The following is a 55,587-nucleotide window of genomic DNA, read 5'->3' as shown; positions in this document are numbered from 1 at the left end:
AGGCGGCGCCCGTCCCGCCCGCCCGGAACGGTGACAACCCCGTCGTACGGGAGAACGGCGCGCCCGGCTCCGACCGTTGGGCCGTCGGCTGCGCGGAGACCCGCGGGGTCGACCCGGCCCGCCCGCAGATCGCGGGCCGTCCCGACCGGGACTCCGTCGCCCCCGGCGAGACCCTCCGCCTCCGCGTCTCCCGGGCCGGCGCGACCGTGTCGGTCTACCGCGTCGGCCACTACGGAGGCGTGCGCGCCCGGCACCTCCTGACGGACACCGACGCCGGGACGGTCTGGACCCTGGAGGTCCCGGACGCGTGGGTCTCGGGCCTCTTCCTCGCCGTCCTCACCACGCCCGACGGCCACCGCACCCACGTCCACTTCGTCGTCCGGGAGCCCGCCCGCGCCTCGGGCGTCCTCCACCTCGTCTCCGGCCGGGCGGACGTGGAGGCGAGCGTCGTGCGCTGGCTGGAGGAGGAGGGGTACGACGTCACGTACGCCACCGTCGGGGACGTCCGCGAGGGCCGCGTGGACCCGGCCCGGTACGGCGTGCTGACCCACGTCGGACCCCGCCCCGTCGCGGCCCGGGGCACCCGGACCGTCGCCCTGCCCCGTCCGTTCGCGCTCAGTGAGCCGGGACGGATCGAGGAGGCGGCCCGCCGGGCCGCCTCCGAAGACATCGAACGGGCCGTCAGCAGGTCCAGAAGCTGACGTCCGCGCCGATCCACCCCTTGAAGCCGCGGTCGTCGAAGAGCGTCACCCAGCCGTCGGCCGTCACTTCGAGCCGTACGGTCAGGGGCTGTCCCGTCACGAACGCGCCGGAGACCACGCCGACGAGCCGCTGCGTACGGTTCGGCCGGGCGGGCACCGGCAGCTGGAACAGCTTCGTCCCGCTGGCCCAGGGCCCCTTGTCGACCCGGTCGAGCGAGAAGTGCAGGTGCACCTGGTCGCCGGCGATCCGGTACTGCGGCGCGTAGCTCGCGCCGTTCGGCGCGAGCACGGCGGTGTCGTAGGGGAGCGGCACCCACGGGTTGGTCTCCGGCCGGGGGAACCGGCCCGCGTTGAAGCGGCGCGCGCCGTCGGCCCCGCTCACGACGCCGAAGGCCAGGGTGGGAGGCGCCCCGGCGATCTCGTACACGCACAGCCCCTCGGGCTCGCGGCCCACGACCGAGGGGAAGGCGGTGAGCGGCTCGTCCTGCACCACCTCGCCGGTGTCCCAGCGGGTGCAGGTCACCCGGGACTCCTCGCCCGGCAGGCCGTAGAGCGTGTAGATGTGGTCGCCGAGGCTCGTGTACCCCTGGAGGGACCGGCCGGAGGCCGGGAAGGGGCGCGTGGCCAGCGGGGTGTACGTGCCGGCGACGACGGCGTCCAGGGCGTAGCGGTCGATGCCGCCGACCGCCTTGTCGGAGGAGACGTCGTTCGACTGCCAGCGGTAGATCAGCTCGCGCCGCGTCGGGTCGATCGTCGCCGACACCCGGTGGACCGAGCCGCTCGGCCGGGGCCGGTGGAAGGTGATCGTGGACGCCGGGAGGGTGGTGTCGGAGGCGTTGACGTCGCCGCCGGGGACGTACGGGATGCGGGCGACGGCCGAGGCCCAGTGGCCGTTCGGCAGCGCGTCGGTCCACAGGAAGACCGAGTTCCCGGTGTGTTCGACGCCTATGTTCGCCCCGTGACCGGCGTGGCTGATGTGCATCGAGTCCACGACGTCTCCTTCGGCGGTGAGCCGCGTGACGAGGATGCGCTCCTCGTCGCCCGTGGTGACGTTCCGCTGGCACACGTACCAGTGCCGGCCGACGAGGTCCCAGAAGAAGGACTGGGCGACGCTGCCCGCGTAGGCGAGCTGCGCGGCGTTGAGGAGGACGGGCGGCGGGACGGCGGAGGCGAGTGTGATCATTCGGCAACCTCTCAAGATCGACAAGAGGGGCCGAGACTACGGCTCCGGCGCCGTGGCCGGACGGGAGGCCGCCAGGAAGCGGGCATTCCGGAAATGGGGTGCCCCCGCGGTGACGGGAGGGACCCGGCACGGTACGGTCCCTCCCACGGCGCGTCGAGCAGTAGGTCTCCGCGCCGGTGGGAGGGAACTCGATGCGCAATTCCATGCTGCGGCGCGTGGCCACGGTGGCCACGACGCTGGGGCTCACCTCGCTCGGCCTCTTCGGCGCGGGCGCGGCGCCGGCGCAGGCCGCGATCAGCGACTGCCCGTCCGGCTACTTCTGTGCCTGGAAGTCCGACAACGGCACCGGCACGATGTACAAGACGAACGTGAACACGGCGACGCTCGGGACGTGGGACAACACGTTCCGCTCGATCGTGAACCGGACGAACAAGTTCGCCTGCCTGTACGAGGACGCGAACTACGGCACCTCGGGGGCCGTCTACTCCACGCCCCCGGACCCGGCGGGCACCGAGTGGGGCGGCCCGGGCACCAACTCCGTCAGCTCGCTGAAGTTCGTACCGACGGAGCGCGAGTGCGCCCTGCCCGCGTACCCCGAGTGGTACGCCTCGACCGCCCCGAAGGCGGCGGGCTTCGGCGACCTCAACGCGGACAAGAAGTCGGACGTCGTCGTCCGTGACACGGCCGGCCGCCTGTGGTTCCTGCCCGGCGACGGCTCGGGCAAGCTGATCGGCAGCGGCGGCTGGAACGCCATGAACGCCCTGGCCCGGCACGGCGACTTCACCGGCGACGGCCGTGAGGACGTCATCGCCCGCGAGAAGTCCACCGGCAAGCTGTGGCTGTACCCGGGCACGGGCACCGGCGCCGTCGGCACGCGGAAGCTGATCGGCTCCGGCGGCTGGAACGCCATGGACAAGATCACCGCCTTCGGCAACCTGACCGGCGACAGCCGCTCGGACCTCCTCGCCGTCGAGAAGTCCACGGGCAAGCTGTGGCTGTACCCGGGCACCAGCACCGGCCTCGGCGCGCGGAAGCTGATCGGCAGCGGCGGCTGGAACGCCATGAACGCCCTCGTCGGCGCCGGTGACCTGAACGGTGACCTCCGGCCCGACCTGATCGCCCGCGAGGGCTCCACGGGCAAGCTCTGGTTCTACCCGGGCACCAGCACCGGCGGCGTCGGCTCGCGCGCCCTGATCGGCAGCGGCGGCTGGAACGTCATGGCGACGTTCCTCGCGGTCGGCGACTACAACGCCGACGGCCGCAACGACCTGGCGACGATCACCAACAGCAACTACGTCGGCGAGGGCTGCCGAGGCGTGGGCTGCCTGGTCCTCTACACGGGCAAGGGCACGGGCGCGTTCAACGCGGGCGTCCCGGAGGACGGCAATTGGTGGGGCCTGAACGGCGCGTTCTGATCCACTGAACAGCAGCTACTGAGGGCCTCCACCCCTGACGGGTGGAGGCCCTCGGCTTTCACACCGCGTCGATGAAGGCGCCCCAGGCGTCGGGAGAGACGGAGAAGGAGGGGAGGGCGGTGTCCTTGGAGTCACGGACGTGAACGGAGTCGGGGGAGGAGGCGACCTCGACGCAGTCGCCGCCCTGCTCGCTGCTGTAACTGCTCTTGAACCAGTCGAGGTCGGTACTCATAGCCTTCGTGCCACCTGTTCGATGAGTCGTGCGGAGTCCTCCGGCGTGAGGGCCTGCGCCCGCAGGGCGCTGTAGCGGGCGAAGACGATCCCCACGTCCGGCTGTTCGCTGAGAAAGTACCGTCCGACCTGTCCTTCGACGTAGACCAGTTGACTGCGGCGCTCCTCCGTCTCCAGGAGGGTGAAGGACCCGCTCAGCCCGGCATGTGACCGACGGTTGTCCGGCATCACCTGGATGGTGACGTTCCGCAGGTCGGCGCACTCGCGCACGTACTCCAGAGCCTTACGTAGTACGTCCGGTCCCCCGAGAGGCTTGGTGAGAGCCGACTTCTCCAGGACGAAGGTGACCAACGGTGACGGCTTGCGGAAGTACAACTCGTGCCTCTTGATCCGGGCCGTGACGCCTGCCTCGACCTCGTCGTCCTCCAGGGCGGGGACGGCGCTCTCGAAGACCGCTCGTGCGTAGTCCGGGGTCTGCAGCAGTCCTGGGATGAGGTGTGTTTCGTACTTGTGGATGCCAGTCGCCTTCGACTCCTCCTCCAAGTAGTCCTCGAACCAGGCCGCGATCCCGCTCGCCGACAGTTCCTCCGCGACCTCCAGAAGTGCACCTTGTGCACCTAAGAACGGGTCCGCGATTTCGACGAACCTTCCCTTCGGCCGTCGCTGTCCGCGCTCGATCATGGCCACTTGGGACTTGGAATACCCGGTCTCCTTGCCCAGGCCTTCCTGCGAGACTCCTGCCTGTTCCCGGTAGAAACGCAGAAGTCGCCCGAAGGCCTTGGCCGCGCCCACGTTCCCCGTGGTCTCCTTGTTCACACCCGACCTCCCGAGTGCACAGTCCTGCACAACCGGACTGTGTCGCTGGTCACAGGAGATCACGGCGGCCAAGCTGGCCGCATGAATCTGCGCAAGTCGCTTGACAGCGTGCCTTCTTGGGTGCCCGCGTCCGGTCACGCCCTCCGTCACGCCGGGGTCCACTTCGACGCCGTACGGATCGGGGGTTTCCTCGGTGAGGACGTGGCGTACCGCCTGATGGAGTTCACGGACTTCCAGGCGGGGCCGATCGTCCGCGAGGCGACGGGAGAGAAGAACCACTACTTCCTGTTGCCGCCGCAGACCGCCGCCGCGCACGCGTGGCCGGCTCCGGCGCGGGCGCTGAGCCGGAACGGGAGGGGTCAGGCGTTCGTCGGGATTCCGGCGCTGCACGGGGTGACCTGGCCGCTGGACTGGAGGTCCCGGCCGACCATCGAAGATCCGTTCGTGGAGCCGGAGTTGTTGCATCAGATGGTGAAGTGTGCGCTACGGTGATCGCATCGTCACGCTCCGTGAAAACGGAGCGGCCCCCGGCTGGTGCGCCAACACCAGTGAACCCGGGGACCTTCACTCCAGTGGAATCACGAGGTCCACCGGAAATGCTTCGGCATGCTATCGCCCCCGTTCAGTCCTTCACCAAGGTTTCGAACGGTGTCGTGCGTCATCCGCGCCTGAACAGCGACGCGAAGATCCTCCTGATGTACGTCCAGGGCCTCCCCGCCTCCGCTTCGTACAAGCCGCTCGGCGAGCACGCGGCGGACCTGGGGATGAAGCCCCGGGCGTACCACCGGGCCAAGGAGTGTCTGATCCAGAACGGATACCTCGACGAGTGGCGGTGGCAGAGCCGACGCGGGCATTGGACCACCGAGCAGCTGATCTCCAATGTCACCCTCACGCGTGACGAGCCGAACGGGGTCAGGGACGGGGTGCCGACCGAGTCGCCGAGTGTGCGGGAACGGGCGGTCGGTTCGACAGGGGGCCGGAATCCGGTGACCTCTTCTCCGAAAGACAAAGACGGAGAGAAGACTTCTCCCCACCCACCCACCGAAGAGCCGGCGCCGAAGCCGAAGCCGGAGCCGGAAGCGGACACGACCCCGGAAGCCGTCGACGCCACACCCGAAACCGTCGAGGCCGAGCGCCTGTTGCTGTCGCTCCGGCACCAGAACCGGGACCTGCTGCTCGGCGTCAGGGAGGCCCGTGGCCTGGCCGAGGCGGCGGCGGAGTGGCTCCGGCGCGGGGTGTCCGTCGCGGACCTCAGGCACGCCCTGACGGCCCATCTGCCGCGTACCGGCGTCCGTTCGGCGGTCGGGTTCCTGCGTCACCGCCTGACGGAGAAGCTCCCGGTCCCGCTGCTGCCCGCGAGGCCCCAGGATCGCCCGGCCGAAGCAGCCCGGCCGGGCCTGGTCACCTGCGAGGGGTTCGGCGACGAGCACGTCTTCCGGCCGGTCGGCGGCGAGACGCACTGCGGCGGCTGCCGCGGGGAACTGGCCCGCCGAGCCAACGGGATCCAGCTCCGGGAGCCCGCTGCCGGCCCCTCCTGGCGGACACGGGTCGACCGGGTGAGGGCCGAGGGCGCCGTTCCCGTCACGTGACCGGGGGCGGAGCCTCGGCTCCGCCCCCGGTGTCCGGCCCCTGCTGCCGCGACCAGGGGGACGCCCGCCTGCCCCGTGCACGCCTCACCCCCTCGTGGGCCGGTCCCGCGCCGGAGGGTGACGCGTCCCCGTTCAGTCGTCGCAGTCGATCGCCCCTCCCCCGACGTCCGCCGTCGCCTCGACGCGGAAGCCCGAGCCGGCGGCGAGCTCGGGGGGAACCGGGCCGCTCTCCCGGGCGAGGACCGTGGGGGTGAGGGAGGAGACGGTCAGGATCGTCGGGGTCCCGTCCACGCTGCGGGTGAAGCACAGGTCGACCGGCACGCCGGGGACCGAGCGGCCGGTCGAGCCGGGGCGCCAGCCGTCCCGGGCCGCCGCCGTCCGGTAGTGCCGGATCACCTCGGCGGGGGTGCCCGAGAAGGCGTACGTGCGGTCGGCCTGGACCGAGGCGTAGCCGCTGTCCTCCCGGCAGCCCGCCTCGACGCCCTCGTACCCCCGGGGCTCGGTGGCTCCCTTCGGCGGCGTGTCGAGGAGGGCGATCGACCGGAGCCGCTCCACCCGCTCCTCGCTGCCCCCGCAGTCGCTGAACCCCGTGGCGGCCGTGAGCGCAGAGCAGCCGGCGAGGCCTCCGGCGGTCAGGGCGACCGCGAGCAGCAGGGCCGTTCTCGTACGTATCGGCAAGGCCGTCTCCCTGTCGGATCCTGCCCGCGAGCGGGCGGGTGCGGTGACCGAGGACCTCGGTCGGTTCGGCGGTGAAGGCCGCTCTCGAAGGCCCGTCAGTCCTGTCCGTCGGGGAACGAGGCCGAGGCCGTCAGGCCCTCGACGAACGTCCGGAAGTCCCCGGCCGGCGGCAGTTCGGACGCGCCCCCCGGGTCGGACCACGCGACGGACGGCTCCCCGTCCGCTCCGCACGTCCGGTGGTCGAGCGCGATCCACCCCTGGGCCCCGCCGGAGAGCAGGGCCGGGGGGACGGCAGCCCCCACTCCTCGACCAGGTAGGGCGAGTCGAGGAGCGAGGGGCGGTCGCCGTGCTCCTCGCCGATGCCCATCAGCAGGTCGAACGGGACGTAGTCGTCGCTCCAGGAGGTCGGCGCGTCCGTGGGGTACGCGTCCCGCGCGTCCGCGACGACCCCGCCCTCGCGGTCCCGCAGGAGCGCGAGCAGCGACGACGGCAGGCGGACGCCTGGCCGGCGTTCGGCGTCCCGTACGGCCGCGTCGGTCAGCGGCGGGTCCCCGTGCGGGTCCTCGCCCCGGAACGCCGCCCTCACCCCGCCGAAACGCGTCACGCGCGCATCCTAGGGAAGACCGTTCACCGGTTCGGCCGCCGGCCCGGCTCCCCGACGGTCGCCGCCGGCCTCCGCCGGCACGGGCGTCCGCAGTCGGGCGAGGTCGATCAGGATGAAGACGACCGCCACGACGCACAGGATCGTCGACTGGAGGGAGGAGTCGAGCGACTTGAGGGAGAACAGCGTCTGCAGGGAGCCGGCGAAGAGCGAGCCGACCGCCACGTCCAGGACCGTGCCCTCGCCGCTCTTCAGGCTGCAACCGCCCGCCGTGAGCGCCAGCAGGCAGGCGATCATGAACTCCTTGCCCAGTTCGCCCGGCACGGTCGCGCCGATGCGTGCCGTGTAGAGCAGCCCGACGAGCGCCGCGAGCAGGAACGCCGGCAGGAAGAGGAGGACCGTGACCCGTGCCCACGACGGCTCCCGCGCCCCGAGCCGCGCCTCCTGCCGGGGCAGGTACCAGGCCGTCGCCAGGAACAGCGCGGCCGCGACCAGGGCGACGCCGGGGATCCGCAGGTCGTTGTAGGCGAGCGAGGTCAGGATCGACGCCCGGATCGGTTCCATCTGCGGCGGGGCGATGTCGGTGACCAGTTGGTCCGCCCCGATGAGGACGGCGACGGCCGAGAACAGGGCGTGTCCCGTCCGGGCGTTGAGGGAGAGGAAGCCGCTGAGGAAGGCGAAGGGGACGGCGGCGAGGAGCGCGAGCAGCACCCCGAACAGCATCGTGCCGTTGCTCCCGCCGGTGCTGTTCACCCCGATGACGGCCGCGCCGAGCCCCGCGACGCCGATCGTCGCCGGCTCGATGCGGCCGCTGCGCAGCAGCAGGAGCTGGGAGAGGGCGAGGATGCCGGGTATCGCCGCCATCGTGGCGATGTTCTCGAACAGCCTCTCCGGCCTGCCCGCCTCCACGGCGCAGAGGCCGACGAGGACGAGCGTGGCGGCGCCCACGGCGCCGAGCCAGACTCCCTGCCCCCGCCGGACCGGGCCCGCCGTCACGGGCGGGGTCGTCGTTGCGGTGTCCTCCATGCGCGCTCCAAGCCGGTCGACGATCGGACGGACGGTCATCATGGAGGACGGCGGGGAGATCGACGAGGGTTCCCTACGGGCGCCGCCCCGCTCGCCTACCCCTTGCTGACCGACGCCAGGATCTCCGGCAGGCGCCGCGCCGTGCGCGGGGCCGCCAGCTTGAGGCCCGCGAGGACGAGGAGCGCGCCGTGGAGCGGGCCGGCCGGGAGGAGGAGCCACAGCAGGGACCGCTGGTCGGAGACGTGGAGGTAGATCGTCGCGGCGATGAGCGGGGAGCTCAGGACCGCTGCCGTGATCATGCCGCCGAAGATCGAGATCCAGGCCAGCCCGGCCTGTCCCGGCACCACGTTCTTGTAGCCGCTGTCCTGGGGGACCGAGTACGGGAAGCGCGCCGAGGTCACCGCGCCCGTCCCGACCATCGCGCCGAGCAGGCCGAACGCCAGGCCGAGGCCCTCGGGGAGCTTCGTCCAGTCGCCGAGGACGGCGGCCGTCACCACGGTCACGAACACCGTGTACGGCACGGTGACCGACAACAGGGCCAGGGCCCTCGCCCGGAGTTCGGCGTACGCGTCGGCCGGCGTCGCGATGGTCTGCGCGACCATCCAGAAAGCCGAGGTGTCCTGCCCGAACTGGTTGTACATCAGCATGCCGAGCATGCCGGAGGCGAAGCAGGCGAAGTAGATCGAGCCCCCGCCCTGGAAGGCGTTGAACAGCGGCACGATCAGGCCGATGGCGAGCGAGGTCACCCACGCCGCCTTCGTCTTCGGGTCGCGCCAGACGTACCGCAGGCTGCGCTCCATGACGGCGCCGGTGCGCCCGCCCGGGAGGATCCGGGCGAGCAGCCCCGTACCGCTCCTCCCGTCGGCCTTCGCGTCGGAGGCCGCGCCGATCGTGGAGCCGTCCGGCTCGACCATGAGCCGCACCAGGCTCCGCCGCCACCAGTGCACGAGCGCCGCCAGGGCCGCCGCCGTGAGCAGCAGCCGGGCCGCCGCCACCGCGTGGTCGCCCCGGCTCGCGGAGTCGACCGCGCCGATCGCGGCGGCCGGCGGCAGCCAGCCGACGACGGACGCCGCCGGCTCCAGGGAGTCCAGGCCCCCGGCCCGGCCGAGGCGCTGGGCGCCGAAGTTCACGAGCTGCATGCCGATCGCGATGACCAGACCGCTCAGCAGGGCCAGGTCGCGTCCCTTGCGGGAGGTGAGCAGCCGGATGTTGGCGGCGGCCACGGACCGGGACAGCGCCACGCACGTCACGGTCGCGAGCGGCACGCCGAGGACGGCGACGACGGTGCCGGCCGCGCCGTGCGCGAGGGACAGGGCCGCGCCCAGGGTCAGGACGAAGGTGAGGACGGGGCCGACGCCCACGAGGGAGGCCACGAGCAGCGCCCGCACCAGTGGCCGGGGCCGCAGCGGCAGCATCACGAGCCGCGAGGGGTCCAGGGTCTCGTCGCCGGTCGGGACGAACAGCGGCATGACCGCCCAGGACAGCGCGAGGGCCCCGGTGACGAGGACGGCGACGGTGGCGGCGGGCGCGTGCCCCCGCAGCAGGACGAAGGCCAGCACCGTGCCGGCGGCGAAGAGGGCGCCGAAGACGATCGACGAGACGTACGCGGCGGTCCGCCCGCCGGACTGCCGCAGCCCGTTCCGCAGCAGCGACAGCTTGAGCCGTACGAAGACGGACGTGAGGGACGGCGCGGGGGCGGTGGTGTCGGCGCTCATCGCGGGCCCCCGCCCGGGCCCGCCCCGCCGCCCAGCCAGTCCAGCGAGTCCCCGGCCGCCTCGCGGCCGTTCGCGCCGACGAGTTCGAGGAAGGCCGCCTGGAGGGAGGGCGCGGAGCCCCGGACCTCGGCCAGCGGGCCCTGGGCCCGGATCTGGCCGGCCGCCATGACGGCGACCCAGTCGCAGAGGGACTCGACGAGTTCCATGACGTGGCTGGAGAAGACGACGGTCGCGCCGGAGGAGGTGTACCGCTCCAGGACGCCGCGGATGGTCTGCGCGGAGACCGGGTCGACGCCCTCGAAGGGCTCGTCGAGGAAGAGGACCTCGGGGTTGTGCAGGAGCGCGGCGGCGAGGCCGATCTTCTTCCGCATGCCGGTCGAGTAGTCGACGACCAGCTTGTTCTGCGAGCCGGTCAGGTCGAGGACGTCGAGGAGCTGCGCCGCCCGCTTGTCGACCTCGGCGCCGGGCAGTCCGCGCAGCCGGCCGGTGTAGGCGAGGAGTTCACGGCCCGAGAGGCGCTCGAAGAGCCGCAGGCCCTCCGGCAGGATGCCGATGCGGGCCTTGACCTGCGCGACCGACTCGGGGTCGGCCCACACGTCGTGGCCGGCGACGAGGATCCGCCCGTGGTCGGGCCGCAGCAGGCCGGTGATCATGGAGAGGGTGGTGGTCTTGCCGGCGCCGTTGGGCCCGACGAGCCCGATGAACCGGCCGGCGGGCAGGACGAGGTCGATCCCGTTCACCGCGATCTGCTGTCCGAAGCGCTTCCACAGCCCCTCGACGCGCACGGCGGGCACCGCGCCTTCCCCCGGTGCGGTGCCCTCTCTGTCGGACGTTCCGTCAAATGCCTGGTCGGGCATGGTCCGTCAACCCTTCGGTGGTCCCCGTGGTACGTACGGGTCACACCCTACAAACGCGGCTGACGGGCCCTCCGGGTCACTGCGCGCGGCTCCGGGCCTCCGCCGCCTCCCGGCCGCACGCGTACGCGAGGGGGCTGATCAGCTCCTCCGCGTCCGGCAGCCAGCGGTTCGCCGGGGTGGGGCGCCGCGCCCACTGGACCGCGCCGAAGCCCCCGATCCGGGTGGGCGGGGCCGCCACGTAGTGGCCCTCGCCGCGGGTGGAGAGGTCGATGGAGGCCGGGGTCCAGCCGAGCTTGCGGACGAGGTCGGGGACCTTGGCGGCGGCGCCGGGGAGCACGAAGAAGTACATGCGGCGGTCCGGGGTGCAGGTCACCGGGCCGAGCGTCAGCTCCATGCGCTCCATGCGGGCGAGGGCCAGGAAGCCGGCCGACTCGGACACCTCGATCGCGTCGAAGGTGCGGCCGGTCGGCAGCAGGATCGACGCCTTCGGCGTCTTCGACCACATCCGCCGCGCCCCGACCCCGCTGCCGGTCGCCTGGGTCGACCAGTCGGGCCTGACCGCGTGGGCGCCGGGCACGGCGCACGCGTCCGCGCCGCAGGAGCAGCGCTCCCTGCCTTCGACGGCTTCCAGCCAGGTCCCGGGAAACACGTCCCAGTGCCGCTCTTCCGCGTACCGCACGGCGCTGTCCAGCAGCTGCTCGCCCCGCTGCCCGGGGATCCGTGCGGCTTCCGTGACTCCCATGGTCTCTTCCACGCTGAGCACAACTTGCCACGTCACCCGGGGTTACGGGCGCGGCGGTCGGCGTGTTGACGCATCGATCCTGCACGCGGGGCGCACGGGTGCACCGGCGGGGGCGCGTGGAGGCCCGGGGAGCGGGGGTGGGTACGGACAGGTGGGGGCGCCGGCGGCGGGGGTTCCTCCGCGCGGCCGACGTGTCCGGTTTCGCGTGTTCACATCGGCATTGACCGGATATCAACCGGGCAGTGATCCCTCCTCCGGTGATCACCGCACGGCCTCAGGGGGTTTTCATGGCAGCCAGGCCACTCGTTCCGCGTCAGCTCAACGAACGGCTCCAGGCGCTCATCCAGGAAGCCGGCTGCTCCAACGCCGGCCTCGCCCGCAGGGTCAACATGGTCGGCGCCGAGCGCGGCCTCGACCTGCGCTACGACAAGACGTCGGTGGCGCGCTGGCTGCGCGGCCAGCAGCCGCGCGGCCGGGCGCCCGGCATCATCGCGGAGGCGCTGAGCCGCAAGCTGGGCCGCACGGTCTCGATCGACGAGGTCGGCATGGCCAACGGCCGGAACCTCGCCGGCGGGGTGGGACTGCAGTTCGCGCCGACCGTGACCGGCGCGATCGAGCAGGTCTGCGAGCTGTGGCGCAGCGACGTGGGGCGCCGGGACTTCCTGAACGGCTCGGCGGTCGCGGCCTCCGCCCTCGTCGAACCCAGCAGGGACTGGCTGATCACGAGCCCCGACGCGCACGTGGCCCGGACGACGGGGGCCCGCGTCGGGGTCGCGGACGTCGCGGCGGTGCGGGAGATGACGGCCGCGCTGGTCGACCTCGACCGGCGCTTCGGCAGCGGCCACGTGCGGCCGGTGGTGGCGCACTACCTCAACAGCGTGGTGTCGGGGATGCTGTCGGGCTCGTACCGGGAGGCGGTCGGGCGGCAGCTCTTCGCGGCGGTCGCCCGACTGACCGAGCTCGCCGGGTACATGGCGGTGGACACCGGTGAACCGGGGCTCGCGCAGCGGTACTACATCCAGGCGCTGCGGCTCGCGCAGGCGGCGGGCGACCGGGGGTACGGCGGCTATGTGCTCGCCGCCTCGATGAGCCACCTCGCCGCGCAGCTCGGCAACCCTCGGGAGATCGCCCAGTTGGCACGGGCGGCGCAGGAGGGGGCGCGCGGAAAGGTGCCGCCGCGCGCGGAGGCGATGTTCCTCGCGGCGGAGGCGCGCGGGCACGCGCTGATGGGCGACGCGCGCGCCTTCGAGACGGCGGCGGGCCGCGCCGCGCGGGCGCTCGACCGGGCCGATCCGGAGGCGGGCGACGACCCGGCGTGGATCGCCCACTTCGACGCGGCCTACCTCGCGGACGAACTGGCGCACTGCCACCGGGACCTGGGGCGGGCGGAGGCGGCGGCGCGGGCGGCGGAGGAGTCGATCGCCGGGCATCCGGAGTCACGGGCGCGGCGGCGCGCGATCGGCCTGGCGCTGCTGGCCTCGGCGCAGGTCCAGCTGCGGGAGGTGGAGCAGGCCTGCCGGACGGGCACGCAGGCGCTCGAACTGCTCGCCACGCTGCGGTCGTCGCGGGGCGCGGAGTACCTGGAGGACCTGAGGGAGCGCCTGGAGCCGTACGCGCGGGAGGCGGTGGTGCGGGAGTTCGACGCGCGGATGGAGCTGTACGCGGCGTAGGCCCCGCCGTCGCGTTCCCGTCGTCGCACGGAGGACGGGCCCCGCGGCGCCGGGTGCGTGCTCCCGGCGTGCCGGGCGCACGTCCTCGTACCGGAGCGCTCGGGCGTGCGACCGGCGCGGCCCCGCCCGGGCGAAGCCGGGGGCTCGCGGGCGCGCGCGGGGCGCCGCGGGGCGGGCGGGAGTCCGTCGACGGGGCCCGGGAGCCGTCCGGCGGATCGGGGCCGGACGGGCCCCGACCGTCTCAACCGTGTAATGGGTCTCACACGTGTGTGCGGAGCCCCGTCGGCACCCGGTAGCGTGAGCCGACGATTCCGTAGGTTCATGGGTGGGAGTCCCGGTGACGCAGAACGGACAGGGTCCGGAGCATGGCGGCGGTCAGCCGTGGGGCGGCGCCTGGGGTCCCGCCGGGGGCCAGGCGGGCGGGCAGCCGCTGCCGCCCGCGCAGCCGCTGCCCCCGGAGGCGCCGCAGGGCGCCGCCGACGCGCAGTCCACCCAGTACCTGCCGTCGATGCCCCCGCAGCAGGGCCCGCCGCAGCCCGGCTACGGCTACCCGGGGCCGGGCGCCCCGGACATGCAGGCGACCCAGCACATCGCGCCGGTCCCGGGCGGGATGCCGCCGGTCCAGGGCGCGCCGCAGCCGGGGTACGGCCACCCGGGGCCCGGCGCACCGGCCGCTGCTCCGCAGCCGGGGTACGGCTACCCGCCGCCGGCCGGCTCCTCGGACGCGACCCAGTACATAGCCCCCGTGCCGCCGCAGCAGGGCGGGGGCTCCGACACCCAGTTCCTCGGCACGGGCCCGCTCGCCCACCAGGGGCCCGCCGCCCCGGCCGGCTCCTCGGACGCGACCCAGTACATCGCCCCCGTACCGGCGCAGACGCCCGGTGAGCGGCAGCCGCCCGCCGAGTTCGACAGCCTCTTCCGCACGGAGGCCCCGCGGCCGCCCCAGCAGCCGCACGCGCCGCAGGGCTACCAGCAGCCGGGCCCGGCCCCGTACCAGCAGCAGCCCCCGCACCACCAGCCGCCGCAGCAGCACGCCTACCAGGACGCCTACTACGACGACGACGAGCCCGAGCCGCGCCGCAGGTCGCCGCTCGCGCTGATCGCCGCCGTCGTCGTCGGCTGCGCGGTCGTCGGCCTCGGCGCCGGGATGCTGCTCAGCGGCGGGGACGAGGAGAAGGACCCCAAGACCCCCGGGCAGAACGTGGCGGCGAGCTCCGCCGCGCCCTCCACCGGGGCGCCCGCGCCCACGGAGAAGCCGGCCGACCCGGCGGAGCCGCAGGCGCAGGAGCTCAGCAAGCTGCTCGCGACCAGCAGCAGCAGTCGCCAGACGGTGATCAGCTCGGTCGCGGCCATCAACCAGTGCAAGGACCTCGACAAGGCCGCGGCCGACCTGAAGGGCGCCGCCGAGCAGCGCCGGGGGCTGATCACCCGGCTCCGGGCGCTGTCGGTCGACAAGATCCCGGACAGCGCGGCGCTGACGGCGGCGCTCACCCAGGCCTGGCAGGCCTCGGCCGCCGCCGACGACCACTACGCGGCCTGGGCCGGGCAGATGAAGGCCAAGAAGGCCTGCAAGGGCGGCCACGCCCGGTCGACCAGCCAGAAGGCCGCGGGCGACGCGAAGAGCGGCGAGGCCTCCGCCGCCAAGAAGACGGCGGCCGGGCTGTGGAACCCGACCGCCGCGAAGTACGGCCTGGAGAAGCGGAGCTGGTCGCAGCTCTGAGCGGGCTCAGGGGGCGCTGAGGACGGTCTCGCCGACGTCGACGAAACCGGGCTTCTGCGCCACGAGCCGCCCCTGGCGGACCACCTGGAAGGTCACCTCGCGGTTGACGATCCGGGTGAACCCGGGGGCGCCGAGCATGTCCTCGTACTTCCAGCGCAGGCTCGGGGTGAGGCCGCCGGTGTCGATCCGCTCGCCCCGGTCGAGGGAGTGGCTGATGTCCTCGGCGGTGATCGTGTCCTGCTGGAGGGACTCGATGACCTCCTTGAGGACCGTGTACGCGATCCAGGTGGTCTGGACGCCGGCGTCGGCCGGGTCGACCCGGTTGTCGGCGAAGGCGTACTCCTGGATGACCTTGCGCATCGGCGCCCAGCTCTTGTCGCCCGCCTCCGGGTACCAGCCGGTGACGAAGGCGCCCTCGAAGGGGCTGTGGGGGCCGCCGGTGCGGTCGATGACGGGCTGGTCGACGCTGCCGAGGACCGAGGAGATCCGGACGGAGTCCTTGTCCCGCTTCTCCTCCTGCTGCCCGGGGAGGCGGCGGAAGGAGTCGAAGAAGGTCTGGGTGCGCTCGCCGAGGACGGCGGTCACGCAGCCCTTCTCGCCGCCCGCCCGGCTGCGGGCCCGGTCCGCCGGCTCGGTGTACTCGGCGGCGTCCTCCTGGGCCGGGATGTCGACGGCGCCCCGGTGACTCGCCTTGTGCAGGCCGGAGTCGAGGAGTTCGGGGAGCCTGTCGCCCGCGGTGGTGTCGGGTCGGACGAGGGAGACCCGGTCGCAGGAGCCGGCGAGCTGCATGCCGTGTCCGGCGACGAGGGCGGCCACCCCGCCGTTCACGGGGTAGGAGAGCGGGCTGGTGAACTCGTCCTCCGCGATGCCGTAGCCGCCGATGTACGGGATGCCCGCGGCTTCCAGCGGGGCCATGAAGGCGCGGCCGTTCTGGCTGTACGAGCCGACGACGGCCACCGCCTTCTCGCGCACGGCCCGGCGGGCGCAGGCGGCGGCGCCGGCGGTGGTGTTCTGCTCGTTGCAGGTCAGCACGCGCAGTTCGTGCCCGTCGATGCCGCCCCCGGCGTTGACCCACCGGGCGTAGGTCTGCGCCATGGCGGGCATTCCGGGCATGTTGGTCGCCCGGGTCTGGTCGGGAGCCCAGGTCATCACCGTGACGGGCTCCCTGGAGCCCCCCGTGGCCCCAGGGAGCACGCCGCAGCCGGCGAGCAGCGACGCCCCGGCCGCCGCGGTCGTGACGTGCGTGAGGAGTGAGGTCAGTCGCCTACCGGTCATGGGCATGCACATTTCCGCCTCATGGGTAACGCGGGAGTGAGCGCGGTTCAACGGTGGGTGACGTGAAGGTGAATTGCGGGGGTGGGTCACCGGAGGAGGGAGGGGGCGAGTCCGCTTACCGGACAAGGGAACGTACGATCGAAACGTGTCCAGTCCAGTCCCCGGTCCGGTCCCCGGTTCGGTTAACTCTTCCCGTCGCGGCCGTCGCTCCTCCACCATGGGCGGCATGCCGCTCAACGACATGCCGTGGTGGCGCTGGCGCAGCAACGTGCGCTCGGCGCTGCACATGCTCTCCGACCCCGTGTTCCACGAGACCGCCTGGCTGGCCGGCCAGGAGGGGTACGGCGACGTCACCGACGCCGTCTACCGCCTCGTCGAGGACACCTGGCTCGACAACTGGTCCGCCGAGAAGTACGTCGGCGCGATCTTCCGGGACTCCGGTGAGGCCGCCCTCGTCGACGTCGCCGTCCTCCGGGTGCTGCGCATCATGCACCAGGTCGGACCGGACGCCCCCGTCACCGCGTACGTCGCCCACCCCGGCTGGCCGGAAGCCGTACGCGCCGCCCGCGAGGCACACGTACGGATGGCGCGGGCCGACGGCGAGGACCCCGACGCGCCGCCGCGCTCCCTCGACGCGCTCCGTGTCCTGACCCGGTCCTGAGGCGTTCCGCCTGGCGGACGCCCGCCTCCCGGCCGGGCGTCGTGTGGCAGGCTGGCAGGATGACCGACCAGTACGTCCTCACCCTTTCGTGCCCCGACAAGCAGGGCATCGTGCACGCCGTGTCGAGCTACCTCTTCATCACCGGGTGCAACATCGAGGACAGTCAGCAGTTCGGAGACCGTGACACGGGTCTCTTCTTCATGCGGGTCCACTTCTCCGCCGAGGCGCCGGTGACGGTCGAGAAGCTCCGCGCGAGCTTCGCCGCCGTCGGCGACTCCTACGCCATGGACTGGCAGATCAACCGCGCCGACCAGCCCATGCGGGTCGTCCTCATGGTCTCCAAGTTCGGCCACTGCCTGAACGACCTGCTCTTCCGGTCGCGGATCGGGGCGCTGCCGGTGGAGATCGTCGCGGTCGTCTCCAACCACACGGACTTCCAGGAGCTGGTGGGCTCGTACGGGATCCCGTTCCGGCACATCCCGGTGACGAAGGAGAACAAGCCGCAGGCGGAGGCGGAACTCCTGGACCTCGTCCGCTCCGAGAACGTGGAGCTGGTCGTCCTCGCCCGCTACATGCAGGTCCTGTCGGACGACCTGTGCAAGCAGCTCTCCGGGCGGATCATCAACATCCACCACTCCTTCCTCCCCAGCTTCAAGGGCGCCAAGCCCTACCACCAGGCGCACGCCCGCGGCGTGAAGCTCATCGGCGCCACCGCGCACTACGTGACGGCCGACCTCGACGAGGGCCCGATCATCGAGCAGGAGGTCGAGCGCGTCGGCCACGAGGTGACGCCGGACCAGCTGGTGGCGATCGGGCGGGACGTGGAGTGCCAGGCACTGGCGCGGGCGGTCAAGTGGCACGCGGAGCGCCGGATCCTCCTGAACGGCCGCCGCACGGTCGTCTTCGGGTAACCCCCGACCCCCGTCCGGGTAACCCCCGGCCCCCGCCCCGCACACGTCCGCCGGGCACCGTCCCGACGGGCGCGGGGTGCCGGGGCGGGGCTACAGGCGGCTCAGGGACGCCGTCGCCGAGAGGACGTCCTTGATGGCCTCCCGGTCGCCGTCCTGCCCCGCCGCCGCCTCCTCCGGCGTGATGTGCCCCGCCACCAGCTGGCAGAACTCGACCCCGTCCATCGCCACCTGCGCCACCGCCCGCTCCGGCGAGCCGATCGCCGCGGGGGAGTCCAGGGAGATGTACCAGTGGCCGCCGCCCGCGCCCTCCACCTCCAGGTGGAGCGAGCGGCCCGGCGCGCCCGCCGCGACGAGCTCCTTGGCGGGGCCGGCCAGGCCCGCGCGCCGACGGTTGGCGAGGGCGCCGGGGAGCAGCCGGGCCGCGAGGTCGATCATGCCGTGGAGGTGCGGTCCGCTGGGCGGCGCGTACGGGTAGGCGACCGCGGTCGCGATGTCGTCCGCGTGCCGCCAGCACTCGAAGGCCCGCTCCAGGAGCGAGTCCTGGAGCGGCAGGGCGAAGTCCTTGTAGGTGACGGTCAGGTCCGCCACACCTCGGCCCGCGAAGGCGATCGTCCGGATCAGCGTGTGCGACTGGTCGCGCCAGGGCCCCCGGACGGACCGGTTCGGCGGCCGGTCGAGCGCCGTCCAGAACGCTTCCGTCCGTTCCGTCGGCGACAGCTCCGGCACGTCCGGGCCCAGCGGATCGTCCAGTCCCAGTGCCGTCGTCACCAGGCCGTCCACGGCGAAGAGATGGCCGATGACCCCCGCGACGGTGGCCTTGCGGCGCACGACGCGGTCCTCCTCGTACCACTTGAGCCGTACCGGCGCGTGCCATTCGGACTCGCCGATGTCCCTCAGGAGCGCGTCGAGCCGGGCGGTCTCCGCGTCGTACGGGGTGACCCAGTCGGGGACGGGGATGCGGGCGGGGCGGCGGCCCAGGCAGTTCTCCAGGACCCGGGAGCGGAGCAGCGGGTCGAGGTCCAGGTCGCGGTCCTCGTGGAGGAGCGTGACGGCGTCGCGGAGCCGGAGGGCCTCGTCGGCGCAGGGGGCGCACGCGGTGAGGTGGTTCTCGACGGCCCGGGTCTCGCCGGCGGAGCACGCCGAAAGCGCCCAGGCCCCGAGGAGGGACTTGAGCACGTTGTGGCTGAGGTCCGGTACTTCCGGTACTTCCGGTTCCTCCGTCTCCTCCGTCTCCTCCGTCTCCGTTCCCGACGCCTCCGGCGGTCGCGTCGTCAGGTCAGCGTGGTCGTCGGCCGCGCGGCGCGGTCCCGGTATCCGGGGAGCGCGCGCGACGTCGTCCGCGTCGTCGGCGGCCCCGGTCACAGCGGCCGTCCGTAGCCGGGCGGCGAGGACCCTTCGAGGGGGCGGGCGTGCGCGGAGGAGAGCAGCTGGAGTCCCAGCCGGAGGCGTCGACGGGCCTCGTCCTCGGTGACGCCGAGGTCGGCGGCGGTCTGGCGGTAGTCGCGGCGCTGGAAGTACGCCAGTTCGAGCGCCTTCCGGAGCGGCGCCGGCATGGAGGTCACGATGTAGTCGGCGCGGGCGGCGACCGTGGCCCGGTGGACCTTCTGCTCCAGCTCCTCGGCGGAACCGACCCCCGTCTCCGCGTACGCCAGGGCCTCGGCCTGCCGGAGCCGGTGCACGGCCTGCCGCTGGGCCAGCTTGGCGACCCACGAGCGCATGTTGCCCTGCTTCGGGTCGTAGGAGTCGGGGTTCTCCCAGACGTAGCCGAAGACCTCGCGGGTGACCTGGTCGGCCGCCGCGTCGTCGTCGAGGACCCGGTGGGCGAGGCTGTGCACGAGGGCGGCGAACCGGTCGTAGAACTCGCCGAGGGCGGCGGCCTCTCCGCGCGCCAGCCGCTGCTGCATCCTGCGGTCCCAGCGCGGTGGTGTGTCCATCCCCATGCGGCCCTCCGTTCCGGTTCTCCTCCAAAGTAGTGGGCCGCTCCGACGGCGCACGCCTGTTTGCCGCAAGTGCGCCCTTGACGCGGGCGCGGATGGTAAGGAAAACGTCTTTCCCGGCCCCCGGGGGTTTCGGCGCCTCCCGTCGGGGCAGGCGGCGTGCGTGACGACGATCGAGGTCGACGAGGACGAGCACGGCTCCTGGACGGTTTTCCGCGTCCGGGGGGAACTGGACCTGGTCACCTCCCCCCGGATACGCCGTCGCGTCCACGACGCCGTCGCGGGCGGCCGGCACGACCTGGTCATCGACCTGTCCGCGGTGCGGTTCTGCGACTCCAGCGGCGTCGGCGTGCTGATCGGGTCCCGCCGGCTGCTCCGCTCGTGCGGCGGCCGGCTTCGCCTGGTCCTGCCGGAGCAGCGGGCGGACGGGGAGGCTCACGTCGGCCGGGTGCTCTCCGCGCTCGGCGTGCACCGCCTCTTCGACGTGTACGAGGGCACGCCGGAGGCGCTCAGCGGGATGCCGGACCGGCCGATTCCGGAGCCGCGCCGAAACGCTCCCTGAGCTTGTACTTGAGCACCTTGCGCAGGGTCTCGTTGCGGGGGAGCGCGTCCACCACCTCCAGCTGTTCGGGCAGCTTGTGGACGGAGAGCCCGGCCTCCCGCAGGAACGCCGTGACCTGCGGGAGCCCGAGCGGGGCGGCGCCGGGGGGCTGTTCGACGACGGCGCAGACGCGTTCGCCGCGCTCGGCGTCCGGGAGGCCTATGACGGCGGCGTCGCCCACGTCCGGGTGCCGGTGGAGGAGGTCCTCGATCTCCTTGGCCGAGATGTTCTCCCCCTTGCGGATGATGACGTCCTTGACCCGGCCCGTGAGCACGAGGTGGCCGGTGGGCGTGAGGTGCCCGAGGTCGCCGGTGACGAGGAAGCCGTCCTCGTCGAAGGCGGCGGCCGTCTGCGCCGGGTCGAGGTAGCCCTGGCAGACGGCCTCGCCGCGGAGCCGGACCTCGCCGTCGTCGGTGATCCGGATCTCCATGCCGGCGGGCGGACGGCCCTCGGTCGTGGCGAGGTTCTCGGCGGTGTCGTCGGGGGCGCCCATCGTGATCATGGGGACCTCGGTCATGCCGTACCCGTGGGTGAGCTGGCAGCCCAGCTCCTTCCGCACCGCGTGGTAGAGCTCGGGCGGCTTGGGCGCGCCGCCGCCCGCGAGCAGGCGGAGGGTGGGGACGACGGGCTTACCGGGCTGCTTGCGCTGCTCGGCGAGGAACATCGAGTAGAAGGCGGTGGAGCCGCCGGCGACGGTCACGCCGTGCCGGTTGTACGCGTCGAGGGCCTCCGGCAGTGCGAACTGTTCGAACATCACGGCCGGGAAGCCGTACAGCAGGAGCATCACCGTGTAGTCGGGCCCGCCGATGTGCGCGTACGGGAAGGCCATCGAGCCGACGTCCTCGGCCGTCGGGCGGAGGGCGTGGGCGAGGCAGGAGCCGCCGGCGAGCAGTGAGCGGTCGGTGTGCAGGACGCCCTTGGGGTCCGAGGTGGTGCCGGAGGTCCAGTAGATCCAGCGGACGTCGGTGCCGGAGGCGGGCGGGGGAGGGAGAACGGCCGGGTCGCCGTCGGGCAGGCTCCCGGGGGAGTACGCCTCGAAGGTCCCGCGCGCGCCGAGCCTCCTCGCCATCTCCGCGTGGTCGAATCCGCGCCAGGTTCCGGGGACCGCGAAGAACTCGGCCCTCGACTCGCGCAGCGCGAAGCCGACCTCCTTGTCCCGGTAGAACGGGATCACGGGGGACTGCACGGCGCCGATGCGGGCGAGCGCGAAGGAGAGCACGGCGGTCTCGATGCGGGTGGGCAGCTGCCAGGCGACGACCGTGCCGGGGCGCACGCCCCTCCCGTACAGGCCGGCGGCGCAGCGCTCGGCGCGCTCGCGCAGGCCCTCGAAGGTGAGGACGCGGTCGTCCTGGAGGAGGACGGGCCGGTCGGGGGTGAGGGCGGCGCGGCGCTCGACGAGTTCCCAGAGCGTGCGGGACCCGCCGAGCGAGTGTGCGGTCTCGTTCATCCCGTACTCCTCCTGGCTGACGTTCCGTCAGATGGTGCGGTGAGCGTAGAGGTCCGGCGCTTGTCGGTCCAGGGGTGCGGGGCTAGCCTGATGCCGACAGATCTGACGGTTCATCAGAAACGGACCGGGAGCGGTCCGCCGAATCCGGGAGGGCTCCATGACGGAACTGCCCCGCATCATCAGCGTCGACGACCACGTGATCGAGCCCGCCCACCTCTTCGAGACCTGGCTCCCGAAGAAGTACCGCGACCGAGGGCCCCGCCCCCTCACCGCCGGCATCGGCGAGCTCGCCTACGTCGGCGGCAAGTACCGGATCACGATGGACCCCGAGGGTCCGCCCACCGACTGGTGGATCTACGAGGACCTCACGTTCCCGTACAAGCGCAACATCGCCGCCGTCGGCTTCGACCGCGACGACATGACCCTGGAGGGCATCACCCGCGAGGAGATGCGGCGCGGCTGCTGGGACCCGAAGGCCCGCCTCGCCGACATGGACCTCAACCACGTCGAGGCCTCCCTCTGCTTCCCCACCTTCCCCCGCTTCTGCGGCCAGACCTTCGCCGAGGCCCACGACAAGGAGGTCGCCCTCGCCTGCGTCCGCGCCTACAACGACTGGATGGTCGAGGAGTGGTGCGGGGACAGCGGCGGACGGCTGATCCCGTTGTGCCTCATCCCCCTGTGGGACGTCGGTCTGGCCGTGGCCGAGATCCGGCGCAACGCCGCCCGCGGCGTCAAGGCCGTCACCTTCTCCGAGATCCCCACCCACCTGGGGCTCCCGTCGATCCACTCCGGCCACTGGGACCCGTTCTTCGCCGTCTGCCAGGAGACCGGGACAGTGGTGAACATGCACATCGGCTCCAGCAGCCAGATGCCGGCCGCGTCCCCCGACGCCCCGCCCGCCGTCCAGGCCAGCCTGAGCTTCAACAACGCGATGGCCTCGATGATGGACTTCCTCTTCAGCGGGGTCCTGGTGAAGTTCCCCCGGCTCAAGCTCGCCTACAGCGAGGGCCAGATGGGCTGGATCCCGTACGCCCTCGAACGCGCCGACGACGTCTGGGAGGAGCACCGCGCCTGGGGCGGCGTCCGCGACCTCGTCCCCGAGCCGCCCTCCACGTACTACTACCGGCAGATCTTCTGCTGCTTCTTCCGCGACAAGCACGGCATCGCCTCGCTGGACGCGGTGGGCCGGGACAACGCCACCTTCGAGACCGACTACCCGCACGTCGACTCGACCTTCCCGCACACCAAGGAGGTCGCCCTCGACCACGTCCGGGGCCTCGACGACGAGACGGTCTACAAGCTCATGCGCGGCAACGCCATCCGCATGCTCGACCTCGACCTCGACCGCGATCTCGACCGCGACCTCGACCGGGGCGTCGCCTGATGGACCTCTCCTGCACCGAAGAGGAGGAGGCCTACCGCGCCCGCCTGCGGGAATGGCTCGCCGCCACCCTGCCGGACCTCCCCGAACGCCCCGACCCGCTCGACTGGCCCGCCCGCCGCGCCTACGACTGCGGCTGGCAACGCCGCCTGTACGACGCCGGGTACGCCGCCACCCACTGGGAAGCCTCCCCGACCCAGCGCCTCGTCTTCCTGGAGGAGACCGAACTCGCCGGGGCCCCCTACGTCGGCGCCAACTTCGTCGGCCTCCTCCACGCCGGACCCACCATCGCCGCCGAGGGCACGGCCGCGCAGCGCGAGCGGTGGCTGCCGCCGATCCTGCGCGGCGACGAGGTCTGGTGCCAGGGCTTCAGCGAACCCGACGCCGGATCCGACCTGGCCTCCCTCCGCACCCGGGCGGTACGGGACGGAGACGCGTACGTCGTCACCGGACAGAAGATCTGGACCTCGCACGCCGAGGTCGCCGACTGGTGCGAACTCCTGGTGCGGACCGACCCGGACGCGCCGTCCAAGCACCGGGGCATCACCTGGCTCGCCCTGCCCATGGACGCCCCCGGCGTCACCGTCCGGCCCCTGCGCACCCTCGCCGGGTCGACCGAGTTCGCCGAGGTCTTCCTCGACGAGGTGCGGGTGCCCGTGGCCAACCGGGTCGGGGAGGAGAACGACGGCTGGCGGGTCACCATGGTCACCCTCTCCTTCGAACGCGGCACCGCCTTCGTCGGCGAGGTCGTCGCCTGCCGCCGCCTCCTCGGCGAACTCGCCCGCACCGCCCGGAAGAACGGCACCTGGGACGACCCCGTCCTGCGGCGCCGGCTCGGCAGGCTCTCCGCCGAGTTCCAGGCCCTGTGGCGGATCGTCCAGGCCAACGTCAGCGAGGCCCGGGCGACCGGCGGGGTCCCCGGGGCGGGCGGCTCCGTCTTCAAACTGCACTACTCGCACGCGCGTCAGGAGCTGTACGACGCGGCCGCCGCCGTCCTGGGCCCCGACGCGCTCGACCTCGGCCGCGACTGGAACCTCGACCGGCTGTCCTCGCTCTCGTACACGATCGCGGCCGGCACGTCCCAGATCCAGCGCGACATCGTCGCCGAGCGCATCCTCGGCCTCCCGAAGGGCCGGTGATCCCGTCATGGACTTTCGACTCACGGAGGACCAGCGGGCGCTGCGGAAGGGAGTGCGGGAACTGCTCGCGCGGCGCTTCGACCGGGGCGCGCTGCGGGCCGCCCTGGACTCCCCGTCGCTCGACCGGGAGCTGTGGCGGGAGCTCGGCGCCGCCGGGTTCTTCGCGCTGCGGCTCCCGGAGGGGGAGGGGGGCGTGGGGCTCGGGCTCCCCGAGGCGGTCCTCGTCTTCGAGGAGGCGGGGAGGGCGTTGCTGCCGGGGCCGCTGGTCTCCACGCACCTGGCGGCGGGAACCGTGCCGGGGGCGGCGGACGGTTCCGTCGTGGTGACCTCCGCGGACGAGGGACTGGTCCCTTGGCTGGACGAGGCGGACGTGGTGCTGGGGGACGTCACGGGCGCCGTCCCGGTGCGGTCGGTCGATCCGCTCACGCCGCTGCACCGGGTGCCCGGGGCCGCGGGTGCCGTAGGCGCGGGGAGCCCGGGCACGACGGGGGCGGGGGTTCTCCTGCTCGCCGCCGAGCAGGTCGGCAGTGCGCAGGCCAGCACCGACGCGGCCGTCTCGTACGCCCGGACGCGGTCGCAGTTCGGGCAGGTCATCGGGGGGTTCCAGGCGGTGAAGCACCTGTGTGCCGGGATGCTCGTGCGGACGGAGCTCGCGCGGGCGGCCGTGTGGGCCGCGTCCGTCACCGGTGATCCCGTCGAGGTCGCCGGGGCCAAGCTCCTCGCCGACGAGGCCGCCGTCGGCAACGCGCGGGACTGTCTCCAGGTGCACGGCGGCACGGGGTTCACGTGGGAGGCGGACGTGCACCTGCACCTCAAGCGGGCCTGGGTGCGGGCCGAACTGCGGATGCCCGCGGCGCGGGCGGAGGAGACCGTGGCGGCGGGGCTGTAGCGCTGCGCTTCCGGCGGGTCACGGAATGTCGATACCGGGTTGTGTCCTTCGGCGGGGCCGTCACGGCCCGGAGTCGGCCCCCGCCTCCGGTACGCTCCGTGGGATGCGAGTGCTCGTTGGCCCGGATCGTCCCGGTGTCGCCCCTGCGGCGGCTCCGTGCCCGGGAATGCCCGCCGCTCGCGCCCGACGTTCGACTCCCCGCAGCGTGCGTCGCACAGTATGGACCATGCGTACTCCTTCGCGCTGGAATATGCCCGAAGCGCTTGTTGCGGTGACTGTACGTCAACCATGCTGTTCCACAAGGGAATCACGTTCCGTGAAGGTGTGTTGTCCGCCGGTTCGGATGGTGTGAGCGGTGCAGGTGCTTCAGGTTCAGTTGGTGGTCGGGCCGGACCCGGCAGAGGTGGGGCGAGCACGGAAGTGGGCCCGGTCGCGGCTCGCCGGATCGGGCATAGGGGCCGACGAGCCGCTCGCCGAGACGCTGGTGCTGCTCATCTCCGAACTCGTGACCAATGCCGTGGTGCACACCGGCTGTCCGGCCGTGCTGCGGATGCTGTTCGCCGCGGAGGGCGGGGTGCGGGTCGAGGTGACCGACGCGAGCGACCGGCCGCCGCGGCCCCGGCACGCGAAGGGCGAGGACACCAACGGGCGCGGCCTGGAGCTGGTGGACGGTCTTGCGGACCGGTGGGGCTGGCAGCCGGAGGGTGCCGGCAAGAGCATCTGGTGCGAGGTGGACCGGGTTCCGTCCGTCGCCGTCGTGGCGCCCCTGTCGCCCGGCAGGGTGCACTGTTGACGATTCGTTCCGTTTTGCCCACTCTGGGGTGAGCGATTCGTGGCGAGGGGAGCCGAGGGCCGTGGCCCTCGGCGTGTGCGGGTCGCGTTCGGGCGGCGGCGGGTCCGCGCCGTGCTCGGGGCGCGTGCGAGCGCGCCGCCGCCCGCGGGGGGTCTTCGGGGCCCGGAGGGTCAGAGGACCGCGACCGGGGCCACCGGCGTGCCCGTGCCGCCGACGAAGGGCTCGGGCATCGCGGAGAGCAGGAAGGCGTACCGCCCTTCCTGTGCACAGGCTGTGGACAGGGCCTCCAGATTCCAGTTCTGCCCCTGGAGCATGCCCATCTCGACCAGGTCGAGGGCGTGCACGGGCAGCCAGAGGTCCTCGATCTCGGGCGGGAAGATCTCGAAGGTGAGCGTGTCGTTGGCGACGGCCGCGACGTCGTGGGCGTGGAACCACTCGGGCGTGCGGACCGACAGGCCCGGTGACGGAAAGGCGTACCCGTGCCGGTCCCCGGCCAGGTACAGCCGGATCTGACCCGTCCGTACGAGCACGACGTCCCCGGACCGTACCGTCACCCCGCCGAACCCGGCCGCCTCGTCGAGGTCTTCGGGGGTCACGGCGTGGTCGCCCGGCAGCCGGTCCACGCCCTTCGCGGCGGCGACGTCCAGGAGGACCCCGCGGCTGACGAGGTGGCGGGCCGTGTGGATGCCGCTGAACCCGGAGCGGCCGTGCGGGGTGATCGAGGCGGCGGGGCGGCCGTTGTAGATGTGCCCCGAGTGGGAGACGTGCGTCAGGGCGTCCCAGTGGGTGCCGGCCTGGAGGCCGAGGGTCACGGCGTCGTCGCTGGTGGCGACCGTGCCGGGGCCGAAGAGCTCCTGGTTGATCTGGACCATGACGTGGAGCGGGTTCACCCGGCCGGGGATCATGCCGGTCTGTATGCCGTCCTGCTCGAGGTCGACGGCGAGCGGGACGCGCAGGCCGGTGCGGACGGTGGCGACGGCCTCCCGTACGACCTCGTCGGTGACGAGGTTGAGCGTGCCGATCTCGTCGTCCCGGCCCCAGCGGCCCCAGTTGTTGACGCGCTCGGCGATCTCGTGGAAGGCGGCGGGGAGGGACATCGGGGCCTCCGGGGGCTTGTTTTCCGGTATCTGACGGACCGTAGAATCCTGACGACGAACAAATCTAACGGGCCGTCAGAAAATGCGGGAAGGGGCCGGGCGTGGGGAACTTCTTGGCTGGCAAGGTCGTCGCCGTGACGGGAGCGGGGCGCGGCATCGGCCGCGCCGTCGCCCTCGCCTGCGCGGCGGAGGGCGCGAAGGTCGTCGTCAACGACCACGGGGTGTCGATCGAGGGCGGCGAGCCCACGTCGGAGATCGCGGCGGCGGTCGTGAAGGAGATAGAGGCGGCGGGCGGCACCGCCGTCGCCGTCGCGGACGACGTCTCCACGATGGCGGGCGGGGCGCGGGTCGTCGAGACCGCCCTCACCGCGTACGGACGCGTCGACGGGGTCGTGTGCGTCGCCGGCATCCTGCGCGAGCGGATGCTCTTCAACATGTCCGAGGAGGAGTGGGACCCGGTCGTCGCCACCCATCTGAAGGGCACCTTCACCGTCTTCCGGGCGGCCTCGGCGGTCATGCGCAAGCAGGGGGCGGGAACCCTCATCGGCTTCACCAGCGGCAACCACCAGGGGTCCGTGGCGCAGGCCAACTACTCGGCGGCCAAGGGCGGGATCATCTCCCTCGTACGGAGCGCGGCCCTCGGCCTCCACAAGTACGGGGTCACCGCCAACGCGGTCGCGCCCGTGGCGCGCACCCGGATGTCCGCGAACGTCCCGATGGAGCTCAAGGAGATCGGCGAACCGGAGGACGTGGCCGCGCTCGTCGTCTACCTGCTGAGCGAACGGGCCCGGCAGGAACGGATCACCGGTCAGGTGTACACCGTCGCCGGCCCCAAGATCGCGGTGTGGGCCCAGCCGAGGGAGCTGCGGGCGGGATACGCGGAGGCGGGCTCCTGGACCCCCGAGCGCATCGCGGACTTCCTGCCGGGGACGGTGGGGACGGACCCGATGCCGATGCTGGCGCGCCTGGAGGAGATGGCGAAGGCGGCGGCGGAGGGCGCGCGGCCCAACGCCGGGGAGCGCCCCGGGGCGGGCGAGGGGGAGCGGTCATGAGGGGGGTCGTCTTCGACGGGAAGCGGGTCCGGGTCGTCGACGACCTGGAGGTGCGGGACCCCGGCCCCGGCGAGGTGCTCGTGGCGATCGCCGCCGCCGGGCTCTGCCACAGCGATCTGTCCGTCGTCGACGGGACCATCCCCTTCCCCGTGCCCGTCGTCCTCGGGCACGAGGGCGCCGGTGTCGTCGAGGCCGTCGGCCCCGGGGTCGTCCACGTCGCGCCCGGCGACCACGTCGCCCTGTCCACCCTCGCGAACTGCGGCGCCTGCGCCGACTGCGACCGGGGCAGGCCGACCATGTGCCGGAAGGCGATCGGGATGCCGGGGCGGCCGTTCTCGCGCGGCGGGCGGCCGCACCACCAGTTCGCCTCGAACTCGTCCTTCGCGGAGCGGACCGTCGTCAAGGCCGTACAGGCCGTGAAGATCCCCGAGGACATCCCGCTGACCTCCGCCGCCCTCATGGGCTGCGGCGTCCTCACCGGCGTCGGAGCCGTGCTGAACCGGGCGAAGGTCGACCGCGGCGACACCGTCGTCGTCATCGGCACCGGCGGCATCGGCCTCAACGTCCTCCAGGGCGCCCGGATCGCGGGGGCGCCGACGATCGTCGCCGTGGACACGAACCCGGAGAAGGAGGCGGTGGCCCGGCGGTTCGGGGCGACGCACTTCCTCGCCTCCGCCGACGCCGTACGGGAGGTCCTGCCCACCGGCGCCGACCACGTCTTCGAGTGCGTCGGCCACACCGGCCTCGTCCGGACCGCGATCGACCTCCTCGACCGGCACGGCCAGGCGGTCCTGCTCGGCATGACCGCGCCGAAGGCGGAGGCGAGCTTCCCGCCGGCCGCGATGTTCCTGGACAAGTCGATCCTCGGCTGCCGGTACGGCTCCTCCCGCCCCCAGAAGGACATCGCCCTCTACGCGGAGCTGTACCGCTCCGGCACCCTCCTCCTCGACGAACTGGTCACCCGCACCTACCCCGTGGAGGACTTCGCGCGGGCGGTGGAGGACGCGGAGGCGGGGAGAGTGGCGCGGGGGGTGCTCATGTTCTGAGGGGCGCGGACGGGGACGTACGGGGCGGGGACGGGCGTACGGGGCGCGGGCGCGGCGGACGTACGGGGTCGCGGGGGGAGAAACGCGCTGGGCCCCAGGGGCGTACGGCCGTTACGGTCCTGGACATGTCCTACCGCGAGCTCGCCGTCCGACCCGTCCTCGCCTGGTCCGCCGTCACCGTCGCCGGCCGGCTGCCCGTCGCCATGGCGCCGCTCGCGCTCGTGTTCCTCGTACGGGAACGGCCCGGCGGTTACACGCTCGGAGCGGTCCTCGCCGCCGCGTACGTCCTCGGGGAGATCCTCGCCGCGCCCGTCCTCGGCATGCGGATGAACGCCGAGCGGGCCCGGCCGCAGCTCGCCGCCGGACTCGCGGTCGGCGCCGCCGGGTTCGCCGGGCTCGGGCTCGCGCCCGGCGCGCACCCCGCCGTCCTCGCGGCCCTCGCGCTGCTCGCGGGTGCCGGTCCCGCCGCCGTGCCCGGCGGGCTGCGCGCCCTGCTGACCAGCCTGGTCCCCGAGCGGGCCGTCACCCAGGCGATGAGCATGGAATCGGTGCTGACCTTCGCCATCTGGGCGGCCGCGCCCGCCCTCACCACCGGTCTGGCGCTCGGCGTCGACCCCGCCGTACCGCTGCTGTCGCAGGGCGTCCTGATGGGGCTGTCGGTGGCCGGGCTGTGGGCGCTGCCCGCCGGTTGGTCCGGTGCGGCGCGGGAGGAGGGCGCCGCGATGCGGAGGGCGCTGCTGCGGGCCTGGCCCGTGTACGTCCTGGGGGCCGCCGGCCTCACCCTGCTCGCGCTCGCCGAGCTGATCCTGCCCGCGCTCCTCGAACAGCGCGGGATCGGCATCGGCTGGGCGGGACCGCTGCTCGCCGGGTTCTCGATCGGTTCGGCGGTCGGCGGTTTCGTGTACGGCCTCCGGGGGAGCTGGCCCGGTCCGCTGGCCGTCCAGTCCCTGGTCCTGGTCCTCGCGGTGGCCGCGGGCGTCGCCCTCGTCGCCGTGCTGCCGTGGACCGCGGCCATCGCGGTGGCCCTGGTCGCCGCCGGGCTCCTCCAGGCTCCCGCGAGCCTCACCCGTAACCTGGCCCTCCGGCAGGTCCTCCCGCCGTCCGCGATCGCCGCCGGGTACTCGGTCATGTACGCGGCGGTGGGCGCCGGTTACGCGGCGAGCGGCACGCTCGCCGGCGCGCTGCTCAAGGTGGCGGCCCCGTCGACGGCGATCCTCTGGGGGGTGGCCCTGACGGTGCTGCTCGCGGTGATCGGCGCGGCGGGGGAGCGGCGGCTGACGCGGCGCACCCCCGACGTGCCGGAGGTTCAGACGGAGGACGCCCCCGTGCGGAACGTCCGCCGGTAGGACGTCGGCGTCACCCCGATCGCGCTCATCAGGTGCGTCCGCAGCGACTGGGCCGTGCCGAAGCCCGCGTCCCGGGCGACCCGGTCGACCGGCAGGCCGGTGGACTCCAGCAGGTGCCGGGCGCGTTCGACGCGCTGCTGGGTGAGCCACTGGCCGGGGCTGACGCCGACCTCGTCGCGGAAGCGGCGGGTGAACGTCCGGACGCTCATCGCCTCCTTCTCCGCCAGGTCCCGCAGCTGGATCGGCTCGTGGAGGTGGGCGAGCGCCCAGGCCCGCGCGGTGGTCGTGGTGTGGGTGCCGGCCTCCGGCAGGGGCCGCTCGATGTACTGGGCCTGGCCGCCGTCCCGGTGGGGCGGCACGACGGTCCTGCGGGCGACGTCGTTGGCGACGGCCGTGCCGTGGTCGCGGCGCACGATGTGCAGGCACAGGTCGATGCCGGCGGCCACCCCGGCCGAGGTGAGGACGTCGCCGTCGTCGATGAAGAGGACGTCCGCGTCGACCCGCACGCGCGGGAAGAGGCGCTGGAAGTGCTCGGCGGACGCCCAGTGGGTGGTGGCCGGGCGCCCGTCGAGGAAGCCGGCCGCGGCGAGCACGTACCCGCCGGTGCAGATGGAGACCAGCCGGGTGCCGGGCCGGATGCGGGCGAGCGCCGCGGCCAGCTCCTCGGGGAGCCTGCCCTCGTCGTGGACCGGCCCGAGCTCGTAGGAGGCGGGCACGACGACCGTGTCGGCGGTGGCGAGGGCCTCCGGGCCGTGCTCGACGTGGATCGAGAAGTCGGCGTCCGTCTGCACCGGACCGGCCTTCGGGGCGCAGGTCACGATCTCGTACAGCGGTCGGCCCCCGGGGCCCTTCGCCCGGCCGAAGATGCGGTGCGGGATGCCCAGCTCGAAGGGGAGGAGGCCGGGCAGGGCGAGGACGGCGACGCGGTGCGGCTGCTGCACGGGCGGGGTGCTCCTCCGTAAATCGGTGGTGGTCCAGACCATACGACTGGTACGAGTACGTGTCCGTGACGGACAACACGTACAAGTCTGAGGCCACCGGGCGGATTCCCGCCCCGGTCGTGCCGCCCGCGCTGTGGAACCGTAACTTCCGGCTCTTCTTCGTCGCCCGGGGCGTCGCCGTCTTCGGCGAGGGCATGGTCCCGGTCGCCTTCGCCGCCGGACTCCTCGGCGCAGGCCACCCCGGCTCCACCGTCGGCTACGCGCTGGGCGGCTGGACCGCCGCCTTCGCGCTCTTCGTGCTCTTCGGCGGCGTCCTCGCCGACCGCTTCACCGCCCGCCGCATGATGATCCTCGCCGACCTCCTGCGGCTGCCCGGCGCCGCCGTCCTCGCCGTCTCCTTCACGCTCGGCGGCCCGCCGCTCTGGGCCGTCTACGCCCTCTCCGCCCTCAGCGGCGTCGGCGCCGCCCTCTTCCAGCCGGGCGTCGCCTCCACCATCCCCCGCATCGCCCCCGACGTGCAGCGCGCCAACGCCGTCCTGCGGGTCGTCGAGGCCCTCATGACCATGGCGGGACCGGCCGCCGCCGGTCTGCTCGTCGCCGTTCGGAACGCCGGTGCCGCCTTCGCCGTCAACGGCGTCACGTTCGCGGTGAGCGCCGTCTGCTTCCTGCTGATGCGGCTCGCCCCGATCCCCTCCGACACCGCGCCGCGCGCCTCCCTCGGTGCGGAACTCGCCGGTGGATGGCGGGAGTTCAGGTCGCGGAGCTGGCTCTGGGGCGTCATCTCCATCTGGACGGTGTACGGGCTGACCGTCGCCGGACCCATGGTCCCGCTCACCGCGAGCCTCGTCACCGGGGAGCACGGCTCGGCCGCGTACGGCACGCTCATGGCCGTCAACGGCGCCGGCAGCGCCGCCGGCGGCCTCCTCGCGATCCGGCTGCGCCCGCGCCGCCCCCTCGCGGCGGGCGCGGTGGCGCTCCTCGGCCTCCCGGTGAACCTGACCCTGCTCGGCACGGGCGCGCCGGTCGGGGCCCTCGGCGCCGGGCAGTTCATCGGCGGGGCGGCCTTCGCCTTCTGGCTGGTCATGTGGTCCACCTCGGTCCAGACGCACGTGCCGCAGGAGGCGCTGAACCGGATGCACGCGTACGACGTGGCCGGCTCGCTCCTGATGATGGGCGTCGGCCGCACCCTGTCGGGGCCGGTGGCGGCGGCGGTCGGCACGGAGGAGGTGCTGCTCGCGGGGGCGGGGATCGCGGTGCTCGTGGTGGCGGCGCTGCTGGTGGCGCGCCCCGTCAGGACGCTGCCGCGGGTGTAGGGGTGCGTGGCCCGATCCGTTGGAAACCTGTCGTTCGGGCCAATGGCGGGGGAGGGAGCGGCCCGGAATGCTCGGTGGCATGGCCCAGACAACCGAGACGTCCGCCGCCACCACGCCGGCCGGTCCGTCGCCCCGTGTCCCCCGCACCCCCCGCGTCCACCGCGCCTGGTTCGTCGCGGCGGTCACCTTCGTCACGATCATCGGCGCCGCGGCCTTCGCCTCCCTGCCGGGCCTCCTGATCGAACCGCTGCACGAGGAGTTCCACTGGTCGCGGGGCACCATCGGCTTCGCCGTCTCGGTGAACCTCGCCCTCTACGGCCTGACCGCCCCGTTCGCCGCCGCGCTCATGGACCGCTTCGGCATCCGCAGGGTGGTGGCCGTGGCCCTCGGCGTCATCGCTCTGGGCTCGCTGCTCACCGTCTGGATGACGGCGGCCTGGCAACTGGTCCTCTACTGGGGCGTCCTCGTCGGCCTCGGCAGCGGCTCCATGGCCCTCGCCTTCGCCGCCACGGTCACCAACCGCTGGTTCGTCGCGCGGCGGGGGCTGGTGACGGGCATCCTCACGGCGGCGGGCGCCTCGGGCCAACTGGTCTTCCTCCCCCTCCTCTCCTGGCTGGTGGAGCACCACGGCTGGCGCCCGGCCGCGGTGACGGTGGCCCTGGCCGCCCTCACCGTCGTCCCCTTCGTCTGGCTGCTGCTCCGCGACCACCCGGCGGACGTCCGGCTCGCCCCGTACGGCGGGGAGTACGCCGACAAGCCCACCCCCGCCCCCGGCGCGGCCCGCCGCGCGCTCGCCGTCCTGCTCAAGGCGGCCCGCACCGGCCCCTTCTGGCTCCTCGCCGGCTCCTTCGCGATCTGCGGAGCCTCGACGAACGGCCTCGTCAAGACCCACTTCGTGCCCGCCGCCCACGACCACGGCATGCCCGTGACGGCGGCGGCCGGACTGCTCGCGGTGATCGGCGTCTTCGACGTCGTCGGCACGGTGGCCTCCGGCTGGTTCACCGACCGCTTCTCGCCGCGCCGGCTCCTGGCGGTCTACTACGCCCTCCGCGGGATCTCGCTCCTCTTCCTCCCCATGCTCCTGGCCCCGGCCGTGCACCCCCCGATGCTCTTCTTCATCGTCTTCTACGGCCTCGACTGGGTCGCCACCGTCCCGCCCACCATCGCCCTGTGCCGCGAGCACTACGGCGAGGACTCGGCGATCGTCTTCGGCTGGGTCCTCGCCTCCCACCAGGTCGGCGCGGCGGCCGTCGCCTTCGCGGGCGGCGTGGCCCGCGACGTCTTCGGCACGTACGACGTCGTCTGGTACGCCTCGGGCGCGCTGTGCGCGGCGGCGGCCCTGATGGCCCTGGTCATCAGCCGCCCCCGGACGGAGCCGGCGCCCCTGGCGGGGGCACGATGACCGCCGATGAGCGGCCCTGACGAGGGCACGCCCGACTCCCCCCGGTCGCCGCGCCCCCCGCCCGCGTGGGGCCCATGCCCTACTGGGCGGTGCCCCCGCCCGCCGTGTGGGCCCGCGCCCTGATGGGCGATGCCCCGGCCCACCCCCTGTGTGGGGCCCGCGCTCTGATGGGCGATGCCCCTCCCGCACCCCCCGTGTGGGCAATCGTCCCGCTGGGCGGGACGGGTGGGCACACGGGACGGCGCCCTCCAGCGGCGCCTCCGCGTTCCGGGCCCCGACCCGCACCACGTCGTGCGGCGCACGTTCGGTGCGGGTCCAGGCGCAGCAGCCTCGGGCGCCGGCAAGGGGCGCCGTTCCGTTGTGCCCACCCGTTCCGCCCCAGCGGAACGACTGCCCACAACGGGGGGGGTGCGGCCCACAACGGGGGCGGGCGCAGCCCACGGCGGGGGTGGGTGCGGCCCACGGCGGGGGTGGGCGCAGACCGCAACGGCGGGGTGCGCCCGCGCCGGGGGCGGCTACCCGCTGAAGCGGCCGAACCGCCCCCGGTGGAAGAGCAGCGGCCCCCCGGCCCCCTCCGTCGCGTCCAGGCCCTCCACCCGCCCCACCACGATCAGGTGGTCCCCGCCGGTGTGGACCGTGGTGACCGTGCAGTCGATCCAGGCGGGCGCGCCGGCGAGGCGCGGGGAGCCGGTGGCCGGGGCCGGGTCCCACGCGACGCCCGCGAACTTGTCCGCGCCGCTCACCGCGAAGGACCGGCACAGTTCGTCCTGTCCGGCGCCGAGGACGTTGACGCAGAAGGTTCCGGCCGCCGCGATCCGGGGCCAGGTGGTCGACGTCCGGGCGACCATGAAGGCCACGAGGGGCGGGTCGAGGGAGAGGGAGGCGAAGGACTGGCAGGCGAAGCCGGTCGGCCCGTCGGCGTCGAGGGCCGTCACGATCGTCACCCCGCTCGCGAAGTGGCCCAGGACGCGGCGGAATTCGGCCGGGTCGACGGGTGGGCGCTCGTCCTCCCGTACCGCGCGCAGGGCGGGTCGGGGCAGTGGTTCCACGGCCGTCGGCGAACCGGCCGCTCTCAGGTGTCGGACGGCGGTGGCCGCCATCCCCGCGTGTCCCATCACGCCGTCCATTGAAACTGACGGTTCGTCAGATGGGAAGCCTCCGGGGACGATGGCCACCGACTCGGCCGGCCCGCGACGGTTCCCGTCGCCCGGGTCCCCGCGACGCCGGTCGGGAACCGGGTCCTGCGGGGGTGTCGCGCTGGACGGCGCCGGGGCCGCCGTCGCCGCCGGGCTCGTCGGGACCACCGGCTCCACGAGGGCCGTCAGCAGGGCGGGAGCCAGGAGAGGGGACCTTCCGGGTCTTTCGCGCGAGCGCTCGGAGCAGGGCCTTCCGTTCCCCCGGAGCGGTGTGTCCGGCGTGTGCGCGACGCCCCCCGGGGCCCCGGTGCGACGGCCCCCGCTACCGTCCCTCGTACCGCGCCTCCCGCCGCTCCACGAAACTCGCCACGCCCTCCTGGGCGTCCCGGGTGGTCATGTTCAGTTCCTGGGCGACCGCTTCCGCCGCGAAGGCGGCGGCGCGGTCCACGTCCAGCGACGCGTTGACCAGCTGCTTCGTGAGGGTCAGGGCCCGCGTCGGGCCCTGGGCCAGGCGTTCGGCCCATTCCCGTGCCGTCTCCTCCAGCTCGTCCGCGGGGACGACCCGGTTCACCAGGCCCATCCCGAGGGCCTCCGCCGCCGGCACCGCGTCGCCGAAGAACATCAACTCCTTCGTCCGGCGCGGCCCGATCAGCCGGGGCAGGAGGTACGCCCCGCCCCCGTCCGGGACCAGCCCCCGCCGTACGAACACCTCGATGAACCGTGCCGAGTCCGCCGCGAGCACCAGGTCGCAGGCGAACGCGAGGTGCGCCCCGATCCCGGCCGCCGTCCCGTTCACCGCCGCGATCACCGGTTTCTCGCAGTCCAGTACGGCGGAGACGAAGCGCTGCGCGCCGAGCCGGATCATCCGCGCCACGTCCCCCGCGACACGCTCGCCGGTGGACGGCGCGCCCCGCAGGTCCGCGCCCGCGCAGAAGCCCCGTCCGGTGGCCGTCACCACCACGCAGCGCACGTCCGGGGTGGCGGAGGCCTCGGCCAGCAGGGCGATGATCCGCTCCCGCTGGTCCCAGGTGACCGCGTTCATCGCCTCGGGGCGGTTGAGCGTGATCCAGGAGACGCCGTTCTCGACGGTGTGCAGCAGATCCGGCACGAGGGCTCCTATCGGCAGACCGCCAGCGCGTCCAGGGCCACCGCCCCCTGCCCGCGCGGCAGCACCATCAGCGGGTTGACGTCCAGTTCGGCGAGGTCGCCGTCGAGTTCGAGGGCCATCCGCTGGACGCGGAGCACCACCTCGACGAGGGCGTCGACGTCGGCGGGCGGTGCGCCCCGTACGCCGTCGAGCAGGGCCCGGCCGCGCAGTTCGCCGAGCATCGAGCGGGCCTCGCGCTCGCCGAAGGGCGGGACGCGGACGGCGGTGTCGTCCAGGACCTCCACCAGCACTCCGCCGAGGCCCACGGTGACCGTCGGGCCGAAGAGTTCGTCGTGGGTCACGCCCACCACCATCTCGACGCCGCGTCCGACCATCTGGCAGACGAGGATGCCGTCGAGGTCCACCGACTCGTACCGGGCGATGTCGGTGAGTTCGCGGTACGTGTCCCTGACCTGGCTGGCCGAGGTCAGGCCCACCTTCACCAGGCCCAGTTCCGTCTTGTGGGCGAGCTGCGCGCCCGAGGCCTTCATCACGACCGGGTAGCCGACGAGCCCGGCGGCCCGGACGGCCGCCGCCGCGCTGGTGACGAGCTGCTCGCGCGGCACCCGTATCCCGTACGCCCGGAGCAGCTGTTTCGCCGCGTGCTCGCTGAGCCGCCGGCCGGGCCGCAGGAGGGCCCGGGCCTTGCGGAGGGAGGGGGAGGGGGTGCGGGGGGCCTCGTCGAAGGGGGAGCGGTAGGCGGCGGTGAAGCGGTGGTGGTCGAGGTGGGCCTTCACGGCTCCGATGCAGTTGGCGAAGGTGCGGAAGGTGGCGACGCGGGAGGAGCCGAGGAGGGTCTCGCGGTAGGCCGCCTCCGTGCCGACCGGGGAGCCCCAGACCACGCACACCAGTTTGTCCGTGGCCTCGGCCGCGTCGACGAGGTCCTGGGCGAGCTTGTCGCTCATCGGGGGGAAGGGGCCGGTGATGGGGCAGATGAGGACGCCGACGGAGGGGTCGGCGAGGATCGCGTCGATGATCTTCCGGCCGCGCCAGTCGCCCACGGGGTGACCGCCGTTGTCGACGGGGTTGGCGACGTTCAGGTACTCCGGGATCCACTGGTGCAGTTCGTCCTGTTTGGCCTGGCCGAGCGTGGGGAGTTCGAGTCCCGCCGCCGTGGCCAGGTCGGCGAAGTGGGCGCCCGTACCGCCGGAGATGGAGTAGACGACGACGCCCTCGGCGAGCGGCCGGCGCGCCCGGGCGAGGAGGGCGGAGGTGTCCTGGAGCTGGTCGAGGCCGTCGACGCGGATCACCCCGTACTGCCGCATGGCCGCGTCGACGACCCGGTCGGCGCCGGTGAGCTTGCCGGTGTGGGAGGCGGCGGTGCGGGCGCCGGTCTCGGTGCGGCCGACCTTCACGGCGACGACGGGGACGCCCCGGCGCGCGGCCCGGTCGGCGGCGAGGAGGAAGGAGCGGCCGTCCTTGAGCCCTTCGACGTAGCAGGCGATGGCTCCGACCTCGGGGCGTCCGGCGAAGTAGGCGAGGAAGTCGGCGGTCTCCAGGTCGGCCTCGTTGCCGGTGGGCGCCCAGTGGGAGAGCCGGACGCCGATTTCCTGGAGGGTGAAGACGGGCCGCCCCTGGTGGCCGGACTGGGTGATGAGGGCGACGGCGGGGCCTTCGAGGTCGTCGCGGAAGCGCTCGAAGGCGTTGAGGTTGGTGTTGGGGCCGAGGAGGCGGATTCCGGAGCGGCGCACGGCGGCGGCGAGGCGTTCCTGCGCGGCGGCCCCGGCCGCCCCGGTCTCGGCGAAGCCGGAGGCGAAGGCGACCGCGAACCGCACCTTGGCCGAGGCGAGTTCCTCGATCACGGGCAGCGGGTCGGCGACGAGGAGGACGGCGAGGTCGACGGGTTCGGTGAGCGCGCCGACGGAGGGCACGCAGTCGATCCCGAAGACGGTCGTACGGGTCGGGTGCACGGGCACGAGCCGGGCGCCGACCCGTTCGGCCCAGGCGAGCAGCTGCCGGGTGATGCCGGTGTTGGGCCGGCCCTCGGCGTCGGAGGCGCCGATCACCGCGACGGACTCGGGCCGGAAGAACCGGTCGAGGTCGGGGACGGGGGCGTGCAGCGGCCGGCCGCTGACGTCCAGGTCGCCGGGGGCGGCGGTGACGCCGTGCACGACGGTCGGGGGCGCCTCGCCGCAGGCGACCACGCGGGCGCGCAGATCGGTGGTGAAGGTGCCGTGTGTCGATCCAAGCATGTGTGTCGCCCGCCCTTCACCCGTCCGCATGTACCTGACGTTCAGTCAGATTACAGAACTGACGCCCAGTCAGGAATGGGTGCGCGGGGGGCAGTCCGAGCCGTGCAGGTCAAACGTCCTGATCGGCTCCTCGCCCGTCCTGATCGGCCCCCCGCCCGCCCCGGTCGGACCCTTGCCCGCCCCGGCCGGTCTCTTGCCCGCCCCGGCCGGCTCCGCGTTTCGCCGCCGTCCGTGCGATCCGCCGTGCGATCCGCTCCGCGTCCCTCGCCAGCTCCCGGAGCATCCCGCTGATCGGGTTCGTGAACCCCGTGAAGTACAGCCCGGGCGCCTCGCGCGGGCTGCGCGCCCCGTGCGCCACCGGCAGCCCGCGCCCGTCGAGGACGTCCAGGTGCCCGAGGAGCGGCTCCAGGGCACGCCGGTAGCCGGTCGCCGCGATCACCGCGTCCGGGGTGATCCGGCTGCCGTCCGCGAGGAGCACCCCGCCGTCCTCGAAGCCCTCCACGGCCGCCACGATCTCGACCTTCCCGGCCCGTACGGCGTCGATCAGGCCGACGTCCTGCACGGGGATCGCACCCTCCCGCTGCCGGGTGGCGAGGCCCTTGTCCGGCCGGGGCAGTCCGTGTGCGGTGAGGTCGGGCGAGGCGAACCGGGCGAGGAGGGCGCCCATCCGGTCGACCAGGGCCACCGGCAGCCGCCGCACCAGGATGCCGGAGCGCTGGGCGGGCCAGCCGAGGGTCGTGCGGCGCACGATGTGCGGGACGGTCCGCACCGCGAGCCGCACCCGGGCCGCGCCGCCCTCGGCGAGGTCGGCGGCTATCTCGGCGCCGGTGTTGCCGATGCCGACGACGAGGACGTCCTGTCCGGCGTACGGCTCGGGGGCGCGGTACGCGCACGCGTGCACGAGCCGGCCGCCGTACTCGTGGAGACCGGGCCAGTCCGGCAGGTGCGGGGTGTGGTTGTACCCGGTGGCCACCACGACCGCGCTCCCGGTGAGCAGGCGCCCGCCGGTGGCGTGCAGGACCCAGTCGGCTCCGGAGCGCTCGACGCGGTGGACCTCGACGCCGGTGACGATCTCCAGCTCGTGCTTCTCCGCGTACGCCTCCAGGTAGCGGACGACGTCGGCGCGGGCGACCCAGCGGCCGAAGGAGCGGGGCATCTTCAGGCCGGGGAGGGCGGAGAGCCGTCGGGTGGTGTGCAGCCGCAGTCGGTCGTAGTGCGCGCGCCAGGAGGCACCGACGGCGTCGGACTTCTCCAGGACGACGGCCCGGACGCCCCGCGCGCGCAGGGCGGCGGCGACGGCGAGCCCGCCGGGGCCGCCGCCGATGACGTACACGGGGTGAACGGCCTGCGGAGGGGGTGTTCGGGGGGTGGTGGCCATGAAGGCTGAGCGTAATGACGTGTACACGCGGTGGGTCTCGGTCAAGAGGGATTTCGGTTGCGAATCGGTCACGCTCGCCGGCTTCTCTCGGGCGGACGGGCCGTGCGCGCCCGCCCCTTGCGCTCCCCGCCCGCCCTGCGCTGAACTGACGTACCGTCAGATCCGGTTCACGGGGAGGGTCCGCATGCAGACCGTCTGGCTCACCGGCGCCGAATGGCTCGCCGTCCTCCGCATCGGCCTCGGCCTGTGGTGGCTGGAGAGCTGGCGCCACAAGGACAAGAAGGGCTGGTTCGAGCGCGGCACCGGCATCGCCTGGGCGGCGGACGTGGCCGGCAGACACCGGTGGGCGGTGGTGAGGAACGGCTTCGACGCCGTCGTCGCCCCGCGCCCCAAGCTCATGGCGTACGTCGTCGTCCACGCCGAACTCGCCCTCAGCCTCGGCCTCGTCACCGGCCTCCTCACCCCCGTCGCCCTCGTCGGCGGCCTCCTCCTCAACCTCCTCTACCTCGTCCTGATGATCCACGACTGGGCCGAGCAGGGGCAGAACGCGATGATGGCGCTGATCTCCCTCGTCGCGCTCCTCGCCGTGTCCTGGCAGACCTGGTCCCTCGACTCCGCGATCGGACTCCTCCGATGACCGCCACCCCGGCGAACCTCCCCGACGTCGACGCCTTCACCCGCCCCTACTGGGACGCCGCCGCCGAAGGGCACCTGCTGCTGCGCCGCTGCGCCGCCTGCGGCCGCGCCCACCACTACCCGCGCGAGTTCTGCCCCCACTGCTGGAGCGAGGACGTCCGCTGGGAGCGGGCGGGCGGCCGCGCCACCCTCTACACCTGGTCGGTCGTCCACCGGAACGACCTCCCGCCCTTCGGCGACCGCGTCCCGTACGTCGCGGCCGTCGTCGACCTCGCCGAGGGGCCCCGCATGATGACGGAGGTCGTGGGCGTGGCGGAGGAGGACCTCCGGATCGGGAGGGAGCTGGAGGTCGCGTTCCGCACGGAGGGCCCGGACGGGGGCGTCACCGTCCCCGTCTTCGGCCCGGTCTCAGACGGGTGAGATGTTCCGCCAGAACTGGCTGCTGTCGGAGCCGCAGGCGTAGACCGTCGCGGAGAACGAACCGGCCGTCAGGCACAGACCGCTGCTCACGTTCTTGAGGGCCCGCCCCGAGGACGACGAGGAGACGACCTTCCACGCCTGGAGGGAGGAGCTGTTGCACGTGGCGGTGGTGACGGTCATGTTGCTCGAGGGCTGGAGGCAGCGACCGCTGTGCCTGTTGGCCAGCCGGAACGTCCCGTTCGCACCGGCCGAGTACGACCAGGAGAACCAGTAGGGGGACGTCCCGTTCCCCTGGGAGCCGCACGTCGTGGTCGTGACGAGCTCGGCGAAGCCCGCGTTGTACTCCGCCAGGCAGTTGCCCGTGGTCGCGTTCTCCAGGGAGTACGTCCCGGAGGGTGTCGAGCCGCCGGTCGACGGCGGGGGCGCGGGCTGGGTGGTGGTGGCCGGCGGCGGGGCGGGCTGCTGGGACGTCGACCCACCGGACGTGCCGCCGGAGGAGGTGGAGGAGCCGGACCCGGACCCGGAGGTGCCGGACCCGCCACCGGTCGTGGTGGAACCCCCGGAGGACGAGCCCCCGGAGGGCGAACCGCCGGAGGACGAACCGCCGGAGGACGAGGAGCCTCCGGGCAGCGTGCCCGTGCCTCCCGCCCCACCGCCCGTACCGGGCGGCGGCGGGACGGCCGTGGCGGGACCCGAGGGCTTGGCGCCCGGTTTCTTGGACGCCGACGGCTTGACGGACGGCTTGGCGGTCGTCGGGCCGGCGGACCCGACCTGGGCCGGCTGCGAGGCCACCGCCGACGGCGACGCCTCCGGGGCCGCGCCGAGACGACCGACGTACGGGCTGAGGGCAATGGTCAGGGTGGTTCCGGTCGCCACGACGACGGGCACGGCGAGCATGACGAACCGGTTGCGCCGCCGCCTGTCGGGAGCGCCCGTGCCCGTGAGGGCGATCGGGTCGGGCCCGCCGGTCGCGGGCTCCTTCGGGGCCTGCGGGGTCAGCGGGGCCGTCGCCACGTCCTGCGTCGGGTCGGTCCGCTCCAGCTCCGCGAGCTGCTCGGCGGTGGGCGCCCCGGCGGCGAAGACCGCCCGCTCGGCGATCCGCTCGGCGACGGCGGCCGGCCAGACGGCGCCCGCCGCCTGCTCCTCGGTGAGCCCGACGAGCTCGCCGGCCGTCGGCCGGTCCGCCGGGTCCTTGGCGAGACACCTCCGTACGAGCTCCGCCAGCTCGGGGTCGCCCTCCGCGAGCCGCCCGAAGTCCGGCTCGCCGTGGACGACCCGGTAGAGGAGATCGGGCCCGGAGCCGTCACCGAACGGAGGCCGCCCGTTCGCCGCGTACAGCAGGAGGCTGCCCAGGCCGAACACATCGGCGGCACCGGTCAGCCGGCGGTCGGCGACGGCCTGCTCGGGGGCCATGTAGGCGGGGGTGCCGATGACCATGCCGGTCTTGGTCAGCCGGCTCTGGTCGGCCGCGCGGGCCACGCCGAAGTCGATGAGCGAGAGGCCGGTGCCGGTCAGCATCACGTTGGACGGCTTGAGGTCGCGGTGCACCATGTCCGCGCCGTGCACCACCCGCAGCCCGGCCGCCGCCTCCCGGAGGAGCCGCCACAGGGCACCGCCGGACAGCGGACCGCCGTTGAGCCGGACGGCCTCGTTGAGGGTGATGCCGGGGATGAACTCGGTCGCGAACCACGGCGGCTTCGCCGTGCGGTCGCTCGCGAGGAGCTTGGTGTTGGCCCCGGCGGGCAGCCGGGCCAGGTTGTCGAGCTCGTGCCCGAAGTGCCTGAGGAAGTCGGCGTCCTCGGCGAGCACGGGAAGGACCCGCTTCACCGCCGCGAACTTCCCGGGCACGGCACCGAGATAGACCCGTCCCATCCCGCCGGACCCGAGCACGCCGAGCAGCCTGAACGCCCCGATCTGCCGTGGGTCGCCCGATTCGAGCGGCATCGCCCCGCTGCCGCGCAGACCGTCGGGACTGGACTGGTCTTCCGATTCCCCCTGCATGGGCCACACAGTAGCCGAGCGGGTCGGAGACCTGAATGGAGCTCAAGTTCTCGTTGCCGAACCGTCGTTGCGGTTTCGGGCGAACCGGGTCGCCGGTGTCCGACCGTCATGGGACGGGCCCCGATCCGAGCGGAGGCGGGACGGACGAGCCGCTTGTGGGAGGCGGGGAGCGGCTCGTCCTCGATGACGTCGGAGGCCGACCGGGTCACCCCGGTCCGGCGGAGGTTCAGGCGACGATCGCGATGACCTTCGCGGCGTATCCCACTGCCTGGACGGTCGAGTCGACCAGGGCGCCCACGTTGAGGTTGACCCTGTTGCTGCAGCGTGCCTTCCAGGCACCGTTCGAGTCCCGGAAGGCGTCACGGATGGACTGGCGCGAAGCGCTTCTGTTCCAGTTGTAGTCCCGGGATCCCGATTCGAAGGTCCCGTGCATCCGGCCGGACGTCTGGAACACGAAGGCCGTGCCGTTGCCGAAGCGCACGACGCAGACACCGGCGAAGTCGTAGCTCGGTGCGCCCGAGTCGTGCATGTGACCCGAGTAGCTGTAGGACCCGCTGGGGAAGACGCTCAGCGAGTACCAGCCGCCGACCGGGACGCCTCCGCCGAAGGTCACGTTCTTGTTGATGATGACCTGCGTCGGCAGGATGGAGGGGCTGTCGGGTGCGAGGTTCGCGGTGCCGGGCGTCGCCGCCCCCGCCGCGGTCGGGCCGGCGACGGTTCCCGCCGCCACCAGGGCGGCTGCGAAGCCCGTCGCGACGCGACGCTTGAGAATGCTGACCATGACTCCGTCTCCTTCGAGCAACGGAGAAGGTGTTGGTTTTTCAACCGTTGAACAGTGGCGTTTCTCCACTGTGAGAACGACCGGCCGGTCCTCTGCCACCTGTCACCGGTCGTGTCGACCGGTGCTCACCCATAAGGGGCACCAGTGACCACACTAGTCAGTCGTCCGCTTCTTTGCGCGGTGGGGAACCGGCCGTCGCCGGAACGGTCGTTCAGCGGCGGGCGGGGACTCGACGCCGCACCTCACGCGAGGGCCCAGGGCGCGGCCAGCAGGTCCGCGACGCTGCGCCGGTCGCGGCCCTCCGGCGGCTCCCCGGCCGCCTTCCCCAGCGCGACCATGGAGACGATCGACCATCCCGGGTCCGGGTCCAGCTCCTTGGTGAGGCGCTCCATGTCGAAGGCCCGGAACTGGTGCGAGGACAGGCCCAGCGCCTCGGCCTGGAGGGTCATGTGGGCGACGGCCTGGCCCAGGTCGTAGTCCGCGAACTCGGAGTGGAGCAGCTCCGTGCCGTCCACATGGCGTCGCGTCAGGGTGACGACGAGCAGTCCCGCGTCCGTCGCCCACCGGGCCGAGCTGGGCGCGAGGTGGCGGACCACCCGCTCGTGGTCCGGCTCCCCGGGCCGGCTCGCGAAGAAGCCCCACGGCTGGGAGTTCCCGGCGGACGGCGCCCACCGCGCGGCTTCCAGCAGCAGGCGCAGGGCGTGGTCGTCGACGACGGCCGACGGGTCGAACCGGTACGGGCTGAACCGCCCCGCCAGCAGGGGGTGGATGCCGTCGGACGGCTCCGGGTCACGTCGCATGTCCCGGTCCAACCGGCCGTCGAACAGGTGTATTCCGGTACTCGGCCAGGCCTTCCCCCGCACCCCTTCGTCACCTCCACCCGTGCCGTCGACGGCGTTTCCCTCCAGGCCTGCTCGTGGGGCGGCCCGCACGACGTGGCCACGCTCCCGGAGGCCGACACCCGGGCCGGGTACGAAACGACCCTGACGTACGACATCCGCGTCGACGCCCACGGCTATGCCGAGCATCTCGGGAACGTCACGGCCATCCTCGAAGTGGCCGACGGGGCCGGGGCCGTCACCGACCGCGGCCCCGTCGCCTTCCGGTCCGTCGAGGGCGCCCCCGAGGCGAACCCGCGGACGGCCGTGCTCGCCCGCGACACGTCCGGCAGGCTCTGGCAGGGCGAGTCCTCGGGGCACCCCGACAAGCCCCTCGAGGCCCGCGAGCAGATCGGCTACGGCTGGGACGTCTACGACACGATCCTCTGACTCGGCCCGGCGCCGCCCCTCCGAAGGCCCTCCGGGTCGGTGACCGGCCGGGCGCGCCCGTAGATCCCGGTGGAGGCGGCCTCACGTCGTCCCCCGGGAGCCGGCGGGGTGAACGGGCCTCCCGGGCAAGGATGTTGAGGAGACCCGCCCCTGCCCGGGAACCGGACGAGGGCGGCGACGGGCTGCTGCCCGTCGCCGCCCTCGCCACGGCGTGGGGCGTGAAGCACCGGTCCGTCGGCAGGGCGGTCCGGGCGACCGTGCCGCTGACGGGCCGGTGACCGGTCAGAACAGCGTGGTGTACCAGCCGGGGGCGGGCAGGATCGTGCCGGCTCCGGCGCGCGGGGCGAAGGGGACCTTCCAGTCGCCGGTGCCCCGGTAGAGGGCGAGGGTGCTGTCGAGGTGGCCCGTGCGCCCGTTGGCCAGGAGGTCGGGGCGGCCGTCGCGGTCGGCGTCGCCGACGGCGACGATCTCGTTGTACGCGTTCCAGCCGCCGCCGATCCGGGTGCGGGCCGCGAAGGTGCCGTCGCCCTTGCCGAGGTAGAGCCACAGGACGCCGGAGGCGTCGCGGGCGATCAGGTCGCCGGTGGGGTTGCCGCCGATGTTCCCGGTGGCGACGAGCTTGTTGTAGACGCCCCAGCCGTAGCCGATCTTCCTGCGGGGCGCGAAGGGCGCGGAGGCGTTTCCGGTGCCCTTGTAGAACCAGAGGTCGCCCGCCTTGTCCGCGGCGACCAGGTCGGGACGGCCGTCGCCGTCGAGGTCGCCGTTGCCGGTGACGTCGGTGTACGTGTTCCAGCCGCCGCCCACCCGGACGGGCCGGGCGAAGGGGGAGGCGGCGTCGCCGGTGCCCGGGTGGATCCGGAGGACGCCGGTCTTGTCCCGGGTGACGAGGTCGGAGTACCGGGAGCCGCTGACGTTTCCGGGGGTGAGGACCCGGTCGTAGGCGGCCCAGCCCGCTCCGGCGTTCGTCGCGGCCGGCACGCCCGTGTGGGCGAATTCGAGCGCCTTGCGGCCGTCGAACACGTACAGGTCGTCGTTTCCGCGGACGAGGAGGTCGGGCGAGCCGCTGTCCGAGAAGTTGTGCGGGCCCTGCCCGCTGTCGACCTTGAGGGTGCCGGTCCGCTCGACGGCCGGTCCGATGCCGTTGCGGGGCGTCGCCGTCATCCGCCAGGTGTAGTCGCCGTTGTAGGCCGTGTAGAAGTCGTCGAACAGGCCGTTCCACGTCACGGTGACCCGCCCGAGGGGGTCCGCGCCCTCGGTGTACGTCCTCCGCTTTCCGGAGGCGGTGTGGATCAGCTCGATGCGGGCCGACGTGGGCTGGGAGAACCGCCACGTCAGCTTCACGTCGCCGCCTGTCCTACGGAAGTCGGCGGTGGTGGGGACCGACTGCTCCACGACCTGGAGGACGATGGGCACCCCCGTGCTCGCCACGAGGGTGGCGGTCGGCGTGCCGTCGGGGCCGGGCGCGATCCGGTAGATGCCCTCGCCCTGGTCGACCGTGCCGCCCTGGACGAGGAGTTCGGTGTCCGACTGGCTGCGGATGGTGTCCAGGCTGTCGAGGACCTTGACGGTCTGCCCGGTCGTCAGCGAGCGGAGTGACAGCCCGTGGAGGGGGTTGGGGTAGGAGGTCGTGTTGGTGTCCCCGTACGCCAACCAGTCGCCCATCAGTTCGGCCTGGACCCGGCTCCCGTAACCGATGGGGATGCGCGTGGTCTCGGGCTGGTTCCTCCGGGCCACGTTCAGGGCCACCGTCCCGTTGGCGGCCGGGCTCTCGGCCCAGGCCAGGTGCGTGGCGGACAGGGTGAGGTCGGTGTCGTGGTCGGCTCGTGCCACGCGGCGTTCCTCCACCACCGTGGCGGTGGCGACGTCCACGACGGCCGCGTGCCATTCGGCCCCGTTGTCCACGACCTCGTAGTACAGGAGGGACAGGGTGTCCGGCGAGTCCACCTGGCTGGTGAGGGAGCGGGCGTCCGCGTCCTCGGGCAGCCTGGACACCGGCCGGTCGACGATCGTGCCGTCCGGCTTGCTGATCAGGTGGACGTCCCGGCCGTCGCCGCCGTCGGCCCTGGGGACGCTGACGACGAGGGTGCTGCCGACGAGGTCCACGAGGGTGGCACCGGTGCCGAGGTAGCCGATGTCGATGGTCACGGGGGAGGAGGCCCCGGACATGTCGTACACGGTGTGGACGGTCCCGGCCGAGGCCACGACGGTGTCCGCGCGGACCGTGCCCGCGGAGCCCGCGGGCAGGGCGGTCGTGACCCCGTCCGCGTACCGGGTCCAGGAGAAGCCGCCGTCTTCGTGACGGGTGAGGAACCCGGACGGGCCGTTGCCGACCAGCCGGGAGCCCGGCGGCAGAGTGAGCGCGGGGGCGGGCGCCGCGACGGCCGCCGTCTCCGCGTGCGTGCCGGTCGCCGCCACGGCGGGCGGGGCGAGGACGCCGGCGGTGACGGCGAGGGCGACGGCTACGGCGAGCCGGTGCCGGGTGTGGCGCGTGGGGTTCAAGCGTCTGCCTTCCCTGGTGTTTCGGTTTCTCGGCTGCTCCACCGATCCGTCGGAGCAGGGCGTCGGGGTGGCCGCGGAGGCTTCGATCGGGACCGTCCGGCAGGTGGGCGGTCCGGCGGTCTCGCTGCCGATCCGGCCCGAGAGCGGCGCCGTCCGGTCCCCGGTGCCGCGGGACGCGCCGTGGGGAGGGCGCGCCCCGCGGCAGCGGGTCGTACGGGCGAGGAGGCCGTGCGGATCAGGCGACGCTGTTGAACTTCGTGCCCTCGTTCGCGTACAGCGTGGTCGTCTGGCGGCTGAACGGGGCCGTGGTCGACCCCGTGGAGCGGTAGACGGCGGCGCCGCCCGCCCCGTACGCGATCAGGTCGGGGCGGCCGTCGTTCGTGACGTCGCCGGCGCCGACGAGCTGCGAGAAGGCCCCCCAGCCGCCGCCGACCCTGATGCGGGGCGCGAAGGTGCCGTTGCCGTAGCCCAGGTAGAGCCACAGCACCCCCGAGGCGTCGCGGGCGACGAGGTCGCCGGCGCCGGCGCCGGCGATGTTGCCGGTGGCGGTGATCTGGTTGTAGACCCCCCAGCCGCCGCCGACGCGGACGCGCGGGGCGAAGGGCGCGGTGGAGGAGCCGGTCCCCTTGTAGAGCCACAGGACGCCTGAGCCGTCGGTGGCGAGGAGGTCGGAGCGGCCGTCGCCGTTGAGGTCGGAGCCGCCGGTGAGCTGCTTGTAGCCGCCCCAGCCGCCGCCGATCCTCACGCGCGGGGCCAGGGTGCCGTCGCCCTTGCCGAGGTGGTGCCAGAGGTAGCCGGAGCCGTCCAGGGCGACCAGGTCGCCGTGGGCGGAGCCGGCGATGTCGCCGACGGCCTCGATCTGCCGGTAGACCTGCCAGCCCGTGCCGATCCTCGTCCGCCGGGCGGACGCGGCCTGCCCGTTGACCGGCCAGTCGAAGAGGTCGTCCCGCCACAGGTTGCCCGAGGCGTCCCGGGCGATGACGTCGGTCGAGCCGTTGTCGTTGAGGTCGTGCGCGTTGGCCCGGCGCCGGACCTCGAAGCTGCCGGAGATGCCGGCCGGGCCGCCGATGCCGTCGGTGGGGGTGGCGGTGGCCTTCCAGGTGTAGGAGCCGTTGGGGGCGCTGATGCCGTCCAGGAGGCCGTTCCAGGCGTAGGTGAAACGGTTGCCCGGGGCGGGCGGGTCCAGACGCGCGGTGAGCTTCCTGCCCGTGGCGACGTGCGTGAGCGTGAGGTCCACGACGGCGTTGCCCCGCGACAGGGTCCACTCCATCGGGACCGGGGTGCCCGCCTTCTCCAGGTCGACGTGGGCGGGGACCCGGGCGTCGGTGAACTGCACGGCCAGGACCCGGCCGGTGGAGGACTCGAGCGCGACCCCGCCGTCGGTGATCCGGAAGAGACCGTCGCCCTCCGCGTTGAACCCGCGCACGAGCAGGGAGCCGTCGGGGGCGTGGGCCACGGTGGAGAAGTTGTCCAGGACCTTGTACGGCCGGGCGCCCGCGTCCATGAGGTTCCGTGCGTACAGCGGGCCCGGCGTCTCCGCGGTGGCCGTGCCCGGGACGCCGTAGAAGACGGTGTCCCCGACGATGCCCGCGACGACGGCCCGGGTCAGCTCGCCGGTCAGGGGGATGCGCGTGACCGTCGTGGTGCCGGTCCGCTGCGCGCTGAACTCGAGGCCGCCGTCCTGCGTCGCGTGGACCCAGCCGTTCCAGTCGGCGGTGAGGGCGCCGGTCGACGACTGGTCCCACTGGAGGGTGCCCGAACTGCCGCCCCAGTCGACGACCGAGGCGCTGTTCACGTCCGACGTGGCCGACCAGTACACGATCCGGTCCGTGGGGATGTACGGCTCCCGGACGCTGCCCAGGACGACGAACCGGTTGCCGGAGGAGGCGACGACCTTGTAGTCGATGTTCTTGGGGCGGGAGGAGAGCTTGCTCTTCTTGGTGACGCCGTTGACCTTCGAGAGCTGCCAGAGCTCGTGGTAGTCGTCGGTGGTCGACACGCTCACGAAGAGGTTCTCGTTGACCACGCCGACGAGCTTCGTGCTGCCCGACGGGAATTCGGCCCCGATGTTGAAGGAGGCGCGCCAGGCGCCCCCGTCCTTCATGTCCCGCACGGAGACGGTGTTGCCGTCGCCCGTCACGAGGAAGTCGGAGTTGCTGTCGTAGCCGACGATCCCGGTGCCGACCGTCGTCACCGAGCCGTCTCCGTACGCGTGCCACTCCAGCACCGTGGTGCCGGTGTCGTCCTTGCGGGACGTGAGGTAGCCGGTGGTGCCGGCGCTGACGACCTCGGCGTCGACGGGCAGGTTCGCCGCGTCGGCGGCGGAGGCGGCCGTCGCGGCGGCCGTCGGGACGGCGGCGACGGCCGGTACGGCGACGAGCGTTCCGGTCAGGGCGGTGACCGTGGACAGTGTGAGCAGCGCGGCGGCGAGCCGGCGCCCGGACGGACGGTGCTGCAAGAAAACCCCCTGTGCAAACGGGTGCGGCGCATGCCGCACCCGTTTCCAGACCCCTGAGCGACTCGGAGGGTTGTACGACCGTCGAGAAGACTTCCGGGAGGGCCCGCCTCAGCCCCGCCGCTCCACCACGCCCCGCGCGTACGCCGCCTGCCCGGCGTGCTGGAGGTCGTCCGCGATCACCGACACCAGCCGGACGCCGAGGGTGACGGGCGGGTCCCAGCGGGTGTCGACGATCCGGTCCAGGTCCGCGTTCGTGACCGTGCGGACCAGTTCCTCCGTACGGGCGTGCACGGCGTCGTGGTAACCGAGCAGCAGCTCCGCCGGCGCGCGGACCTCGCCGACCTGCGCGCTCGTCTGCCCGTAGCCGGTGGCGCGCTTCGGGAAGGGCAGCCCGAAGCGGTCCGCCCAGCCGTCCGAGGTCCACAGCTGGTCCGTGTCGAAGGCGTCCGCGAGGTGGTCGTCCTGGACCCGGGTGAGGTGCCAGACGAGCCAGGCGATCGAATTGGCGTCGGGATCGACGCGTACGGAGAGTTCCTCGTCCGTCAGCCCCTCCACGACCTCGTGGACGACCTCACGGATCCGCCCGAACGCGTCGAGCAGCAGACCGGCACTGTTCATGGGAGCTCCTCAGGGTCGGGGACCCGGGGCCGCCGGGGCCCGGGGTTCAGGAACGATCCTGCCGCCACCGTTCCACCGCCGCCTCCACGTCGAAGGGCCTCAGGTTCAGCGGGGGACCCGCCGGCGGGCGGACGAGCGCCTCGGCGATCCTGGTGTTGATCTCCCCGAGGACGCGGCGGACCTGGCTCTCCGAGACGGCCGCGGCCGCCTCCGCCTCCGCGTCCTCGGCCGCCTTGCGCAGGGCGAGGGAGGGCGGCAGCACGGACGCGCCCTCCCGGTGCATCTTCCCCTTGATCCACCACAGCTCGTCGTACGGGGCCGAGTCGTCGGGGAGGGGCTTGCCGAAGCCGGGCAGGCGGCGGAAGTCGCCGCGTTCCGCCGCCTCGCGGATCTGTTTGTCGACGAACGACTCGAAGCTGACTCCGGGCGGCTTGCGTTCGGTCATGTGTCCAGACTACGTACGCGCCGCCCGACCGGTGTGGTCCTCGCGGGCTACTGCCGCGCGCGGTCTTCCGGCACGCTGTGGTCCGTTCCACGCGCGTCGACCCCTGCTCCGCCCCTGTCCCGCCGCTCCCCGACCCCGTACCGGAGGACGCATGCGTGCACGGATCACCCCCCTCGGCACCCTGCTCGCGCTCGTCGCGGGCCTGCTCACCGCGCTCGTCACGACCACCCCCGCCCAGGCCGCGCCGCTCTTCAAGGCGCCGTACCCCTGCGGGCAGACCTGGACCTACAGCCACCACTCGGCCGAGGTCCGCCAGGCGCTCGACTTCGTCCGCTCCGACGGCGGCACCACCGCCGGCACCCCGGTCCTCGCCTCGGCGTCCGGCACCGCCCACCGCTACTCCCAGCCGACCGGTGCCGGGAACTACATCGTGATCGACCACGGCGGCGGCTGGAAGACGTACTACTTCCACCTCGGCGCCTACTCCGTCGCCGACGGCGCCCCGGTCGTGCAGGGGCAGCAGATCGGCACCACCGGCTCCACCGGCAACAGCTCCGGCGCCCACATCCACTACGAGCAGCTCTACAACGGCGTCGGCCAGAGCATCGCGATCAACGGCGTCTCCCTCGCCCCCTACCCCGGCTCCTACGGCTCCAAGTTCCTGACCAGCGACAACGGCTGCCCGGGCGGGGGCGGCGGGAAGTACTGGGTCGACACCTTCGCCGACGCCACCGGCTACGCCCAGGCGAACACGAACGACCCGCAGGGCGTGCTGGACGCGGGCACGAACTACGTCTACTGCAAGGTCTGGGGCGCGGAGGTCCGCGACGGCTCCGGGAACTACAACCACTGGTGGCTGAGGACCGACCTCGACATCGTCTACGCCGGGAAGAACGGCCGCGGGGCGTACGTGTCCGCGTACTACCTGTCCCGCTGGGGCAACGACGAGGCCCGCGACAACGACGGGGCCGTGATCCCGAACTGCTGAGACGCCCGTGCCCGGAAAAGGGCAGGAGCCCCGGCTCGCGCCGTGAGGCACGGAGCGGGGCTCCTTGGGTACTGCTCTAGTCGTGCGTTCGTCGACCGGGCAACTTAGTTGGCCGGGGAGACGTTCTCCGCCTGCGGGCCCTTCGGGCCCTGCGTGACGTCGAAGGTCACGAGCTGGTTCTCCTCGAGCGAGCGGAAACCGTTCGCGTTGATCGCGGAGTAGTGGACGAAGACATCCGGGCCGCCGCCGTCCTGGGCGATGAAGCCGAAGCCCTTTTCAGCGTTGAACCACTTCACGGTTCCGGTAGCCATGAGCCCTCCTATGGGCCAAAGGGTCGCCCTGCTCCAGAACCTGCAAACAAGTCTGAAAACTACAAAAGCCTGCGGGTTACATGCTCCGCAGGCTCTGTACTGCAAGGGAAACCAAACTGCAACTTGCGTCGAGCGTAGCACGCAGAACGCTCTCGGCGGTAGAGGTAAAGATCACGTCACCCGCATGTTTGATTCCGCTCCGTGTGCTGACGCGCGTGCCCCGCCGATGCCCACACTGCGAGACGGGTCTAGCCTCACGATGTGGACAAAACAACCGACGACCAGCAGCGCAGCCGGCCCCGCGTCGGACACATCCAGTTCCTGAACTGCCTCCCCCTCTACTGGGGCCTCGCCAGGACCGGGACGCTCCTCGATCTCGAGCTCACCAAGGACACGCCGGAGAAGCTCAGCGAGCGGCTCGTCCGGGGAGACCTCGACATCGGGCCGATCACCCTCGTCGAGTACCTCCGCAACGCGGACGACCTGGTCGCGCTCCCCGACATCGCCGTCGGCTGCGACGGGCCCGTCATGTCCTGCGTGATCGTCTCCCAGCGGCCCCTGGCGGAGCTCGACCACGCACGCGTGGCCCTCGGTTCCACCTCCCGCACCTCCGTGCGCCTCGCCCAGCTGGTCCTGGCCGAGCAGTACGGGGTCGAGCCCGACTACTACACCTGCCCGCCGGACCTCGGCCTGATGATGCAGGAGGCGGAGGCCGCCGTCCTCATCGGCGACGCCGCGCTCCGGGCCTCCCTGCACGACGCCCCCCGGCTCGGCCTCCAGGTCCACGACCTGGGGCTCATGTGGAAGGAGTGGACGGGCCTGCCGTTCGTCTTCGCCGTGTGGGCGGCGCGCAGGGACTTCCTGGCGCGCGAGCCGGAGACCGTCCACGAGGTGCACCAGGCGTTCCTGGCCTCGCGCGACCTCTCCCTCGAAGAGGTCGCCAAGGTCGCCGAGCAGGCCGCCCGCTGGGAGACCTTCGACGCCGAACTCCTGGAGCGGTACTTCCGCACGCTCGACTTCCGGTTCGGCCCCGAGCAACTCGCGGGAGTGCGGGAGTTCGCCCGCCGCACCGGCCCCACGACCGGCTTCCCCGCGGACGTCGCCGTGGAACTCCTGCCGGCCCCGGCGCGATAAGCGGCACGGCCGCGGGAATGGCGCGGCAAAGGAATAGGGGCGGGCCCTCCCGCGCGCCGGGCGGGCCTTTCCCCGGGCCGGGCGGGCCTTTCCCGGGCCGGAGGGGGCTTTCCGGACGCCGGGCCGGCCTTTCCGCGCGGCGCCCGGAATGCGGTCGCTCTCCCCGGACCGCCGGGGCCGGGACGACGGTGCCCGGACGCCGGTACCGGACCGCCGGTAATGGGACGCGCCGGAGACGCGCCCGGAATTCACCGGATATTCGCCGGACCCCCGCCCGTCCCTCCCCGGCGCCCCGCCCGCCGTCCACCCGCCCCGGCCCCCGGCGGGCGCGGAACCGCACCCTGCGGAAGTCGCCGGAAGCGCTGGCGTAGGCTGGCTCGGTCTGTCATAACCCCTCCGAAAGGGACGCACCCGGTGACCGAGAAGGCCGAACTCCAGTCTGTTCTCGACCGCGCCGCCGCGGGTGGCCGGATCACCCCCGAGGAGGCGCTCGACCTCTACCGCTCGGCGCCCCTGCACGCACTGGGCGCCGCCGCCGACGCGGTGCGCCGCCGCCGGTACGCGGGGACCGAGCACATCGCGACGTACATCATCGAGCGGAACATCAACTACACGAACGTCTGCGTGACGGCGTGCAAGTTCTGCGCGTTCTACGCCGCCCCGAAGGACACCGCGAAGGGCTGGACCCGGGACCTCGACGACATCCTGCGCCGCTGCGCGGAGACCGTGGAGCTCGGCGGCACCCAGATCATGTTCCAGGGCGGCCACCACCCGGACTACGGCGTCGAGTACTACGAGAAGCACTTCGCCGCCATCAAGAAGGACTTCCCGCAGCTGGTCATCCACTCCCTCGGCGCCTCCGAGGTCGAGCACATGGCCCGCATCTCCGGCGTCTCCGTCGAGGAGGCCATCACCCGCATCCACGCGGCCGGCCTCGACTCCTTCGCGGGCGCCGGCGCCGAGCTGCTCCCCGAGCGGCCGCGCAAGGCCATCGCCCCGCTCAAGGAGAGCGGCGAGCGCTGGCTGGAGATCATGGAGACCGCCCACAAGCTGGGCGTCGAGTCCACCTCCACCATGCTGATGGGCACCGGCGAGACCAACGCCGAGCGGATCGAGCACCTGCGCATGATCCGTGACGTGCAGGACCGGACGGGCGGCTTCCGGGCCTTCATCCCGTACACGTACCAGCCGGAGAACAACCACCTCAAGGGCCGGACGCAGGCCACGATCTTCGAGTACCTGCGCATGATCGCGATCGCCCGGCTCTTCCTCGACAACGTCGCCCACATCCAGGGCTCGTGGCTCACCACGGGCAAGGAGATCGGCCAGCTGACCCTGCACTACGGCGCGGACGACCTCGGCTCGATCATGCTGGAGGAGAACGTCGTCTCCTCCGCCGGAGCCAGGCACCGCTCCAACCTGCGCGAGATGATCGACATGATCCGCACGGCCGACCGCGTCCCCGCGCAGCGCACCACGACGTACGAGCACATCGTGGTCCACGACGACCCGGCGAACGACCCGGTCGACGAGCGCGTCGCCTCGCACATCTCGTCCACCGCCATCGCCGGGGGCACGGCGCACCCCGAGCTGAAGCTCCTCGACGCCCACTGACGCGCCGGTGCTGACCCTCCACGTCGCCGAGGCGACGCCCGAGAGCGCCGTCCTCGTCGACGGCGCCCTCGTCGCCGCCGTCGGCCCGTACGAGGACCTGGCCGCCGCCCGCCCCGAGGCGCGGGTGCGGCGGTGGCCCGGCATCCTCACCCCCGGGCTGCTCAACCCGTACGGCCCCGAGCTGCTCGAACAGACCTACCACCCGGACCCCCGGGAGGCGGCGGAGTTCGGCACCGAGCCGATCACGGGGGAGCGGGCGCGGGCGATCTTCCGCGCCGACCCGGCGCGGCTCGGCGCCAGTGCCCGGCGCGGGGTGCAGCGGATGCTGGCGCACGGCACGGTCGCGGTCGCCGGCGAACTGCGCGGCCGGGCCGCGCAGGACGCGG

General features: G+C 73.2%; 53 protein-coding genes (2 of these 53 cut by a window edge). 26 read left to right on the top strand and 27 right to left on the bottom strand.

Annotation, left to right across the window (positions count from 1 at the left end; genetic code table 11):
- Window positions 1-701 carry the 3' portion of a N,N-dimethylformamidase beta subunit family domain-containing protein gene (locus IE180_RS16325; RefSeq protein ID WP_190157584.1) on the top strand. The gene continues 94 nt to the left of window position 1, outside the view, so 701 of the gene's 795 nt are visible here — the last part of the coding sequence; the start codon falls outside the window, past its left edge; its stop codon occupies window positions 699-701.
- Here the strand turns inward: IE180_RS16325 and IE180_RS16320 are convergent.
- Window positions 682-1,884: a phage baseplate protein gene (locus IE180_RS16320; protein WP_190157583.1), complete on the bottom strand. Its 1,203-nt coding sequence runs from the start codon at window positions 1,882-1,884 to the stop codon at window positions 682-684. The two genes, IE180_RS16325 and IE180_RS16320, sit on opposite strands and share 20 nt — an antisense overlap.
- A gap of 191 nt (window positions 1,885-2,075) precedes the next feature.
- Between IE180_RS16320 and IE180_RS16315 the strand changes: the two genes are divergently transcribed.
- Window positions 2,076-3,299: a peptidase inhibitor family I36 protein gene (locus IE180_RS16315; protein WP_190157582.1), complete on the top strand. Its 1,224-nt coding sequence runs from the start codon at window positions 2,076-2,078 to the stop codon at window positions 3,297-3,299.
- Window positions 3,300-3,357: 58 nt separating this feature from the next.
- Here IE180_RS16315 and IE180_RS16310 read toward each other — a convergent pair whose 3' ends face one another.
- Together IE180_RS16310 and IE180_RS36435 are read right to left on the bottom strand one after the other, a co-directional pair.
- Entirely contained in the window at window positions 3,358-3,531 is a 174-nt protein-coding gene (locus IE180_RS16310) for a DUF397 domain-containing protein (RefSeq protein ID WP_190157581.1), read from the bottom strand.
- The gene (locus IE180_RS36435; protein ID WP_229860512.1) at window positions 3,528-4,346 is read right to left on the bottom strand and encodes a helix-turn-helix domain-containing protein; all 819 of its coding nucleotides are present in this window, start codon (window positions 4,344-4,346) and stop codon (window positions 3,528-3,530) included. Before IE180_RS36435 ends, IE180_RS16310 begins: the two co-directional genes overlap by 4 nt.
- Before the next feature lie 81 nt (window positions 4,347-4,427).
- Between IE180_RS36435 and IE180_RS36430 the strand changes: the two genes are divergently transcribed.
- Complete coding sequence (locus IE180_RS36430) at window positions 4,428-4,838, top strand: hypothetical protein (protein ID WP_229860511.1); 411 nt, start codon at window positions 4,428-4,430, stop codon at window positions 4,836-4,838.
- 161 nt (window positions 4,839-4,999) lie between these two features.
- The gene (locus IE180_RS16300) at window positions 5,000-5,935 is read left to right on the top strand and encodes a hypothetical protein (protein WP_190157579.1); all 936 of its coding nucleotides are present in this window, start codon (window positions 5,000-5,002) and stop codon (window positions 5,933-5,935) included.
- A gap of 132 nt (window positions 5,936-6,067) precedes the next feature.
- Here IE180_RS16300 and IE180_RS16295 read toward each other — a convergent pair whose 3' ends face one another.
- The 6 genes from IE180_RS16295 to IE180_RS16270 all read right to left on the bottom strand — a co-directional run bounded on the left by IE180_RS16295 (window position 6,068) and on the right by IE180_RS16270 (window position 11,554).
- A complete protein-coding gene (locus tag IE180_RS16295; RefSeq protein ID WP_190157578.1) occupies window positions 6,068-6,613 on the bottom strand; it encodes a hypothetical protein in 546 nt (181 codons plus the stop codon).
- Window positions 6,614-6,743: 130 nt separating this feature from the next.
- Window positions 6,744-7,217 carry an SMI1/KNR4 family protein gene (locus tag IE180_RS16290; protein ID WP_190157577.1) on the bottom strand — a complete coding sequence of 158 codons (474 nt, stop codon included), beginning with the start codon at window positions 7,215-7,217 and terminating at the stop codon, window positions 6,744-6,746.
- A gap of 9 nt (window positions 7,218-7,226) precedes the next feature.
- Complete coding sequence (locus IE180_RS16285; protein WP_190157576.1) at window positions 7,227-8,240, bottom strand: ABC transporter permease; 1,014 nt, start codon at window positions 8,238-8,240, stop codon at window positions 7,227-7,229.
- 95 nt (window positions 8,241-8,335) lie between these two features.
- Entirely contained in the window at window positions 8,336-9,955 is a 1,620-nt protein-coding gene (locus IE180_RS16280) for a transporter (RefSeq protein ID WP_190157575.1), read from the bottom strand.
- Entirely contained in the window at window positions 9,952-10,812 is an 861-nt protein-coding gene (locus tag IE180_RS16275) for an ABC transporter ATP-binding protein (protein WP_190157574.1), read from the bottom strand. Before IE180_RS16275 ends, IE180_RS16280 begins: the two co-directional genes overlap by 4 nt.
- Window positions 10,813-10,888: 76 nt before the next feature.
- Complete coding sequence (locus IE180_RS16270; RefSeq protein ID WP_229860510.1) at window positions 10,889-11,554, bottom strand: bifunctional DNA primase/polymerase; 666 nt, start codon at window positions 11,552-11,554, stop codon at window positions 10,889-10,891.
- Between the two features lie 287 nt (window positions 11,555-11,841).
- On the opposite strand from IE180_RS16270, the gene IE180_RS16265 reads away from it, so the two are divergent.
- Together IE180_RS16265 and IE180_RS16260 are read left to right on the top strand one after the other, a co-directional pair.
- Window positions 11,842-13,224 (top strand): NsdA family TPR-like regulatory protein, encoded by a 1,383-nt coding sequence (locus tag IE180_RS16265; protein WP_190157572.1) that lies wholly within the window; start codon window positions 11,842-11,844, stop codon window positions 13,222-13,224.
- A gap of 337 nt (window positions 13,225-13,561) precedes the next feature.
- The gene (locus IE180_RS16260; protein WP_229860509.1) at window positions 13,562-14,944 is read left to right on the top strand and encodes a hypothetical protein; all 1,383 of its coding nucleotides are present in this window, start codon (window positions 13,562-13,564) and stop codon (window positions 14,942-14,944) included.
- A 6-nt stretch (window positions 14,945-14,950) separates the two neighbouring features.
- Here IE180_RS16260 and IE180_RS16255 read toward each other — a convergent pair whose 3' ends face one another.
- Complete coding sequence (locus tag IE180_RS16255) at window positions 14,951-16,219, bottom strand: ABC transporter substrate-binding protein (RefSeq protein ID WP_229860508.1); 1,269 nt, start codon at window positions 16,217-16,219, stop codon at window positions 14,951-14,953.
- A 217-nt stretch (window positions 16,220-16,436) separates the two neighbouring features.
- Between IE180_RS16255 and IE180_RS16250 the strand changes: the two genes are divergently transcribed.
- Both IE180_RS16250 and purU read left to right on the top strand, forming a co-directional pair.
- A complete protein-coding gene (locus IE180_RS16250) occupies window positions 16,437-16,880 on the top strand; it encodes an SCO4402 family protein (RefSeq protein WP_190157570.1) in 444 nt (147 codons plus the stop codon).
- Window positions 16,881-16,939: 59 nt separating this feature from the next.
- Window positions 16,940-17,791 carry a formyltetrahydrofolate deformylase gene (gene purU / locus IE180_RS16245; RefSeq protein ID WP_190157569.1) on the top strand — a complete coding sequence of 284 codons (852 nt, stop codon included), beginning with the start codon at window positions 16,940-16,942 and terminating at the stop codon, window positions 17,789-17,791.
- Between the two features lie 90 nt (window positions 17,792-17,881).
- On the opposite strand, the gene IE180_RS16240 is transcribed toward purU, so the two are convergent.
- Both IE180_RS16240 and IE180_RS16235 read right to left on the bottom strand, forming a co-directional pair.
- Entirely contained in the window at window positions 17,882-19,153 is a 1,272-nt protein-coding gene (locus tag IE180_RS16240) for a zf-HC2 domain-containing protein (protein ID WP_190157568.1), read from the bottom strand.
- Window positions 19,150-19,731: a sigma-70 family RNA polymerase sigma factor gene (locus IE180_RS16235; RefSeq protein ID WP_190157567.1), complete on the bottom strand. Its 582-nt coding sequence runs from the start codon at window positions 19,729-19,731 to the stop codon at window positions 19,150-19,152. Before IE180_RS16235 ends, IE180_RS16240 begins: the two co-directional genes overlap by 4 nt.
- Before the next feature lie 160 nt (window positions 19,732-19,891).
- Between IE180_RS16235 and IE180_RS16230 the strand changes: the two genes are divergently transcribed.
- Window positions 19,892-20,290, top strand: coding sequence for an STAS domain-containing protein (locus IE180_RS16230; RefSeq protein WP_229860507.1), 399 nt, complete (start codon window positions 19,892-19,894; stop codon window positions 20,288-20,290).
- On the opposite strand, the gene IE180_RS16225 is transcribed toward IE180_RS16230, so the two are convergent.
- On the bottom strand, window positions 20,238-21,776 hold the full coding sequence (locus IE180_RS16225; RefSeq protein ID WP_190157566.1) for a class I adenylate-forming enzyme family protein: 1,539 nt from the start codon (window positions 21,774-21,776) through the stop codon (window positions 20,238-20,240). The genes IE180_RS16230 and IE180_RS16225 overlap by 53 nt on opposite strands.
- 157 nt (window positions 21,777-21,933) lie before the next feature.
- Here IE180_RS16225 and IE180_RS16220 point away from each other — a divergent pair, with 157 nt between their 5' ends.
- The 4 genes from IE180_RS16220 (at window position 21,934) to IE180_RS16205 (ending at window position 25,978) form a co-directional block, all read left to right on the top strand.
- On the top strand, window positions 21,934-23,160 hold the full coding sequence (locus tag IE180_RS16220) for an amidohydrolase family protein (protein ID WP_190157565.1): 1,227 nt from the start codon (window positions 21,934-21,936) through the stop codon (window positions 23,158-23,160).
- Complete coding sequence (locus IE180_RS16215; RefSeq protein ID WP_190157564.1) at window positions 23,160-24,296, top strand: acyl-CoA dehydrogenase family protein; 1,137 nt, start codon at window positions 23,160-23,162, stop codon at window positions 24,294-24,296. Before IE180_RS16220 ends, IE180_RS16215 begins: the two co-directional genes overlap by 1 nt.
- 7 nt (window positions 24,297-24,303) lie before the next feature.
- Window positions 24,304-25,185 carry an acyl-CoA dehydrogenase family protein gene (locus IE180_RS16210; protein ID WP_190157563.1) on the top strand — a complete coding sequence of 294 codons (882 nt, stop codon included), beginning with the start codon at window positions 24,304-24,306 and terminating at the stop codon, window positions 25,183-25,185.
- Window positions 25,186-25,540: 355 nt separating this feature from the next.
- Complete coding sequence (locus tag IE180_RS16205; protein WP_190157562.1) at window positions 25,541-25,978, top strand: ATP-binding protein; 438 nt, start codon at window positions 25,541-25,543, stop codon at window positions 25,976-25,978.
- A gap of 170 nt (window positions 25,979-26,148) precedes the next feature.
- Here the strand turns inward: IE180_RS16205 and IE180_RS16200 are convergent, their stop codons facing one another.
- Complete coding sequence (locus IE180_RS16200; protein ID WP_190157561.1) at window positions 26,149-27,075, bottom strand: cyclase family protein; 927 nt, start codon at window positions 27,073-27,075, stop codon at window positions 26,149-26,151.
- 101 nt (window positions 27,076-27,176) lie between these two features.
- Here IE180_RS16200 and IE180_RS16195 point away from each other — a divergent pair, with 101 nt between their 5' ends.
- The 3 genes from IE180_RS16195 to IE180_RS16185 all read left to right on the top strand — a co-directional run bounded on the left by IE180_RS16195 (window position 27,177) and on the right by IE180_RS16185 (window position 30,519).
- Window positions 27,177-28,127 carry an SDR family NAD(P)-dependent oxidoreductase gene (locus tag IE180_RS16195; RefSeq protein WP_190157560.1) on the top strand — a complete coding sequence of 317 codons (951 nt, stop codon included), beginning with the start codon at window positions 27,177-27,179 and terminating at the stop codon, window positions 28,125-28,127.
- A complete protein-coding gene (locus tag IE180_RS16190; protein WP_190157559.1) occupies window positions 28,124-29,173 on the top strand; it encodes a Zn-dependent alcohol dehydrogenase in 1,050 nt (349 codons plus the stop codon). Before IE180_RS16195 ends, IE180_RS16190 begins: the two co-directional genes overlap by 4 nt.
- Before the next feature lie 125 nt (window positions 29,174-29,298).
- Window positions 29,299-30,519 (top strand): MFS transporter, encoded by a 1,221-nt coding sequence (locus tag IE180_RS16185; RefSeq protein WP_190157558.1) that lies wholly within the window; start codon window positions 29,299-29,301, stop codon window positions 30,517-30,519.
- Here the strand turns inward: IE180_RS16185 and IE180_RS16180 are convergent.
- Window positions 30,480-31,460 (bottom strand): GlxA family transcriptional regulator, encoded by a 981-nt coding sequence (locus tag IE180_RS16180; protein ID WP_229860506.1) that lies wholly within the window; start codon window positions 31,458-31,460, stop codon window positions 30,480-30,482. The genes IE180_RS16185 and IE180_RS16180 overlap by 40 nt on opposite strands.
- A gap of 59 nt (window positions 31,461-31,519) precedes the next feature.
- On the opposite strand from IE180_RS16180, the gene IE180_RS16175 reads away from it, so the two are divergent.
- Together IE180_RS16175 and IE180_RS16170 are read left to right on the top strand one after the other, a co-directional pair.
- Complete coding sequence (locus IE180_RS16175) at window positions 31,520-32,773, top strand: MFS transporter (protein WP_190157556.1); 1,254 nt, start codon at window positions 31,520-31,522, stop codon at window positions 32,771-32,773.
- A gap of 79 nt (window positions 32,774-32,852) precedes the next feature.
- Window positions 32,853-34,175 (top strand): MFS transporter, encoded by a 1,323-nt coding sequence (locus IE180_RS16170; protein WP_190157555.1) that lies wholly within the window; start codon window positions 32,853-32,855, stop codon window positions 34,173-34,175.
- A gap of 515 nt (window positions 34,176-34,690) precedes the next feature.
- Here IE180_RS16170 and IE180_RS16165 read toward each other — a convergent pair.
- The 4 genes from IE180_RS16165 to IE180_RS16150 form a co-directional block, all read right to left on the bottom strand.
- Entirely contained in the window at window positions 34,691-35,275 is a 585-nt protein-coding gene (locus IE180_RS16165; RefSeq protein ID WP_190157699.1) for a flavin reductase family protein, read from the bottom strand.
- Between the two features lie 358 nt (window positions 35,276-35,633).
- Window positions 35,634-36,419 (bottom strand): enoyl-CoA hydratase/isomerase family protein, encoded by a 786-nt coding sequence (locus IE180_RS16160; protein ID WP_268255456.1) that lies wholly within the window; start codon window positions 36,417-36,419, stop codon window positions 35,634-35,636.
- Between the two features lie 8 nt (window positions 36,420-36,427).
- Window positions 36,428-38,650, bottom strand: a complete 2,223-nt coding sequence (locus tag IE180_RS16155) for an acetate--CoA ligase family protein (protein WP_190157554.1) — start codon at window positions 38,648-38,650, stop codon at window positions 36,428-36,430.
- Between the two features lie 109 nt (window positions 38,651-38,759).
- Complete coding sequence (locus tag IE180_RS16150; protein WP_190157553.1) at window positions 38,760-40,028, bottom strand: flavin-containing monooxygenase; 1,269 nt, start codon at window positions 40,026-40,028, stop codon at window positions 38,760-38,762.
- Between the two features lie 184 nt (window positions 40,029-40,212).
- Between IE180_RS16150 and IE180_RS16145 the strand changes: the two genes are divergently transcribed.
- Together IE180_RS16145 and IE180_RS16140 are read left to right on the top strand one after the other, a co-directional pair.
- Entirely contained in the window at window positions 40,213-40,665 is a 453-nt protein-coding gene (locus tag IE180_RS16145) for a DoxX family protein (protein ID WP_190157552.1), read from the top strand.
- Window positions 40,662-41,084 (top strand): Zn-ribbon domain-containing OB-fold protein, encoded by a 423-nt coding sequence (locus tag IE180_RS16140; RefSeq protein ID WP_190157551.1) that lies wholly within the window; start codon window positions 40,662-40,664, stop codon window positions 41,082-41,084. Before IE180_RS16145 ends, IE180_RS16140 begins: the two co-directional genes overlap by 4 nt.
- Here the strand turns inward: IE180_RS16140 and IE180_RS16135 are convergent.
- The 3 genes from IE180_RS16135 to IE180_RS16125 form a co-directional block, all read right to left on the bottom strand.
- The gene (locus IE180_RS16135; protein WP_229860504.1) at window positions 41,073-43,085 is read right to left on the bottom strand and encodes a serine/threonine-protein kinase; all 2,013 of its coding nucleotides are present in this window, start codon (window positions 43,083-43,085) and stop codon (window positions 41,073-41,075) included. The two genes, IE180_RS16140 and IE180_RS16135, sit on opposite strands and share 12 nt — an antisense overlap.
- A 226-nt stretch (window positions 43,086-43,311) precedes the next feature.
- The gene (locus IE180_RS16130) at window positions 43,312-43,866 is read right to left on the bottom strand and encodes a hypothetical protein (RefSeq protein WP_190157550.1); all 555 of its coding nucleotides are present in this window, start codon (window positions 43,864-43,866) and stop codon (window positions 43,312-43,314) included.
- 242 nt (window positions 43,867-44,108) lie between these two features.
- Window positions 44,109-44,666 (bottom strand): nitroreductase family protein, encoded by a 558-nt coding sequence (locus IE180_RS16125; protein ID WP_190157549.1) that lies wholly within the window; start codon window positions 44,664-44,666, stop codon window positions 44,109-44,111.
- Window positions 44,667-44,801: 135 nt separating this feature from the next.
- Between IE180_RS16125 and IE180_RS16120 the strand changes: the two genes are divergently transcribed.
- Both IE180_RS16120 and IE180_RS16115 read left to right on the top strand, forming a co-directional pair.
- The gene (locus IE180_RS16120; protein ID WP_190157548.1) at window positions 44,802-45,134 is read left to right on the top strand and encodes a hypothetical protein; all 333 of its coding nucleotides are present in this window, start codon (window positions 44,802-44,804) and stop codon (window positions 45,132-45,134) included.
- 131 nt (window positions 45,135-45,265) lie between these two features.
- A complete protein-coding gene (locus IE180_RS16115; RefSeq protein WP_190157547.1) occupies window positions 45,266-45,412 on the top strand; it encodes an ATP-binding protein in 147 nt (48 codons plus the stop codon).
- Window positions 45,413-45,416: 4 nt separating this feature from the next.
- On the opposite strand, the gene IE180_RS16110 is transcribed toward IE180_RS16115, so the two are convergent.
- The 4 genes from IE180_RS16110 to IE180_RS16095 all read right to left on the bottom strand — a co-directional run bounded on the left by IE180_RS16110 (window position 45,417) and on the right by IE180_RS16095 (window position 51,154).
- On the bottom strand, window positions 45,417-47,633 hold the full coding sequence (locus IE180_RS16110) for an FG-GAP-like repeat-containing protein (protein WP_190157546.1): 2,217 nt from the start codon (window positions 47,631-47,633) through the stop codon (window positions 45,417-45,419).
- A 235-nt stretch (window positions 47,634-47,868) separates the two neighbouring features.
- The gene (locus IE180_RS16105) at window positions 47,869-50,091 is read right to left on the bottom strand and encodes an FG-GAP repeat domain-containing protein (protein WP_190157545.1); all 2,223 of its coding nucleotides are present in this window, start codon (window positions 50,089-50,091) and stop codon (window positions 47,869-47,871) included.
- 108 nt (window positions 50,092-50,199) lie between these two features.
- Window positions 50,200-50,709 (bottom strand): mycothiol transferase, encoded by a 510-nt coding sequence (locus IE180_RS16100; RefSeq protein ID WP_190157544.1) that lies wholly within the window; start codon window positions 50,707-50,709, stop codon window positions 50,200-50,202.
- 46 nt (window positions 50,710-50,755) lie between these two features.
- A complete protein-coding gene (locus IE180_RS16095) occupies window positions 50,756-51,154 on the bottom strand; it encodes a DnaJ family domain-containing protein (protein WP_190157543.1) in 399 nt (132 codons plus the stop codon).
- 151 nt (window positions 51,155-51,305) lie between these two features.
- Here IE180_RS16095 and IE180_RS16090 point away from each other — a divergent pair, with 151 nt between their 5' ends.
- A complete protein-coding gene (locus IE180_RS16090; protein WP_190157542.1) occupies window positions 51,306-52,142 on the top strand; it encodes a M23 family metallopeptidase in 837 nt (278 codons plus the stop codon).
- Between the two features lie 104 nt (window positions 52,143-52,246).
- On the opposite strand, the gene IE180_RS16085 is transcribed toward IE180_RS16090, so the two are convergent.
- Window positions 52,247-52,453: a cold-shock protein gene (locus IE180_RS16085; RefSeq protein ID WP_190157541.1), complete on the bottom strand. Its 207-nt coding sequence runs from the start codon at window positions 52,451-52,453 to the stop codon at window positions 52,247-52,249.
- 261 nt (window positions 52,454-52,714) lie between these two features.
- On the opposite strand from IE180_RS16085, the gene IE180_RS16080 reads away from it, so the two are divergent.
- The 3 genes from IE180_RS16080 to IE180_RS16070 all read left to right on the top strand — a co-directional run.
- The gene (locus tag IE180_RS16080) at window positions 52,715-53,587 is read left to right on the top strand and encodes a menaquinone biosynthetic enzyme MqnA/MqnD family protein (protein WP_190157540.1); all 873 of its coding nucleotides are present in this window, start codon (window positions 52,715-52,717) and stop codon (window positions 53,585-53,587) included.
- 414 nt (window positions 53,588-54,001) lie between these two features.
- Window positions 54,002-55,201, top strand: coding sequence for a cyclic dehypoxanthinyl futalosine synthase (gene mqnC, locus IE180_RS16075; RefSeq protein ID WP_190157539.1), 1,200 nt, complete (start codon window positions 54,002-54,004; stop codon window positions 55,199-55,201).
- Window positions 55,202-55,208: 7 nt separating this feature from the next.
- Window positions 55,209-55,587 carry the 5' portion of an amidohydrolase family protein gene (locus IE180_RS16070; protein ID WP_190157538.1) on the top strand. Its footprint extends 221 nt past the window's final position, so only the first 379 of its 600 coding nucleotides appear in the window; it begins with the start codon at window positions 55,209-55,211; its stop codon lies beyond the right edge, outside the window.

Origin of the sequence: Streptomyces litmocidini (genome assembly GCF_014649755.1) — a bacterium.
In the GTDB taxonomy this organism is placed as follows: domain Bacteria; phylum Actinomycetota; class Actinomycetes; order Streptomycetales; family Streptomycetaceae; genus Streptomyces; species Streptomyces litmocidini.
This window is presented reverse-complemented; position numbering and strand designations above follow the sequence as displayed.

Bases quoted from the DNA above. Each gene is read 5' to 3' on its own strand.
- IE180_RS16130 (WP_190157550.1), bottom strand. From the start codon at position 43,866: ATGGTCAGCATTCTCAAGCGTCGCGTCGCGACGGGCTTCGCAGCCGCC.
- IE180_RS16085 (WP_190157541.1), bottom strand. From the start codon at position 52,453: ATGGCTACCGGAACCGTGAAGTGGTTCAACGCTGAAAAGGGCTTCGGC.
- IE180_RS16140 (WP_190157551.1), top strand. From the start codon at position 40,662: ATGACCGCCACCCCGGCGAACCTCCCCGACGTCGACGCCTTCACCCGC.
- IE180_RS16315 (WP_190157582.1), top strand. From the start codon at position 2,076: ATGCGCAATTCCATGCTGCGGCGCGTGGCCACGGTGGCCACGACGCTG.
- IE180_RS16115 (WP_190157547.1), top strand. From the start codon at position 45,266: ATGTTGAGGAGACCCGCCCCTGCCCGGGAACCGGACGAGGGCGGCGAC.
- IE180_RS16125 (WP_190157549.1), bottom strand. From the start codon at position 44,666: ATGCGACGTGACCCGGAGCCGTCCGACGGCATCCACCCCCTGCTGGCG.
- IE180_RS16095 (WP_190157543.1), bottom strand. From the start codon at position 51,154: ATGACCGAACGCAAGCCGCCCGGAGTCAGCTTCGAGTCGTTCGTCGAC.
- IE180_RS16255 (WP_229860508.1), bottom strand. From the start codon at position 16,219: ATGACCGGTAGGCGACTGACCTCACTCCTCACGCACGTCACGACCGCG.
- IE180_RS16320 (WP_190157583.1), bottom strand. From the start codon at position 1,884: ATGATCACACTCGCCTCCGCCGTCCCGCCGCCCGTCCTCCTCAACGCC.
- IE180_RS16210 (WP_190157563.1), top strand. From the start codon at position 24,304: ATGGACTTTCGACTCACGGAGGACCAGCGGGCGCTGCGGAAGGGAGTG.
- IE180_RS16280 (WP_190157575.1), bottom strand. From the start codon at position 9,955: ATGAGCGCCGACACCACCGCCCCCGCGCCGTCCCTCACGTCCGTCTTC.
- IE180_RS16310 (WP_190157581.1), bottom strand. From the start codon at position 3,531: ATGAGTACCGACCTCGACTGGTTCAAGAGCAGTTACAGCAGCGAGCAG.
- IE180_RS16285 (WP_190157576.1), bottom strand. From the start codon at position 8,240: ATGGAGGACACCGCAACGACGACCCCGCCCGTGACGGCGGGCCCGGTC.
- IE180_RS16200 (WP_190157561.1), bottom strand. From the start codon at position 27,075: ATGTCCCTCCCCGCCGCCTTCCACGAGATCGCCGAGCGCGTCAACAAC.
- IE180_RS16165 (WP_190157699.1), bottom strand. From the start codon at position 35,275: ATGGCGGCCACCGCCGTCCGACACCTGAGAGCGGCCGGTTCGCCGACG.
- IE180_RS16225 (WP_190157566.1), bottom strand. From the start codon at position 21,776: ATGAACGAGACCGCACACTCGCTCGGCGGGTCCCGCACGCTCTGGGAA.
- IE180_RS16220 (WP_190157565.1), top strand. From the start codon at position 21,934: ATGACGGAACTGCCCCGCATCATCAGCGTCGACGACCACGTGATCGAG.
- IE180_RS16265 (WP_190157572.1), top strand. From the start codon at position 11,842: ATGGCAGCCAGGCCACTCGTTCCGCGTCAGCTCAACGAACGGCTCCAG.
- IE180_RS16170 (WP_190157555.1), top strand. From the start codon at position 32,853: ATGGCCCAGACAACCGAGACGTCCGCCGCCACCACGCCGGCCGGTCCG.
- IE180_RS16235 (WP_190157567.1), bottom strand. From the start codon at position 19,731: ATGGGGATGGACACACCACCGCGCTGGGACCGCAGGATGCAGCAGCGG.
- IE180_RS16145 (WP_190157552.1), top strand. From the start codon at position 40,213: ATGCAGACCGTCTGGCTCACCGGCGCCGAATGGCTCGCCGTCCTCCGC.
- IE180_RS16270 (WP_229860510.1), bottom strand. From the start codon at position 11,554: ATGGGAGTCACGGAAGCCGCACGGATCCCCGGGCAGCGGGGCGAGCAG.
- IE180_RS16090 (WP_190157542.1), top strand. From the start codon at position 51,306: ATGCGTGCACGGATCACCCCCCTCGGCACCCTGCTCGCGCTCGTCGCG.
- IE180_RS16275 (WP_190157574.1), bottom strand. From the start codon at position 10,812: ATGCCCGACCAGGCATTTGACGGAACGTCCGACAGAGAGGGCACCGCA.
- IE180_RS16185 (WP_190157558.1), top strand. From the start codon at position 29,299: ATGTCCTACCGCGAGCTCGCCGTCCGACCCGTCCTCGCCTGGTCCGCC.
- IE180_RS16250 (WP_190157570.1), top strand. From the start codon at position 16,437: ATGGGCGGCATGCCGCTCAACGACATGCCGTGGTGGCGCTGGCGCAGC.
- IE180_RS16155 (WP_190157554.1), bottom strand. From the start codon at position 38,650: ATGCTTGGATCGACACACGGCACCTTCACCACCGATCTGCGCGCCCGC.
- IE180_RS16100 (WP_190157544.1), bottom strand. From the start codon at position 50,709: ATGAACAGTGCCGGTCTGCTGCTCGACGCGTTCGGGCGGATCCGTGAG.
- purU (WP_190157569.1), top strand. From the start codon at position 16,940: ATGACCGACCAGTACGTCCTCACCCTTTCGTGCCCCGACAAGCAGGGC.
- IE180_RS16190 (WP_190157559.1), top strand. From the start codon at position 28,124: ATGAGGGGGGTCGTCTTCGACGGGAAGCGGGTCCGGGTCGTCGACGAC.
- IE180_RS16150 (WP_190157553.1), bottom strand. From the start codon at position 40,028: ATGGCCACCACCCCCCGAACACCCCCTCCGCAGGCCGTTCACCCCGTG.
- IE180_RS16135 (WP_229860504.1), bottom strand. From the start codon at position 43,085: ATGCAGGGGGAATCGGAAGACCAGTCCAGTCCCGACGGTCTGCGCGGC.
- IE180_RS36430 (WP_229860511.1), top strand. From the start codon at position 4,428: ATGAATCTGCGCAAGTCGCTTGACAGCGTGCCTTCTTGGGTGCCCGCG.
- IE180_RS16215 (WP_190157564.1), top strand. From the start codon at position 23,160: ATGGACCTCTCCTGCACCGAAGAGGAGGAGGCCTACCGCGCCCGCCTG.